We start from the raw sequence: 57671 nt of genomic DNA, 5'->3' as shown, positions 1-57671 counted from the left end.
TGGTTCACGGTGACGGTCACGTCCGATTGGTCCAAGTTCAGGCCGGAGAACGACGACTACTTCGCGAACTCCGCGGCAAGCTGGTTCGGCTACTGGACCAGAGGGCTCGAGCCCGCGGAGCTCCCTCCGATGTCCGACGAACCGGACGGGATCTACCGAAAGGTGCTGGAACGTTACGATGCGTTCGAGTCCGATCTCAGGTCTCCAGAGGACGTTCAACGGAGGATCTTGGAGAGGATGCAAGACGGAGCCGAATTCCACACTGCGCACAAAGAGGGCGGGACCGTGATGAAGTGCGTCCGGGGCCGGTTCTCCAGTTCAAGCTATGGCGAACATGTCGAAAACCGACGGTTCAAGGACGGTAACGACTTCCTGGTTTATGCCCGGCGGTTCTTCGACATGGAACTTCGCCGCAGTTGTTACCCCGACGACCCCCCCGACATGACCGCCTGGAGGCTGCTGCTCCGTCTCCTCTCGGATTGACTTGGGTAATGAGCCGGGCTTGGCCCTGACGTGAACGGCTTCGTGGACCGGCCGGCTCCAGTTTCGTCGGCGCCGGTCCGAAATCACCGTCATGCGGCTCACCCGGATCTCCGTCGAGACTGCGTTTCCAGTCCGGTCAGGTACTGCCGCAGTCGAGCCGCGTTTTGCAGGACACGGGATTCGGAACTCTCTTCCGCTTCCCGTAACAATATGGTCAAGTCTTCGCGGTCGGTCACACGCGCGAGCCTTGGCCAGTCAGGAACGACCGGCTTCGAAGGGTTCAACAGGCATGAGCGCAGGACACTGAGAGCCCGTTCCCGTTCGTCGGTGCCTGGCTTGGCCAGTGGGAGACGGTGGACTGCCCGCTGCTTCTTATAGCCGGAGCGGAAGAAGTACGGGTTGCATTCGAGGAACTTCAGGAGGGCGCGTGCGTCGCTAACGTCCAAAGCGGACCGAGGCTTGGTCAGGGCCTCCTGAAGTTCGAGCGGGTAGAGCGCCGCGAGGAGTTCGTGAAAATAGGTGGTGACGGTGTGCCGGTCTGCGGACTCCTCGGACTTGCGGTCGGCAGGCTAGGCGTTCCTGGTCCCAGCGTTGGCGCGAAGTTCGTCAGCCATCTCGGGCAAAGTTTTGCGACTCCCAAGTGCCCGTTGCACTTGGGCCAGTTCGGCGATCGCGACCGCAGGGAACCATCCGCCCTGCCCGCTACGGACATAGGCCAGCATCGCGACGCCTCGCTGAGGCGCCATAGCCCGAGTGCGGCCGTGAACCGATGTTCGGTCCGGATCGTCAAGGACATGATGCTCGCCGCACTTGCCGCAGCCGTTCTCGAGGCGCCTGTCCTTGAAATCGGACTGCAACCCGTTCAGGCAGTCTGTCACATCGGCGAGAAAGTCCTCTTCAGGGCTCCCATTAAGAACGTCGGAAAGACGTCTGTCCGGATCGTGATCCAAGGCGACAGCATGCAGGAGGGCCGCAAAGCGCCGCTCTGTCAGGTCCAGTTCCGTCCGGTCGGCACACTGTTTTGGAAGGTTCCCCAGTGGGAAGCAGGTTGCGGCAATACGAATCCGGCGAGGGTCGAAGACTTTCTGGAGTTGAAACCTGGCAAGTCCGTCGACCTTCTGGGAGGCATGGCCTGGAGCGAGCCTTGGGTTTCGAAATTCTCGGACTCCCCGGGAGACTACGAGTTCCGGGTCGTCTATGACACGACCAAGCCCTTGACCGCATGGATCGGAGGCCCGTTGACCCCTGCCGACGAAGAAAAGGCCGTCCGAGAGCTTCGACCGTACTACGAACAGGTGCCCAAGGGCATTTTTACGAGCACGTCGGTCCGCATCCGCCTGGTCCGTTGACCTCGCAGATGAGCGGTTTCTGATCGAAAACCGGTATCCACCCGCGCCCTGCCTGTGGTACTTTAACCCACCTTGAACTTCGGGCTGTCCGCCCGGCGTCTTCCTCACCGGAACCTACGATCATGACCAGTACCTGGATCCACCGGCTCCTTCTCGCAGGCCTTTGTTCTGCAGCGGCCCTCTGGGCCGACGCTCAACTGACGAAGAACGTCACGTTGTACAAGAACCTTAGCCTCGGCTCGTTCAACGCGTCTGCCGGCAACGATTGCTGGGGATACGTCAGCCCTTCGGGCCGCGAATACGCTCTCTTCAGTGCCAACAACAAACTGGCCTTCGTCGAAGTGACCGACCCGGCGAACCCGGTCTACTTCGCGAACGTCCCGCACACCTCGAGCACGTGGGGGGACGTCAAAGTCTATCAGTCGACGGCCTATGCCGTGACCGAAGCCCAAGGGACCGGTGTCCAGGTCATCGACATGTCGGACATCGACAACCACAACGTGACTTTGGTCAAGACCTTGACCAGCCCGGGCCGGACGCACAACCTCTGTCTGGACACGGTCAGCGGCTTCCTTTACACGTGCGGTTCGAGGGACGGCACCGGCACGACGATGTGCTTCAACTTGGCCAACCCGTTGAACCCGGTGCGCGTCGGTTCGAACTCGATCACGACGACCTATCAGCACGACGCGCAAGTCGTCACGTACACCGAGGGGCCTTACGCGGGCAAGCAGATCATGTTCGGCTCCGGTGAAGACCGCGGTATGGAGATTTGGGACGTCACGAACAAAAACAGCGTCAGTCTGATCCGCAGGATCTCCTATCCGTTCGTCGGCTATACGCACCAAGGTTGGCTTAGCCCGGACAAGAAGTACTTCTACGTGGACGACGAGCTGGACGAGTACTACGGCGGCGTGAGCACGACCCGGACCCTGGTATTCGACGTCAGCGTATTGGCGACGGCCGACCTCGTCGCGACCTATACGACCGGCACGACGTCGATCGACCACAACCTCTACAACCGGAACGGGTTCGTTTTCCAAGCCGACTACTCGTCCGGGCTGCGGATCTTCGACACGAACGTCGACCGGTTCAACCCTCCGCAAGTCGGGTGGTACGACACTTTCCCGGCGGACGACCGCACGGACTTCGTCGGGGCCTGGAGCAACTACGCCTTCTTCCCGAGCGGGACGGTGCTCATTAGCGACATCAACAGCGGGCTTTATATCGTCGACGTGTCCGAAGCCACCAAAACGCCGTTCAAAACGGACAACGTCACGATTGCGGCCGGCGCGATCGTCAGCGGCGGTGTCAGCCAGTTGTTGACGGTCGATCAGCAGTATCTCGTCGTCGGTCGTGGTCCGGCCACGCTCGGCGGAGACCCCGTAAAGATCGAGTTCGAAGGGACGTGCCTCTGGTCGGACGTCAGCAAGCTCAGGTTCGAGATGACGGGCAAGGTCAACACGTTGGGCCTTCAGCAGACCCTCGAACTCTGGGACTGGACGACGAACTCTTGGACCCAAGCGGCGGTCTCGAACCCCTTGACGACCGATGCCCTCTACACGGTCCTCGGCTCCAATCCTGACAGGTTCGTCCAACAGACCACGAAGTTGATGAAGGCCCGCTTGAGCCTGCGCCAGACCGGACCGGTCACGACGAACCTTCTGCAAGTAAGCATCGACAAGGCCGGCTGGATCGTCAATCCGTAATCCGGACTTCGTCGGGCCCGGACTTCTGTCGAAGTCCGGGCCTGTTTGTTCACCAGAGGTCTATTGCGGCTTCTTGAGCCCGTTGCAGTAGTCGACGATCGTTTTGCGGTCTTTCGCATTCGGCTGCGCGGCGGACGAAGGCGGCATGTGACCTTCGCCGACTTCTCGGCCCACTTTTCTCCAAAGCCGAAGGTTCTTGTCGACGTCCGCTTGGGTCTTGAACTTGGTGAGGTCGATCCCGTCGGCCGCCTTGGGACCGGCATGGCACCCGACGCAGTACTTCTTGACGAGGGGGACGACGGTCCTTTTGAACTCGATCGGCTTTGCACCCGAGGTCTGGGGCGTTTGAACGGGAGGCTGAGGATTCAAGGCGACGAACAAGAACGGCAAGACCGACAATTTCAACATCCCCAGACTTTACGCGGCCGATACGCGTCCGGTTCCCACAAACTGGCGTCACACCCCTTCTGGATCGGCCGTCCTCGATTCCCGACGGGACCGCACACTGGTCTAGCGATGGTCCGGGCAAAGTGTACTGAACCATACAGGGCCCTGCTACCGTCCTGTTGTGTCATGGCCTTTTCCGAGGAGACGAAAGCCGAAGCCTATGCGCGGGCCGGCGGCCGTTGCGAATGCAAGCGCGAGGTCTGCGCGACCCATTACTTGACCCGTTGCCAGACCCGGGTCTCGGCAAGGACCGCGAACTACCACCGCAAGAAGAACAGCGGTCTCGGAGACCTCGACGGAGTCAAGAACTGCGAGGTGCTGTGCCACACGTGCCACGCCAACGTCGGCATGGACCAGTTCAAGGCGCACTAGACCCGGTCGTCAGCGTCGGAACACATAGCCGACGCCGGCCGTCTCGGTTCCGGCCTTCGGCTCCCAGGCCCGAACTGTCCGGACGCGGCCGATGGAAACCTCGAACGTGAGTTCTTCGGGCTCGAAGTCTCGGAACTCCCACACGATCTTGTTCCCCGACCGCCGGTGGTACTTGGGGTTCGACACGACGAACGAGCCCTTAGGAACGCCTGAGATGTCCGCGACGACTTTGGCCGAGCCGATCGTCCCGGCCCATGTCCTCCCAGTACCAAGGACGTACGTCAGCCAATCGATCGACATCGTATTGGAACCGTATTGGGTCACGTATTCGTTGCGCACGCGACGGGTCTGGCCGGCCTCGAAAACCACCGATTTGGTCCACCACTGCTTGTAAAACTGCTCGTCGGCGTTGGACTCGGCGACCTTGAGGGCCGTCTCGACCGGCTTTCCGTCGACCCAGGACGAAAACGACTCGAAGTACGTCTTGCGTGGGGCCGTCGGAATCTGGATGTCTCCACCGCCCTCTTCCGGAAAACCCATCAGGACCGTGGTCGCCTCGCCGTCGTTCCGGAACACGAAGTCGGTCGAGACCTTCCGTTTCGCATAGTCGATCGTGACCAGTTCACTGGCCATCCGGACTCGGGTCCCTTCGTCGAGCGCCGTGACCGTTCCGCCGACTCCGACGACCGCACCGTCGTTCCAGGCCGCAAGGATCCACAACACTGGGGCCATGTCCCGATGTTACCGGCGTCGAACGCCGGTTCACCCCTTGCGGCAGAACGCAGCGAAATCGACGACGACGTTCCAGAACCGGCCCGTACACGGCGAACCCGTGACCTTCTCGATCGTCGCGTTAGGGTTTGCGGGACGAGGCAGACCTTTCGGCGCGGTCAAGAAGACCTCGGTCGGCGTCGAGCCGACAAACGTGCAATCGGGGCTTTTCAACCCTGAGAAGTCACCTGTATAGGGCCTGCGCAACAAGACGACGAACCGGGACAGACCGGCACCATCGCCGGACCCGAACGGTTTCCCGGCCGCAAGACCGTCAAGGTCCTCCAACGTCCTGACGATGGCCGCGACGCGTTTCAGCCCGGCTTCCTCCAGTCCGCGTTCGACCAGTTGTGCGACCGTCTCCACGTCCGTGTCGTCGTGCTGGAACCGGACGTTGCCCGATTGAAGGAACGTTCGAACGTCCCGCGTTCCGACCGATCGGAACACGTCGCAGAGGTCGGCAGACTTGATACGGTTCGTCGTGCCGACGTTCAGCGACCGAAGGAACACGGCGTATTCGGGCACCGGGCCATCGTACTCGGGCTCCGCGAGGAATGTAACATTGGCCGGTGCACGTCCGCATCGTAGAAGCTCACGAGTGCGACACCGCCCATCGGCTCCGGCTCCATGCCCTGTCCTCAGATCCGTTCGCATTCGGAGCGACGTTGGACGAGGAGTCTTCGATGAGCGCAGCGGAAGTCTCAGACCGGTACTCGCCTTCGGAAGCCGGTTTCGTCGTCGGTGCGTTCGACGACGCGGGGGCGCTCGCCGGCATGGTCGGTTTCCGGAGGCAAAAGGGGTCGAAGCGGAGGCACGGAGCGCAGATCTGGGGCCTTTATGTCGATGCTGAAGCCCGGGGGAAAGGTCTTGCACGGGCGCTCATGACGACCGTGCTGAAGGAAGCCCGAACCCGAGTCGGGTTCACGCAGGTCACGCTCGGGGTCAGCTCCGTTGCCGAACGGGCCAAGTCCCTTTATCGTTCGCTCGGGTTCGAGTCCTATGGAGTCGAACCGAACGCCCACCGGCAGGACGGGCGTTCGATCGACATGGAGTTCATGGTCTACGTGTTCGACCTTCGGTCGGAGGATTGAGCCCACGTCTTGGGCTTTGACGTCCGAGCCGGGTCAAGACCGTTTCTTACGCCGGAGCAGGAGGGCGCCAAGGGTCAAGACGACGGCCGAGGACGGCTCGGGGACCATGGCGATGTCCCGAATCTGGAACACGTCCCCACCGATCGCTCCGATGTACCCCGCCTTTCCGGTGGAAAGGTCGATCCGGTAGAAGGCGCTCCGGAAGTCGCCGGCCCGTGTCAAGGCCGCATAGGCTTGATCGGTGCCGAGGACGTCGAAACCGACGAGGCTCGTCACGTCAAGACCGAGACTGCCGACCGTGTTCAGCGTGCCGTTGTTCGGCGGGACTTGGGTGACGAGGACGTCCAGGTCGCTGTCGATGTCGAACAGGGTCGTCGACGTGGCACCGTTGAAGTTGTTCGTATAGGCCGATCCGACGATGTTCGGCCGCGCACCGGCGTTAGGGTCTCCCGCCGCGAACGCCAGGTCCGTATCGACGACCGCGACTTGCCCCGTGTTCGGGTTCAACCTGAGGTTCTGACCCTTGTCACTCGTGACACGGATACGGTCGACCGTCGGGTTGAAGTCGAAGCCGAACTCGACTCCGTTCAGGCCCGGAGCGAAGGGTGCGCCGACGGCCGTGGCTTGACCGGTTCCGGCGTCGACTTTGTACAACGTGCTCGAACTGCCCATCGCGTACAACTCGCCCGTCGCCGGCCGGTAGTCGAGACCGAGCACCAAGTCGTTTTGCGACAATCCGGTGAACGACATGTCCGCAAGGATCTGTGTCGGGTCGGTCGCTTGAAAACGGACGAGCCGGTTCCCCGTCGTGACCGCCATTACGTCTTGGGCGGTAGCCAACGGGCATGCGGCCAAAACGGCCAGGGAAAGGAAGAAGGGCGTTCGGATGTTCATTGATGACCTCTCTGTCGGGGGGATTCCGACGACGACATCATCGCTAAGGTCTCTGAACGCGACCTGAACAGACCATTAAGGAACACTAATGAACTGTGGCGCGCCGAACCGACGTAGGCAGGGCGGCACCGGCAGAACCGCCCGAGGCGGTCCGCTCTAAGGGCGCGCCGGTACACTCGCGCCATGATGTTCCGGACTTGGGCTTTTGCCGTGGCCATGCTCGTGACCCTCGTGGGTTGCTCTTCCAAACCGGAGCCGGGCGTCAAGATCGAAGATCCGACGAAGCGATCGGACCAGTCCGAGGTCAAGTCTTCGACGGGTCCTGGCGAAACCTCCGAACCTCAAGCGAAAGGGTTGGTCCGAGACTCCGTCCCGCGCGACCCTTCGAAGTCGCCTGCCAGCCAAGCCAAGCTCGAGGCCGAAGAAAGCCCCAAGGTCCGTGAAGCCGCAAAGGACCTCGAGGACATGGGTTATTACGCGTATCCGGCCGCGGACGTCAAAGAGGGCGCGTACCGGACAGATTCGTCAGCCGGCGCGACCGTCGGATCCACATGGACGACGCCCGACGAGATCGAGATCGTGACGAAGCACCTTTCGGCCGGGCTGAACCTCACGGCGAAGTCGGGCGTCAAGAGGCCGGAGTCCGAGACCCGACTCTTGTCGGGTACCACGAAGTCAGGCAACAAGGTCACGCTTTCCATCATAAGGGAAAAGGACGCCAAGGTGACGCAAATCCAGGTCACCGTCACCGGTCGACCTAAGGGCTGAACCTCAGGATTCGGACAAAAGTCCGTTCAAGTCCAAGGGCAACGTCACCATTTCGATCCCACCGTCGGCGTTCCGGGGCCACTGGCTTTCGGGGCGGTCCCAATAAAGCTCGATCCCGTTGCCGTCGGGATCCCGCAGATAGACGGCTTCGCTGACGCCATGGTCCGCTGCACCGTCGAACACGACCCCTTGCTCGAGCAGACGCCGGACGGCGACAGCCAAAGCCTTGCGGCTTGGATACAAGACGGCGACATGGAACAGGCCGGTCGTCCCGTCCGCGGGCCGGGGTCCACCGAGGCTCGTCCATGTGTTCAGACCGATGTGATGGTGATAGCCCCCGGCGGACACGAAGGCGGCCTGGCGCCCGAGCCGTTGGGTCAACGTGAAGCCCAGCACACCGCAGTAGAACGCGAGAGACCGCTCTAAGTCCGAGACTTTCAGATGGACGTGCCCGATGCGGGCGTGCGGGTCGATCGGTTCCAGGTCCACGCTTCAGTCTGGACCATCGGACGCCAGACTGGGGGATACTGCGGACATGAAGATCGGAGTCCAGCTCTACACCGTTCGGGATCAGATGAACGCGGATCCCGCGGGCACCCTGAAGGCGATCGGAAAGATGGGTTACCGGTACGTCGAAGCGGCAGGGACGGCAGGTAAGTCGACCAAAGAGTTCGCAACGATGGCCCGGGACGCCGGACTGAAGTTCTGCGGCATGCACGTCGGATATGACCAGTGCGAGAAACAGCTGGACCAAGTCCTTGCTGACGCGGAGGTCATGGACTGTCCGTACATCGTCGTGCCCGGTCTTCCGGAGCGGGCTTATGCCGACGGATGGGACAGGTGCGGCATCCGCTTGCAGAAATTCGGCGAGAAAGTGGCCAAAGCCAAGCGCAAGTTCGGTTTCCACAACCATAGCGGGGAATTCGTCAAGGTCGGAGACCGGACCGCTTATGAGATCATGACGGAGTCGTCCTGCCCGGACCATATGCTGCTCGAAGTCGACCTTTGGTGGGCGCATTGTGGCGGTCAGGACGTTCCCGGGCTTCTCAAGGCTCACGGAGAGCGCGTCCATCTGGTCCATCTCAAAGACGGAACGTCTTGCCGGGCCGAGACCCACGTGCCTGCCGGCCAGGGAGAAATGGACTGGCCGCCTGTCTTGAAGCAGCTCGACGCCTGCAAGACCGCGTTCGGCATCGTCGAATTCGACTCCGCTGCTGGCGATCCGTTGGCGGCGATCAAAGCCAGTCTTCTGTATTTCCGGACCGCTGGATACAAAGGTTGAGCCTACGACAGGAACAGTAAGTTCGGACTGTAACCATCGGGCCGGCTGAAAGCTCTACAAGAGGGGAACAAACCATGAAAACCAATGTCGTTGCGGCGATGGCCGTCTTGCTGTGCCTGAACGTCGGCGCTGTCCGGGCTCAAGGCGGCGGAATGGCGGGTGGAGGCTTCGGTGGTTCGCAGGTCGGAGGGGGCCGCGGCGGTCAGGGCCATCTCGCGGACGTTCTCGCGAACACCGACGCCACTGTCGCCAGATACCTGGACGGCGAAGAAACCAAGAGCATCCTGACTCCGGGCGAGTTCACGGAGTGGAACTTGGACTTGAAAGCCGGAGACGTCGTCATCGTGGAAGCGCGCAGCGACTTCTTCGACCCGGCCATCGAGATCGTCGATGATAAGGACAAGGTCTTGGCGTTCAACGACGACCGGTATCCAGGCGACCAACGGCCCCTTTTGCTGTGGCAGTGCGAAAAGGACGGCGCCTATCGGATTCACGGTAGGTGCTTCCGCGACAAAGCGGGCGGTCAGATGTTCCTGCGTTATAGGACGTACAAGTCCGTCGACGTGGCCTTAGGCGGCACGTCCCAATACGATCTTGCCGGTAACGATCGGTTCTTGACGCGCGTTTCGCTCAAGGCTGGACAAATCATCCAGATCGACGACGTCGGGGGTGGGCGCGAAGGCCATACCGCTTTCTCCCCTGACATCGTGATCGCACCAACGGGCGTTCCCAATCCGGTGTTCCTTGAAGACTTCCAGTCCGTGATGCGACAGGCGGTCTTTGCACCGTTGGACGGCGCGTACTATCTGTTCTGCTCGACCCATGGCCAAACTCAGGGCAAAGTCCGGGTCGGCGCGACCGAGATCGTTCCGAAAGACTTAGAACGGACGGGCACGGCCGGAAAGTCGGGCGCGGAAACGGGAAAGCGAGGGCTCTGGAAGCTGTCTCTGAAGGCCGGCGAGTTCCTCAGGTTCGAGACCCCCGAACTGAGACCTGAAACGACGATCGTCGTCGCTCCCGCACCGAAGATCGCGGCGTTCGATCCGAAGAAGCCGGAAACGAGCCCGTTCAACCCGAAGCCGTCGGACCCGGCCGCCCCCCAGTCCCTTCTCGAAATGGAGGGCCGTTATCAGGACGGCCGCATCTCTGTCGTCCGCGTGCTTCAAAACAGCGACGTCTGGGTCGCCGTCGATCCGGCGAAGAAAGACCGCGATCAGTACACTCTGACGGTCGATCGGGCCGCCTCGGACTTCGTCGCCGGCCCGTCGCACGGAGCCCCGCTCAAGATCGGCGGCAACGGCTACTGGGAGTTCGACGGTTCTGTCGGCGAGGTCGTGACGGTCAAGACCGAGGCGGTTTCGTTCGCTCAAGAAGTCGTCCTATACGGCCCGGACGGCCAACCTGTCTGGACACGCTCGGTAGGGGTCGACGAGCAACGGATCGAACAGACCGTCGTCGTGACGCGGCCCGGCCGTTACGTCCTTGCGGTCTCTGCTCAAGGCGACGGCGGTAGCGGCGAGTACCGGCTGGAACGGTCGGTTGCCGCCGTGAAACCGTTCTCCAAATCTGCGGCCGCGAAAGGCGACACGGGCAAGGGGATCCAAGTCTGGAAGTTCACCCTGAAACCGAACGATCCCGCCCTCCTGCATTGGACGACTTCGAACTGGGAATACGAGATCCTCGTGTGCGACGCGGCCGGTAACAAGATCGGCCTACCGTTGACGTCGGTCGATGCGACGAACGCTTATTCGCTCCTCTCGACCGACAAGCCGCGGGAGTATGTCATCGTCCTTGTACCTCGAGGCACGAAGGGCTCGACCTACTCGATCTCGTTAGAAAACCTTCCCGGACTTAAGGGGGGCGGTTAGCCCCGCTTCACCTTTTTGACGGTCTGGTAGACGTACGCCAAGACTTCGGCGACCGGCGCGAACAGGTCGCGAGGGACATAATCGCCTGCCTCGCACTGCTTGTAAAGGGCGCGGGCCAGCGGCTTGTTCTCCACGATCGGGACGTCCAGGTCGGTCGCCATTTGTCGGATGCGCAGGGCCAGGTAGTCCGCACCCTTCGCGACCACCATCGGTGCGAACATGGTGCTCCGTTCGTAGCGGATCGCTATGGCGAAGTGGGTGGGGTTCGTGATCACGGCGTCGGCTGTTTTCAACTTCGAGGCAAGCCCACCCTTGGCCAATTGCCGCCGCCGCCGCATCTGCGCCCCTTTAACCTCCGGTGACCCTTCCTGCTCCTTCATTTCGCGGCGGAGTTCGTCGCGGGTCATCATGAGCTGCTTGTCCACTTGCTTCCGCTGGAAGATGTAGTCGATGACGGCCACGGCCAACCACGCCAGCCCGACCCGGACCAAGACCGACTGCATCGTTTCGGCGACGATCGCCGTCGAGCGCGCCGGTGTCAACCAGGCAAGTCCCAAGAGCTTGTCCCAGTGCTCGCGGACCGCGCCGTAGGCGATCATCCCGAAGAGGCCCATCTTGCCCATCGCCTTCAGACCCTCGAAGGTGGATCGCGCCGAGAACATCCTTTGGAAGCCCGGAAGCGGGTTGAGGCGCTCCAGTTTGGGCGACAGCGCTTCGCCGCTAAGGACGAAGCCGACCTGTGCGAAATTGCTGACGAGCCCGACCACCATGACCGCCGCGAGGAGCGGCAGGACCCCGGCCGCAGCGGGCGCCAACAGTGTGGCCGAGTACCGTCCCACTTCCACGGGCGAAACCGTCGACGGAACCCGTGCGATCGACGTATTGACGCCCCTCAGGAACGCCGTCGAGAGGCTCGTGAAGACGGAAGGAGCCATCAAGGCGATCGTCAAAAGCCCAAGGGCTCCCGTGATGTCGTTCGATTTCGCGACGGTTCCTTTCTTGCGCGCCTCAAGCTTTCGGCGAGGCGTCGCCTGTTCCGTCCGTTCGCCCGCAGGTTGTTCAGGCACCTATCCGCCTCCTAACGCTCGACCCAAATGGGTGAACGCGGAGTCGAGGCCGCTCTGAACGGCCGCGACGAGGGCGGGTAGCCCGAGTGAGACGACGACGATGCCGGCGGCGAGCTTGGCGGGCAGCGACAAGAGGAACGGCTGCGTCTGAGGGACGGCTTTGTTGACGATGCCCGCAGCGAAGTCGATGATCAACGTCACGGCCGCGACGGGTGCCGCGATCTGCAGGCTGACGAGGCTCGTCGTCGTCATGAACCCCAACAGGTTGTCCTGGACGGAGTGAAGGGTCGGACCGGACATGTCGTAGCTCTTCGCAAAGGCGGCGATCATCGTCCGATGGCCGTTCAAAAGGAACACGAGCACGGTCGTCAAGACCGCCTTGAACTGACTGAGCGGGGTCGCCGTGACTCCAAGGAACGGGTTGAAGACTTGGGCCGAGCCGGTGCCGATCTGGACGTCCAGGAACGCTCCGGCGGCTTGTGCACCAGACACGAGAAGCTGGAGGAAACCGCCGATCAGGACGCCGATCATCGCTTCGTGCGCGACCGCCATCCCGAGCCCGAGAAACGTCCCAGGCATCTCGCCGATCAGAGGTTGAAGGGTCGGTACAAGACAGAAAGTCAGAAGCGCTCCGAATAGCGTCCGGACGACGACGGGCACGACGGTTCCCAAACCCGGCGCGGACAAGAGCATCGCCGTGCAACGCACGAAGATGCACAGGCAGGCGAACAGAAAGTGGGCGTCGAGCTTCACTGGGTGATCTGGGCCGCGTGCGTAAAGCACAGGTGGGTGAACTTGACCAGGGTCGTGAGCATCCAACTCCCCATCGTCAGCAGGACGATGGCCGCCCCGATCAGCTTCGGGACGAACGTCAGCGTCATTTCCTGGACCTGCGTGACGGCCTGAAAGACGCTGACGGCAAGACCGGTGAACAAGGCGACGGCGAGCACGGGAAGCGTCACCATCAGGGCGACGGTCATACCCTGGCGGGCCAAGTCGAGGACGACGGCGTGGTTCACGAATACCCCGAGAGGATGGCGTGGGCCAACACGCTCCAACCGTCGGCAAGGACGAACACGAGGAGTTTGGCCGGCAGGGAGACGACGACAGGCGGCATCATCATCATGCCCATGCCCATCATCACGCTCGCGACGATCAAGTCGATGATCACGAACGGGACAAAAATGTAGAAGCCGATGATAAAGGCCGTTTTCAGTTCGCTGATCACGAACGCCGGGATCAGCGAGAAGATGTCGAGTTCTTCCCGGTTCTTCGGGGTCTGCTTCCGCATCTCGAGGAACATCTTGAGGTCGCCCTCATAGGTGTTCTTCAGCATGAACTCCTTCACGGGCTTTTCGGCCCTCTTCACGGCTTCGTCGAAGGTGATGGGGTTCTGCTTGGCCGTGTACGGGACGATGGCTTCCTTGTTGATGCGCTCGTACGTCGGCCCCATGACGAAAAAGGTTAAAAACAGACTGAGCCCGACGATGACCTGGTTCGGTGGGATCGACTGCGTTCCGAGGGCTGTCCGGACGAAGCTTAGGATGATGACGATGCGTGTGAACGCGGTCGACAAGATCAGGATGGCCGGAGCGATGCTAAGGACGGTCAAGAGCGCCAACAGTTGCAGGCTCGTGCTCAGTTGGTCTTGGCCCTTCGCGGGGCCCACGCCGAGTTGGATGCTCGGGACTAGGACGGACTGGGGCGTCGCCATGACCGCGAACGCGATCAGAAGGAGGACAAGCGCCGACCGGAGGAACACGGTGGCCTTCGGGTTCATCGTCCTCCCGTCAGGCGGTTGAGCCTATCGAGCGCACCGGTGCCCGTCGCTTCCGGAGTGTCGAGCCGCTTGCGGGCGGCCGAAATCAAAGCGATCGCATCGTCCATCGACATGCTGCCGGGATCGTCGCTCGGGGTCGTCGCGTTCAGTGCCGTCGGCTCGGACGTGCCATCGGCGGCGTCGAGCATTTCGAAGAACGCGGGCGTCTCTTCGGGCGCGGCGGTCGTTCCGGGGGCCGTGGCGGGCGTCAGGTCGGTCAGGAACGTGGTCCCGGTCGCGGAAACGGCGAGCAGCAAGGCCCGTCCGCGGACCGTCACGACTTGGAGGTGCCCGTTACCGAGGGACAAGGTCTCGTCGACCGAGATCGTCGAGCCTGGGCTCGTTTTGGGTTTGGACGCAAGCCTGCCCGCGACCTTGGGGAGCGCCCACTTCAACAACCATCCGACGACGGCCAAGGCCACCACTATTTGGAGGAGGTCCATCGGCCGGACGATCGGCCCGGAGGCCGTCTTGGCGACGACGTCCGCCTTCGTGCCTAAGCTCTGGGCGGAAACGGCGACGCCGGTAGCGACGACCGTGACGGCGGAGATGACCGCGCGCATTACGCCGCCTCGTTCAGCTTCATGAGCCGCTCGTGCACGCTCAAGATCTCGGTGATACGGACGCCGAAATTGTCGTCGATCACGACGACTTCGCCCCGTGCGACGAGCCGGCCGTTGACCAGGACGTCGACCGGTTCCCCCGCCGCCTTATCGATCTCCACGATCGATCCGGCTCCGAGTTCCAAGACCTCCCGGACTTGAAGCTTGACACGCCCCAATTCGACGCTGACGTCGAGCGGGATGTCCATGATGATCTCAAGGCCGCTCTCGTCGAACATCGGCGCGTCCGCGCCGTTCGCCGATCCCGAGCCCGAGACCGACGCGAAGGGGCTGCGTTCGTCACCGGGTTCGACTCCGGCCACGTGGTAGCCGACTTCCGAATCGAGGAGCCACACCACGGTGCCCGAGAACTCCTCGTAACTGACCGGAACGTTACAGCGGACGAGCTCCTCTGACTTTTGCATCGATGTCGTCAACGTCGGGATTTGGTAGCGCACCGTCAGACCGCTCGCGACCATCGGCTCGTTGCGTGCGCTTCCGACGCCAAGACAGATTCCTTGTACGATCGCTTCGAGGACGGGCCGAACGTCGGCCACGAGACCTTCGTCCACCGTCTGCGGCATTTCGCCCTTCAACGAGGCGTAGAGATCGGCGACCGTGTCCGGCGACAGGAACACCATCATGCCGTTTTCCGGCTGACTGGCGAACGAAAACGTGATCACGAAGCGGGGTGAATTGACTTCCGCTTGGATGTCGGCCCCCGTCGTCGCAAGGACGAGCGGGTTGCTGAAGTTGACCGCGAACCCGGCAGCTTCGCTGACGGTCGTAGACACGGTCTGCCACACCTGGCCGACAACGGTGCTGAGCTTGTTGAGTACGTCTTGGGCGATTCTGGGCATGTTAGATCTCGATATAAGGTCCGGTGACGTTGAACACGAGCTTCCGCCCGTGAAGGGCCGGCCGGCCCTCGAATTTGGGTGTCCTGCTGACGAGCATCAGAATGTCGCGCTCCGAGCGCTGGTCCAGCCGGACGACGTCTCCGCTCTTCAAGTGCAGGAAGTCACGGACGTTCAATTTGCAGTTGCCGAGCTTGACCGTGCACTCGACGGGCGCAGCGTTGATGTGATGGACAAGGGCGCGCCGATACTCGGGTTTTTGCTTCCTGTTCCCGCTCGCGAACCACTTCTGGGCGCTGAGCTTGGTCGTCACAGGTTTCAAGACCATGTAGGGGATGCAAAGGCTCATGGCACCGCGCGCGTCGCCGATCCGGATTTCGAAGAGGATGCTGATGACGATGTCCGTCGGCGGTGCGATCTGGACGAACTGGGCACTGGTCTCGATCGACTCGATCCCGGGGTTCACGATGACGACACCTTCCCATGCCGACTTCAGCGCGTGGAACATGCGCTCGACCATCTGCTTGACCAGCGGTTGCTCGATATCGGTCAAGACCGAGCGCTCCATCGGTCGGCCGGGTCCGCCCAAGAGCTTGTCGATCATGATCAGGACGGTCGCGAACTCCATCTCCAGTACGGCTTGACCGTTCAGGGGCGGGATCGTCATGACCGTGAACACACTGCTCTGGATGCTGCGAAGGTACTCCTCGAACGGGACCTGTTCGAGCGAAATGAGATCGATGTTGACCGGGCTACGAAGAAAGGCCGACAGGCTGCTGCCGCTGATGCGCGCGAACGTTTCGTGCAACATCTGCAGCGTACGGAGTTGGTCTTTGCTGAATTTGTCGGGTCGACGGAAGTCGTAGACTTCATAGGCCGTCGAGACCTGGCGCGGGCGAGCCTGACCCGGCGTCGCGGGCGCGAACTCTGGAGCGCTCGCTTCAGCGACCGGACCCGCTTCAGGGTTCAGTGAGCTGAGCAAGGCTTCGATTTCGGCTTGGGAGAGGATTTCTGACAAGCGCTGCGCTCCGAACAGCGCTCCTAAGGGCGGCTGTCAGTATTGATGTTCGGCGCGCGCCCGGTATTCCTCAGGGGGCGGGGTTCAAGATCCGGACTTTTCCTTTTACGGCGACAAGGCACCAGGCGCCCTTTCGCGCCCTGACCGTTCCTCCGGCGACCTGGCCCGCGGCCCCGACAGGGATCCAAAGCGCTTTCGATCCTCGGTCCGAAACGGACACGTCCCGCTTCTCGGTGACGGCTTCGACGAGGGCCTTGGCATAGCCCGACGCGGTCTGGTCCGGGTTCAGGACAAGCGAGCGGCGGAACACGTCGAGCGGCAGGTGACGGAACGCGTAGGCCGCGAGACCAAGGTACGCGTCGAACCCCGGACGCCCCCCTTTGGCAAGAGCGGCCGCGTCGGGTCCACGAAGAACGACGGGGGAGACCAACTTGTCCACCTTGCCGGAGACATAGGCTCGCACGGACCGGAAATCGGCACCGAACGTGACCGCCGAATCGATTCGCCCTGACTTGAGGGCGTCGGCGAGCCACGAGAGATAGATCCGTTCGCCGAGGTCGCCGTTGACCCACTCTTCCGGCGCGTTGGGAATCCGGACGGGTGGAAGGGTTGCATGGCCGTACTCGTGGGCAAGCTCGCGGCACGCTTCGAGGGGGTCCGTCAGACTCCCGACGTCGTAGATGTACACCGTGTTCACCCGAGAACTGCCGACATACGGCCTCAACGGCTGAGGGTCTTCCGAGAACAGTTGCTGTCCGCCCGGATCACCACCGGTCGCCAGGTAGACGTCGATGCACCCGTCACCGAACTGCGGCGAATGGTCCAAGCGGAACGCCGAGTAGTTCAGGTCGAACAGGACTTCGAAGAACGCAGCCGCTCGCCCGGTCGTGACAAGGCGGTCCGGCCCGGACGAACCGAACACACGGATACGGTCCGATTCGGAATCTTTGTCCTTGAGCGCGACGACGGAAAGACGGTCGAAAGACCAGTCGCCTAGTGGCGAACGCTTCTGGGGCGACAAGGGATCCGAGAACGTCTTCACGATCCGGACCGCTCCGTTCGGAAACCTGCTCGGCACCTCGGTCCGGTGCCAGTCCAAACCCGTCGATAGGCAGAACAGCAGGAGGGCCGGCAACGTCACTCTCCTTCGGATTCGAGGAACCGCTCGGCGTCGATCGCGGCCATGCACCCGGTTCCGGCCGCCGTCACCGCTTGGCGGTATGTCCGGTCGGTGACGTCACCACAGGCGAACACGCCCGGCAGCTTCGTCCGTGTCGAGTACGGTTCGACCTTGATGTATCCCAGTTCGTCCGTTTCGAGCCATTTGGCGAAGACGTCCGAATTCGGCTTATGACCGATCGCGACGAACACGCCGTCGATCGATCGTTCCCACTCCTTCCCGTCGACCGTGCTGGCGAGCTTTACGCCCGTGACCTTCCGGTGCGGCTCCGTCACGCCCAAGACCTCTTGGACCGCGGCGTTCCAGACGAACTCGATCTTCGGGTTGTCCAACGCGCGCTGTTGCATGATCTTACTGGCCCGCAAGGTGTCGCGCCGATGGACGACGACGACTTTCGACGCGTGACGGGTCAGGTAGTTCGCCTCCTCCATGGCCGTGTCCCCTCCCCCGACGACGATGACCTCCTTCCCCCGGAAGAAGAAACCGTCACAGGTCGCACAGGCGCTGACCCCGAAGCCGCCGAACGTCTTTTCGCTTTCGATACCGATCCACTTGGCCGAGGCTCCGGTGGACACGATCAAGGACTTGGTCTCGAACTCTTCGTCGCCGACAAAGACCTTGTACGGCCGGCGCGAGAGGTCGACCCGGTTGACGGTCTGGGAGCGGATGTCGGTTCCGAACCGGGCCGCTTGGTCGCGGAAGAGGTCCATCATGTCCGGCCCCATGACCCCTTCCGGAAAGCCGGGGTAGTTCTCGACGTCGGTCGTGATCATCAATTGGCCGCCGGGCTCCGGGCCGGTGAACAGGAGGGGCTTCAAGTCGGCGCGTGCGGCATACAGGGCGGCCGTGTACCCGGCTGGGCCCGATCCGACGATGATCACGTTGTGCGGCATGGAACCCCCTGAGGATACCGGCCGGACCCTGGCGGCGACGAAGTCGTCCCGCTCCCATCGGTTTGGCGGATGGATACCACCGATTGCAGTCCCTGACAAGCAAGTGGGCCTGAGCAAACGATTATCGATTGCCGAAGAATCAGAGTATGGAGTCCAGACTCCAGGGTAAGCGAATAACCCTAGGAGGCTTTGGAGACGGCAAGAAGTACCAGGGGTGGCTCCTGCATTGCAGCGGGCTCAACTGGGTCGTGTCGATGACGGAGGACATCCCTCCGATCGGTTCGAAGCTGACGGTCACCGTCCATGGCGACCGGGAAGAACACGTCGCCCACGCTACGGTCGCCTTGGTGCAAGAGCAAAACCTCGTCCTGACGCTGGCCCAGGCCGCGACGTGCCGTCCAGCCGACTGTGACGGCCGGACTTTGGTCCAAAAGCTCCCTGCCGTATGGCAGGCGCCAGACGGCCCGGTCAACGTCAAGATCACCGACATCTCGCGGAGCGGGTTCGGATTCGAGTGCGACCGAGAGCTTCCCCAAGGCAAAAGCTTGGACTTCAACGTCGCCGTCAAGGGCCAGTTCCAAGACCTGAAAGGCGAAGTCGTCCATCAAAGGATGTCCGGCGGGATCTACAAAGGTGGCGTCAAGCTTGTCTATTCGACCCGGCTGATGCAAAGCATGTGGGCCCAAGCCCAGTAGGGAGCGTAGCGTCGCTGCCGAAGGGTAAAAATCCTTCGAATGAACGTTGAACTTTTGAAGGAGCTGACCGAAGCCCACGGCTGTCCGGGCCAAGAAGACGCCGTGCGCGAGATCGTCAAGAGGGAACTGGGCTCCTTCTGCGAACTGACGACGGACTTTTTGGGCAACTTGACGGCCTTTAAGCCGGCCAATTCGCCTCGCGGGACGGGCCGCAAGCTGATGTTGGCCGCCCACATGGACGAAATCGGTTTCCGGGTGAAGCACGTCAGCGACAAGGGGTTCCTTCGCATCGCCCCCGTCGGAGGCTGGGACCCGCGCCAGATGGCGAGCCAGCGCGTCCTCGTCCACACGTCGGGCGGGCCGCTGAAGGGCGTCTTGATGCAGAGCACCAAACCCAAGCACCTCCTGACGGCCGGAGAGCAGAACAAGGAGATGACGATCGACGATTACTTCATCGACATCGGCCACTCCGGCGAAGGTGCAAAGTCTAAGGTCCAGATCGGTGACGGTGTGACGATGGACCGGACGTTCCAGCAGATGGGCGACCTGTTCACTTGCAAGGCGATGGACGACCGCGTCGCCGTCTTCGTCATGATCGAGGCCCTCAAAGCCGCCAAAGACCATGCCGTCGACATCTATGCCGTCGCTACGGTCCAAGAAGAGATCGGACTCCGGGGCGCGACGGCGTCGGGATCTGCGATCAAGCCGGACGTGTGCGTCGCCATCGACATCACCTTGTCGAACGACTTTCCAGGCATTCCGGACGAACTCAGTGTGACCAAACTCGGTGAGGGAACGGCGATCAAGATCCTGGACAGTTCGCTCATTTGTCATCCCAAAGTCGTGAACCACTTCAGGGACTTGGCCTCGAAGAACGGGATCAAGTACCAGTTGGAACTGCTTCCGATGGGAGGCACCGACGCTGGCGGCGTGCAACGCCTGAACGGAGGGATCCCCGCGTTCACCCTGTCCGTGCCGTGCCGCTACGTCCACACTGTGAACGAGACGGTCCACAAGTCCGACGTCCAGGCTTCGATCGATCTCCTCGCGAGGTACATCGAGGACTGCCACAGCGGCGATTACAGCTACGAGTGAGCCGGCCGTTTGGACTTCGGTAGCCCGGCGACGACGAGCCTGTACGAATCGGCGATCAAGCCCTCGGCCAGGTCCGTCGTGCCGGCGCCGACGTCCACGGTCACCCATCCGAACCGTCCGACGTAGGCTGCGACGTTGACCGCCGGATCTTGGGTCAGCCCCTCCTGGTCCTCTGGCCTGGCCTTCACCGTGACGCCGGTCCCGCTCTCGCCCGAGATGCAGAACACCTTGCCGCCGACCTTCCACGCGTAGTCGCCCCAAGGATGGTCTTCGACGGCACCCGGCATCGAAAGGCAGACGGCGCGGATCCTCTCCAGGCTCATGCGCCCATTATGCGGCACGGGCGCAAGGTATATTGACCCTCCCCGGCGCCGTACCCAAGTGGTTAAGGGAAGGGTCTGCAAAACCCTCATCCAGCAGTTCGAATCTGCTCGGCGCCTCCACTTTGCCCCCACCCGCCTGCAGAGGACCGGCAACCGATCTCAGGGCGGACCGTAGACATAATCATCGTGATGCAACGGGTCACCTACACGCCTGCCGAAGTGCTGCATTGGTTCGGCGTCGGCGCGCGACAGGCCCGGGCCAGCGCTAAGAAGAAAGGCCAGTCGGTCCTTCAGGACGGCGATTTGGCCAAGGGGCTCCGGAGCGTCGCCGGCGCTGCGGCAGACCTAGGCAAACTGGCCCTGACCGACTTGGTCCAGCGTCAGGCCGAGGTCACGTCCGTCGAATTCTTCGACGATGCCTTCGAGGTCGTCGGGTTTACGAACCGCAAACGGATCGCCTACACAGAAGTCCAACAGATCCGGGCGATGGGCCAGGACCGGTTCGAAGTCGTCTACCGCTCGGGAAGCGTCGTCCTCAAGCCCGTCGCGCACCTGGTCGCAGGCCGTCTCAAGGTTCCGGTAGGATGGGTCCGGAACGGTATGGAAGTCCCTTACTCCACTCTCTTGGACGAGCTCACGGGCCGGTGCGGGGTCGAGGTCTCCCAGGAATGACGGGCTGGAAGCACCCGTCGCCTGAAGGTTGGATGGAACAGGCCTGGGCCGCCCTTGAGGAAGACCTTGGGCCGGGAGATCTGAGCGCCGCCTGTTTGAACCCGGACGCGGTCGTCGATTGGGAGATCGAAGCACAAGCCGACGGCGTCCTGTGCGGCTGCGGGATCGCGGCGTACCTTCTTGCCGACGAAGAGAACGATCCTGACGACTGCTTCGTCGACATCAAGTTTGAGGATTCGGAGCCGGTCCATCCCGGCGATATCGTCCTGAAGGGCCGCTCCCTGTCCACGAAACTGCTTGCCCGGGAGAGGACCGCGCTCAACTTTCTGATGCTCTTGAGCGGGACGGCCACCTTGACCCGTAAGTTCGTCGAACGGTTAGAAGGCTCGGGCGTCGACGTAACGGACACGCGCAAGACGGTCCCCGGTCTGCGGTCGCTCCAGAAATACGCGGTTCGCTGCGGAGGGGGCAAGAACCACCGTTTGGGACTCTTCGACGGCGTCATGGTCAAGGACAACCACATTCAGGCTGCGGGCTCCATATCTGAGGCCGTCGCCCGGGCCCGGCATTCGACGGGCCATATGACCAAGATCGAAGTCGAATGCGAAACCGTCGAGCAGGTCGATGAAGCCGTCCGATGCGGGGCAGACGTCGTGATGCTCGACAACATGGACCCGTTCGCTATGGCCGAAGCCGCTAAGAAGTACGGGCGACAGGTCGTCCTTGAGGCCAGTGGCGGAGTGAGCCTCGAAACGGTGCGCGGAGTCGCGGCATCCGGGATTCATGTCGTCTCGGTCGGAGGCCTGACCCACTCGGCGCCGGCCCTCCCGTTCCACCTCGAAGTCCGGACATGACCTGGCTGGAGATCGACGAGACTCCGTCGACTCAAGACGAGGCCGTCAGGCTCCTCCTCGATCCCGCCGACGAGACGGACGTCGTCTTTGCCCGTCACCAGACGGGAGGCAAGGGAAGGTTCGGTCGCACCTGGTACAGCGTCCGGGGCGAGAGCCTCGCGATGAGTCTGATCCTTAGAGGCGCCGCCGACCACCCAAGACCCTGGCTGTTCGGCATGCACGCCGCCGTTGTCACGGCAAAGCTTGTCGGATGCCGGGTGCGGTGGCCGAACGATCTCACTTGGGAGGGTCGTAAGCTCGGCGGGATCCTGACCGAACTGCGTCCGGACGCCACTGGCCGGGTCGTCCCCGTAGTGGGGATCGGGATCAACGTAGGGCCTTCTTCGCTGCCGTCGGAGGTCCGTGAAACCGCAACGACCCTCGCCGACGCTGGTAGGGCCGTGGACCCACGCGGACTCGGACGTGACCTGGCGGCCATGATCCTTCAAGGATCTTGGCCCGAGACGTGGAGCGACCTGGCCGCCGGTTGGGGCGAAGTCGACGACACGCCGGGAAAGGCCTACACGACCGTTGCGGGAGAGCGGATGACCGCCGTCCGGGTCGGTGACGACGGGCGGCTAGAAGGATTGATCGATGGCCGACCGGCCGCGGTCATGGCCGCCGAGAGCCTTTTCGGTGCCGACGCGGGTCACACGGCTTCGCCCAAATAGGCTTCGATGACTTTCTTGTCGTTCCGGATGGCCTCAGGTGGCCCTTGTGCGATCTCTTCACCGTGGTCCAGGACGACGATCCGCTCACAAAGACCCATGACGAAGCGCATGTCGTGCTCGATCAGCAACACGGTCTTTCCGAAGTCGTCGCGGATCCGGCGGACGGTCGACTGCAAGTCTTCTTTCTCTTGCGGGTTCATTCCGGCCGCAGGCTCGTCGAGCAAGATCAGGTCCGGTTGGGTCGCCATCGCCCTTGCGATCTCGAGACGGCGCTGCTTGCCATAGGGGAGGTCGGCCGAGCGCGTATCGGCGACGTCGGCCAGATCCATGACGTCGAGCAGGGCCATCGCTTCCTGCCGGAGCCTCTCCGTTTCCCGGATAGCCGACGGCAGGTACATCAGGGCACTGGCCAGGGTCGTCCGATGGCGTAAGAACCCGCCTACGACGACGTTTTCGACGACCGACAAGGCAGGGAAGAGCCGGATGTTCTGGAAGGTCCTGCAAATCCCCATCCGGGCGATCTTGGCGGGCGGGAGCCCGCCGACTTGCTTTCCTTTGAACCGGATCTCTCCGCTCGTCGGCTTATAGACGCCCGTGATCAGGTTGAAACAGGTCGTCTTCCCCGCACCGTTCGGACCGATCAGGCCGAAGAGGTCGCCTTTCTGGAGGTCGAACGAGACTTTGTTGACAGCGACAAGCCCACCGAACCGGATCGTCGCATCGGTCAGGGTCAAGACCTTCTCGCTCAAGCCGCCGCTCCCTTCTTGCCGCGGAGCAGACGGGCCAGCGCGTTCCATCCGAACTCGTGGTGGGCGAAGATGCCTTGCGGACGCAGGAGCATCAAGATGATCAGGACCGCCGAGAAGATGACCATCCGGAGGCCGGACACTTCCATCCTGAGCGCGGCGAGGGCCGGGACGAGGTTGAACAGCGGGGTCAAGGCGAACTGGACGACAAAACCGCCCAACACGCACAGACCGTAGAATCCGAGCTTCTTGCCCAGTCCGACGTGGCAGTTCTGTTGAACGTACCGAAGTCCGGACACGACAAGCCCGATCGCGAAAATGGCGCCCATGATCGAACCGCCTCCGACCATCGACTGCAGATAGCGCAAATACTCAGGGATGCCGAACAGGGCGACCGCCGAGATGACCGAGCCCGTGATCGACCCCGTACCGCCGAGGACGACCATCGTCAAGATGATGAACGAGACGTCCATCTTGAACGTGTCGGGCGAAATGAACGTCTCGGAGTGGGCGAGCAAAGCGCCCGCGGCTCCCGCAAAGGCCGAACCGATGATGAACGACGTGACTTTGACCGTCGCTGTCTTGACCCCCATGGCCGAGCTCGCGACTTCGTCCTCACGGACGGCGATGAAGGGAAGTCCGTGCGACGTTTTGAGCAGGTTCCGGCAAACGGCGACGCACAAAACTGCCAGCAGCAACACGAGCGACAGCGCGTGGGGCGGAGACCCGAACGGCCGCACGTTCATGCCGTAGGAACCGCCGATCTCTTCGACGTTCTGGGTGATGATACGGATGATCTCGCCAAAGCCCAACGTGACGATCGCAAGATAGTCCCCACGGAGCCTTAGGCTCGGTAGACCGACGATCAACCCTGCGACGGCGGCGAAGAACGCCCCGAACACGGCCATGAGGGACATCCAGACGAACGGTGGCGCCTGACCATGAAAGGCGTGCTTCGAGAAGTAGCCGGTCGCGTAGGCGCCGACCATGTAGAACGCTCCGTGACCGATCGAAAACTGACCGGTGATCCCGTTGATCAGATTGAGGCTGACCGCCAGGGTCACGTACAGACCGGCCAGGACGACCAGTCGGTAGAAGTTCGGGATGGTGGCCTGGGCGAAGTTGTCGAATCCGATGCAGACCGCGAACGCGACGGCCACCGAAAGAAGGCGGACGGCCCAAAACTTCATACCTTCTCCACCTTCGAAGAGCCGAGTAGGCCGCCCGGTCGGAACAGAAGGACGGCGATCAGCACGACGAACGCGACCGCGTCCTTATAGCCGCTGAAGCCGAGCCAGACGACCAGCGTCTCCACGACCCCCATCAGAAGGCCGCCGAGTACAGCGCCGGGAATGTTGCCGATCCCGCCTAGGACCGCCGCGACGAACGCCTTGACGCCCGGAGTCACACCAAGGAACGGGGTCAGGTTCGTGCGGAGGATCGTCGCGTACATCATCGCTCCGGCCCCGGCAAGCGCCGACCCGATGAGGAACGTCGTCGTCACGACGTTGTTCACGTTCACGCCCATCAAGGACGCCGAATCGAAATCGTGGGAGACGGCCCGCATCGCGCGGCCGGCTTTCGTGTAGAGGACGATGTGACGCAAGATCAGCATCAGGGCCACCGTAGTCACGAGCATGATGAGCTGGCCGAACGGGATGTTGAGCATCACCGACTGTTGGACGACCTTGCCTTCGCTCCTCATCGCCTTGCGGTCGAGGTCGCGGAACGCGCTGCCGAGCTTGTCGGTCTCCGGGTTCGACTTCAGGCCCGCGTCCTTGTCCTTCTTCTCGGCCGCGTCATAGACCTTTTGCGCGTCTTCAGCAGCCTTGCGTGCGGTGGCCGCTTCCTGGACGACCTCGGCCGGTGCCGGCCGCAGCGTCATTTTGATCACGTCCTTGCGATAAGGGTTGACCTGCTCGCTGATGGACGGCGGTGGTGACTGGGGCAAGAACAGCCCGCCTGCGTACTGCAAGAAGAGGGAGACGCCGATCGCGGTGATCAGCGACGCCGTGCGCGGTTGGCTCCGCATCGGCCGGTAGGCGAGCCGCTCGATCAAGACGCCGACGAGGCCACAGGCGAGCATGCTCACGAGGAGCATCACCGCCAGCGTCATCCAGGTCGAGGGCTTTTCGATCCCGCCCCGCAACGCGTCCGGCGAAAAGCCGAGCGCCCACGACGTGAACAAGGCGGCGTAAGAACCGAGCATGAACACTTCGCCGTGGGCGAAGTTGATCAACCGGAGGACGCCGTAGACCATGGTGTAACCCAGGGCGATCAAAGCGTAGATCGCCCCGAGCAGGAGTCCGTTCACCAACTGTTGTGGCAGGATGGAAACGTCCAGTCCTGCCACAAGGTCTAAGCTCGCCGTCAGCAACTTACTTGATCTCGGACGGCGCGTACGACTTCTTCGGGACGAAGCCGCTCTTGGTGACTTCGACGACGAGCGCAGGCTTGGCCGGCGTGCCGTTCTGGCCCTTCAGCGTGATCGATCCGCTGACGCCCTTGAAGTCGGTCGTGTCTTCGATGGCCTCGGTGACGTCTTTCGACTTCTTGCCCTTGGCCCTCTTGACGGCGTCCATGACGAGCGCGGCGGCGTCATAGCCGAGGGCGCCCATCGTCGTACCCGGGACACCCTTGTACTTGGCGTTCCACTTGGTGAGGAAGTCCTTCACCTCTGGACGGTCTTCCTTCTCGTTGTAGTGGTTGCAGAAGAAGTTGCCGACGATCGCGTCGCCGCCCGAAGTCAGAAGTTCGCTCGAGTCCCAGCCGTCGCCGCCGAAGAGCGGCACTTTCAGGCCTTGCTGGCGCATCTGGCTGGCGATCGGGCCGACCTCGTTGAAGTAGCCGCTGAGGAACACCCCCTCAGGGTTCTTCTGCTTCAGGTTGTCGATCTGACCGGCGAACTGGCTCTGCTTTGACTCGTACTTCTCTTCGGCGACGATCTTGCCGCCGAGCTTCTCGAAGTTCTTCTGGAACGACTGGCTGAGGTACTGCGAGTACGGCTGCTTGTTGTCCGTCATCATCGCGACGTTCTTCAGGCCGAGCTCTTCGAAGGCGAACTTGGCCATGACCGCGCCCTGGAAGTCGTCGTTGTAGCAGACGCGGAAGACGTTGCTGCCGGAATCGGTGAGGTCGGTCTTGGTGGCGCCGATCGCGATGACCGGGACGCCCGCGTCGAACGCGACCGTGACCATCTGTTGCGTGATGCCGCTCGAGACTTCGCCGAGAATGGCGATGGCGCCGTCGCCGATCAGCTTCTGGGCCGCCGTCTTGCCGCCTTCAGGAGTGCTGTTGCTGTCCGCGATCTGCAGCCTGACGGTCATGCCGTTGATGCCGCCCGCTTTGTTGATCTCGTCGACCGCGAGCTGGGCGCCCTTGATGCTGTCCTCGCCCCAAGGCCGAAGGTCGCCGTTCTGGCTCGCGACCAGGCCGATCTTGATCTCGTTGCCCGTGATCTCGTTGCCGTCCTTGGGAGGAGCGGGCCGACTGGTCGGGCCAGAGCCGCCGCTGGTGCCCGTCGTGGCGCCGCCGCCCGTGCCCGTGCTGCCGCTGGTGCCGGTCGTGCCGCCACTGCCGCCTGTCGGGGTGCAACCGGAAATGAGGCCTGCCGCAAGGAATGCCGCCAGACCGAACGTCGTGCCGAAGAGTCTTGTCCTAGTCACCACTGTCGCTCCTTTGTCCCGAGGGTCGCCCGGGGCGCAAGTGCGCGGATTATACAGGACATTCACCGTGCTCTCGCCAGAACCGGGTCTGGTCGGGACTGCGCGAGCCACTCTTGCCCCTCGCGCGTTGTAAAGTAGGTGACCGTGCATCTTGCCGCCCTTCTCGCAGGCACCCTGGCCGCGACCTCCGCGCAACCCGTCGAAGTCCCCTTCCGCATCGGCGAGGACGCCATCATCGTCGACGTCACCGTCAACGGCACCAAAGCGTCCCTGATGTACGACACCGGGTTCTCCGGATCCGTCATCGTCGGCGACAACCTCGACGTCGGCAAGCCGACGGGCACGATGAAGCTCGTCGACTTCGTCGGATCGTTCGACGCCAAGACCGTCCCCCTCAAGACCCTCAAGATCGGCGAACGGGCCATGACGACCACCGACATGGAGATCGTCAAACAGCCCACCGACCACTACACGCTCTCCTACGGCACCCACTGCGACGGCATCCTCGGCTTCCAGCCCTTCGGAGCGACCGCCTTTCAGATCAACTTCGAAAAGCAGAAGTTCGTCTTTTTCGGCGAGGACTACGACCTCACTAAGGTCGCGCCGGACAACAAGACGACCTTCATGACCAAACTCCTGCCCATCGGCGTCAACTCGATGATGATGTCGGTCGAGATGGAGAACGGCAGCAAGCTGCACATGGCCCTTGACACGGGGAACGCCCACTATGCCGTGACCCACAAGGACTCGCTCGAAGAGGCCAAGGTCTGGCCGGAAGGGAAGAAGGCCGACTTCATGGGCCAGTCCATGGTCGCGTCCGGTGCGGTGGACACCTTCCACGTCCGGCTGAACAAGATCAAGATCTTCGGGGTGCCCGTCCCAGAGTGCGTCTTCGGCGTCATCGACCTGCCTTCCAGCAGCGCCGATCAGGACGGCACCGTCGGGTTCGAGTTCTTGAAGAACTTCAACATCACCGTCGACATGAAGCACCGCAGGGTGCTATTCGAGAACTTTTCGGGCAAGGTCGCCGACGAACAGGTGGCCGATACGGGCGTGCTCGCGTTCCCCGACCCCCGCACGAAGCGCCTTCGCGTCGCATGGGTCATCCCCGGCAGCCCCGCCGAGAAGGCCGGCATCAAACGCGGCGACGACGTCCTCTCGATCGACGGTTCCGATGCCGCCCTCATGACCTTCCGCCAGGCCGGGAACATGATGAAAGGCACGACCGGTTCCAAGGTCAAACTCGACCTCTCGCGCAACGGCCAGCTCATGCGGCTCGAAGTCGACCGTCAGGTGCTGGTCAACTCGACCGGCTGAGCCGGAAAGGACCGGTCGACGGTCGCCGGGCCTCGGCCAGCGGGCCCGACCGGGAGTCTGATCTTGGCGTTCCTGGTCCGGTCTTGGGGTGACACCGGGTCGGATACGGGACGGGCCGCCTCGGCACGCCGGCGCTTGGGCCGGACTTCCGTGAGGCAGCGCTCCCGTCGACGTCGGGCCGTAAAACCAATGCTTCACGTCATGAACCCTCGGATTCACGCCAAATATCCGATGCTTCACGCCATGAATCCTCGGATTCACGCCGTGAACACGAGGGTTTACGCCATGAACACGAGGGTTTGCGCCATGAACACGAAGGTTTACGCCATGAACACGAGGGTTTACACCATGAAAGTGACGGAGGGGACACGCGTTTTGTGCACATTTGCGGCGTAGACATGTCATCAAAGTGCAAATCGAACCGTCTTCATGACTGTCGGCATGCTACAGGTCGGACCGCTTGATCGTCAAGCGACGCCGTCTCGCCAGGAAAGATTTTTCCCCTTTCGTCGGACGAAGGCCTAAAGAACGAAAGGCGGCCTTCCAACATGAAAGAGTGTATGAGGTCGACACGACCGACGACAAGGAAGCAAGCCCATGGCCGATCCCACTAGCAAATACATCACAGAGATCGTCGCAGATCCGGAACTGAACGTCGCGCTGCAGAACTTTAACACGGTCTGCTCCGCCAATGCCATAGCGCTCGGGCTGAATCCGGCGAACCTCTTGGAGATTAGTGGCGCGGCGACGTCCTTTACGTCGTCCCTCAATACATGGGTCGGCTCGCGGAGCTCCGCCAATCAGGCCCTGGACAATAAGAACCTTCAGAAAAAGTCGAGCAAGGCCGTGATCAGCAAGTGGGCGAAGACGTTCCGGGCGAACCAGACCGTCCCCGACGGCCTCCTCGACCAGCTCATGCTGCCGCCGCACAAGACCCCGGGAAGCAAGACGCCTCCGACGACACCTCTGAACCTGGTGGCGAACGCCGACGGCCAGGGCCTCGTGAAGCTCGCTTGGAAGCGCAACGGCAACATCGAGACGACGCAGTTCGCGGTCGAGTACAGGCTCGTTTCCGGCGGCGCCTGGTCGATCCTCGACACGACCAAAAAGACGAAGTACACCCACCAGGCCACGCCGGGCGTCTATATCGCTTTCCGGGTGACGGCTAAACGGGACGGCCTGACGAGCCCGGCGAGCGTGCCGGTCGTGCTCTGGGAAGACGGCGTGGCCGAACCACAGCTCTCTGTCGCGGCGTGAGCCCGGCACCTTGGTGACGTCTTTGACCCGGTCTGCAACGTGACGGTCGCGCTCGGAAGGCTCGTCATGTCGTGTTGCCAGACCGGGCCACCCGTCCACACTAGAGCTCCAAGCGCGGTATTTTTGTAATCAAGAATCGGGGTTGACCGCCAGGGCAGTCATGGCAAGTGCTCGGCACCCCTAGCGAGGGGTCTGCCACCCGCCGGGCGAGTAGTCACCCGTGGTCTGGCCACCCGCCGCCGCAGAAATTGCCTTGTCAGCATGGTTAGGCGACCCGCCGGAAAGTCGCCAAGCCCAGTCAGACTATCCATGCAGTATCATGCGCTGTGTAAAGGACGTGTCTACCGACAAGAGCAGTAACTGATATCCGGATGCCATACCGACTGCAACGTGGTTGGCTTGCATCCAATCGAACACGTCGCCCCAGCAACGCGACACGCTTGGCCACTTTCCGGTTTCCGCGGCCGCTTCTAACACGAAGCTAGGTCTGGATAGGCCCGATTCGTGGTCGGCGGCAGTTATCCACACGCAGTCATAGCCCGTGAACCACGCGGGATGATTCCGCAATGCCTCATGCAGTTTGCTCGCTCGGACACTCAGCATCGAACCCGGACTGCGTACGTCTGGGTTTATGCCAAGGTTTGTTATGAGTGACTGCAGAATGATGTCGTCATCACGTATGCTATCAATTGAGTCGACGAACACCCTACAGTTCGAATCACAACACGACAACACCCTGTCAATTAGATCCTGCCAGTCTACGTCAAGCCAGGCGATGCTGCCTCTCGGAAGCTCCCATGTGTTTTTCATTCTGCAAAGCGGTTCCCGTTGTCTCTTGCGCCGTTTACCCAGCGATGAAAGTGGGTGCGGCGGGTGGCAAGACCAAAGGGTGACCTCCCGATGGGTGGCCGGGGTGAACGGGATGGTTCGTGCCCGTTTGCAGCCCGGTTCCGAAGGAACTGGCCTTCGTCGCCCGACCAGCGTGAAACATCCTCGCGACCACTGAGTGCGGTTCTACCCTGATCGTTCGGAGACGGAGCGCCCGTGTCCTTCGGACCTGCCTGTCGCGGCAAGAGTGGACATTGGCCCAAGTCGGAACGCGCGACAAGCAGGCCACCCGGATGCCGTCACCCTTGGTCTGGCCACCCGTCCGTCACCCTTAAGTCTTGCCACCCGTCGTGGATGGCCGCTGGGCCGCGAAAAGGAGGCTGCCGATCGGTCCACCGTGCTGAGACCGCAACTGCGTCTCCCCGACCCTCTTCCCGGAACCGTCGTAGCTCAAGAGCCTTCGGTCTCCGACGAGAACGTGCACAGCGTCGTCCTGAGCGACGGCCAAGGAGCCGTCAGGGACCTGCCACTTGGCTCCGGCGTGGTACAGGCGGAACGGCTGGTTAGCCTGACCCGCGAACCCCGCCTGACCGCCGTTGCAGACTACCGGATCCCTAATGCGGCTTCCGGCAGCCGTATCTCCGTACCAAAGGAACTTTAGCGACTTCGTCCGAGGGTTGAACTCAAGTGTGCACGGCTCGGAGTTGTTTTCGACGTCGACTGAGCGCCTTGAAGCAACGACCAGGAGAATTCGGCCGTCCTGCCCATTCAGGGCCCTCTCCGCGTGCGTCCAATGCCTTTCAAAGTTCAACTCCAACAACTCCTGAAGTGAGAACACCTTGGACGATTCGACCTCGCCCGAGGGCAGGGCCAGTTCGAGCGCGACGATGCCCCAGCCGTTTGGATTCAAGCGATAGAACAGCCAGACGCTCTTTGCAGAAGGCCCCATCGCCGCACCGATTGCGTCTTCCCCGCACTGATGTTTCTCCTCGATCACTGAGAGTGCCTCCCTCGAAAGCAGCAACCGGGACTTCGGCTCGCCGAAGGCGACGCTTCGAAGGTCGCCGCCGATCCGGCCGACCACGAGTCGCAGGTCGGACGAGGCAGCGACCCTTGGTTCCCCCGCAAGCGATGGCCGCTCTTTGTGCCATGCGGTCGTCTGGAGGATTGCGCCGTCTGCGGCCGCCCACTCGACGAAAAATGGACCGCCAGGATCGCTGGAGAGGAACACATATTCGGGCCTGGTGGCAGCCTTTGGCCGGTCACCAGGCGGAGCAAGTTTCGTGGTATCGGTGCCGGGGTCTGCGCAGCCGCAGACGGCAAGGACGAAGAGGAACGCGCATATCCTGATCATTCACTTCCAATGGCTCTGAATATCTTCGCCCCCCGACCGCGCCACCTGGACCAGGGTTTGGCCCGAGGATCAGGAGGATGGTCGCCATACGAAGCCTCGAACGTGTGGGTTCGTTTCCCAGTGACGATCCCCGTGTGTCCAGCACGATCTTCGCCGGGCGGCGGGTGGCCAGACCAATGCTGACCTCCTCCGGGGTGGCCGGGGTGAACGGGATGGCTCGTGCCCGTTGCACCCCGGTTCCGAAGGAACTTGTCTTGGCTGTTCTGACGACCCCTGGAACGGGGCTCCGGAACGCCGCACGGGTCCGAGCGACGGTCCAGGCGCCTCCAAGGAGGCGTAGCGGGTTCCGACCGACGGTGCGGCGGCCCTCGTCGCCAGAGTCCGCTGCAGCCGCTTCACCTTCTCATTCTAGAACAAGGTCGAGCGAGCACAGCGTTTTCCTTCGGAACCAGGCCAAGGGCGCACGAACCAGCGCACGTGTCCTGGCCACCCAAACAGGCGCGACTCGCGGCCGTAGTTCTTCGAGAGGCGGGCGGGCCGCCCGCCTCGCCCTTCGCCAGCGCGGCGAAAGGCGAGGGAAGCGCCCTGGGCCTACTTCTTCAAGCCGAGGTGCTTGAGGAACGCGTCCATCTTCGGCTCGCGGCCGAGATAGTCCTTGAGGAGGTCGGTCTCGTCCTTCGTGCCGCCCTTGGAGAGCACCTTGTCCCGATAGTACGCGCCCGTCTTGGGGTCGAGCACGCCGAGCTGCTCGAAGCGCTGGAACATGTCCTGTGCATAGACGAGCGACCAAAGGTAGCCATAGTAGGCGCCTTCGTAGCCGACCAGGTGGCCGAACGACGCCTGGAAGTACGTGCCGGGGACGTGCTTGTAGAGCGTGTCCTTGTCGTAGACGTCCCAGGCGGCCTTGGTCGTGTCGATCTTGCCGTCTTTGGCCAAGTGGAACGTCTGGTCCATTTCGCCGAGATAGATCTGGCTCTCGGTCTCGATCCCGCTGCCCAGGGCGTGGGCGGCGTTCATGCTTTGGAGCAACGTGTTCGGGATCGGCGCGCCCGTCTTATAGTGCTTGGCGAACGTCTTGAGGACCGTCGGGTTCCACACCCAGTTCTCCATCATCTGGCTCGGAGCTTCGACGAAGTCGCGGCTGACGCCCGTTCCCGCGAACCGTGCGAAGCGGGTGTCGCTGAACAACGTGTGCAGCCCGTGGCCGAACTCGTGGAAGAACGTCTCGACTTCGTCATGGGGCAAGAGCGAGGGTTTGTCCTTGGTGCCCTTGGTGAAGTTGCACACAAGCGCGCAAAGCGGGACGGACTGCTTGCCGTCGAGAAAGTCGTGGCGGACGTTCAGGGTCCAGCACGCCGCGTGCGAGTACTTGTTGTCGCGCGGATAGAGGTCGGTGTACATCCGGCCGATCAGAACGCCGCTCGATTTGTCTTTGAACTCGTAGAGCTTGACGTCCGGATGCCAGACGGGCATCCCGAGTTCCTTGGCCTTGGACGTGACGTCGACCATCTCGACGCCGTACAGCCGCTGGGTGATGTCGAACAGGCCCTTGACGACGGACTCCATGGGGAAGTACTCGGCGACCTTTTGGCTGTCGACCTGGTACTTCGTGCGCATCAGGTCGTTCTTGACGAAACTGTAGTCCCAGGGCATGAGCTGCGCCTTGGGGTTCTTCGTCATGCGGCGCTTGGCGTTCGAGAACTCGGCGAAGTCGGCGAGGGCCTTCTTGCGGACGATCGGCTTCAGATCGGCATAGAACTTCTGGATGTTGGCCGCGTTCTTCGCCATACGCGTCTCGACCACGTAGTCGACGAAGGTCTTGTAGCCGAGCATCGAACTCGACTCCCACCGCAACGGAAGCATCTTCTGGAGCAGGTCGACGTTCTTCTGGCCGCCCCTGCGCCGATAGAGCCACTGCATCTTCTGGCGGGTCGTCTCGACCTCGCAGTAGTCCATGACCGCGCCGTACGTCGGGCCGTCGAAACCGAGGAGGTAGGTCTCCCCGACCTTGGTCTGTCGCTCGAGGACCTCCTTCGGCACGCCCTTCAACTCCGAGGCCGTGAGCGGGTGTTTAGTCTGGTCTTCGGCGATGTTGGTCTCGAAGTCGACGCCGAGCTTCTGGAGCTCCTTTTCGATCGCGGCGAGCCGGTCGCGCTTCTCCTTCGGAAGCGCCATGCCAGAGCGCCGATAGTCGCGCATGGAGAAGTCGACGAGCCGCGCGGCTTCTCCGGAAAGTTGTGGACGGCGGGTGTCGGCGACGCTTTTGAGGACGTTGTAGAGGTCTTCGCGCTGACCGAGGTCGATCGACCAGTTGACGACGAACTCTTCGGCGGCGCGGGCGTCGTCACGGGTCTTCGCGTCGGTCGAGACGTTCTGCATGAAGAGGAACAGCGACGTCTCGCCGTCCAGCCGTGCCGAAGCGTCGTCGAGGGCTACGAAAGTGTTCTCAAAGGTCCGTTCGCCGGCGGGCAGGGCTACGATCTTGGCGACGACGGCGTCCGCCCGTGCCACGGCGTCTTTGATGGTCTGGGGGATCTCTTGGGCTTGGGAGGCGAGGGACAGGACAAGGGCCGCCGCGGCCAAGGGGGTTCTGAGCAGCATCTCTCTTATATTGGACGAGCGGGGGCCCGTGGTTCCCGGGACGGTCGGCGCACCCTTGGTCAGATCCGACGAAGAACAGAAGAGTAGGCCGCCTTGGAGTGTTGTCCGAGGCGGCCAAAACCCGTCAGTCCCGTGGCGGAGGGCCACCAGGCTTGTCAGGCCTTTGCGGCGTCTCCTGCGGGTCCGGATCGTCGGGCGTGTGCGTGCCCTGACCCGGGTGAGGAGGATCCTCGACGGGGTCCATCGGTCCAGGCGTGGGCGGATCGTGCAGAGGTTCGCTCGGTGGCTGGGGACGGGGCGGATCGTGGGGCCCAGGTCGGTCCATGTCCGTCACTTACCGCCTTTCGAAGGCGACGACTTCTTCTCGGTGTCCCGTTTCGGCGTCGACGCGTGCATCGGCTTCTTGTCCTTGTCCGTGGTCGGCTTGTTCGCGGGCATTTTCTTGTCTTTGTCCATTGTCGTTCTCTTCAGGCCGTCCGACGGCCTTGACCCGAGAGGCGACGCGGGGCGGAGGAAGGTCGTCGGCAAACGCCCGTCCGGAGTAAGAAAACGGATAGACCGCGTCAGCGTGCGACGACGGGGACGCCGCCCCTCGCGCCGACGGCGAAGACATGGTCGTCCTTGTTGATGCGCTTGGCGACGTAGGTCGAAGCTTCTCCGACCTCGAACGCGCCTTCCCAGACCGGACTCGTCGTCGCGCGCCAGAACACGGTGTAGGACGTCCCTGGTGTTGTCGTCCACCTAAGGGTCGTATCGGCAGACTGGTCAAGGACGACGCGGACTCCCGTCGGCGGCTCGCCCGCATCCGCGAGCGAGGCCAAAGCGGCGAGGTTCACCCGCGTCACGTTCGCCAGGTATCGGAAGTCCATGTGCTCGGGTAGGTCGTCGATCGTGTGCTGGTACGCGTATTCCTCGAAGACCTCGGTGAAACGCACCGCGGCGTAGTCCTGTGCGGTAAAGGACGTGTGGTCGCCTCCGCGGCCGAAGCGGTCCCGACGGAACACCAGCTTGACCCCGAAGCCTTTGACGCTCTGTCGCGTCTGCCACTCGATGAACCGGGCCAACTCGCGCCCCTGGTGCTTGTCCGATTCCTCGCTGAAGAGCCGGATGTGCTGATCGTCCTTTTGACCGAGTTTGTTCTGGCTGGAGCCGACGATGTCGCTGCTCAGGACGGCTTCGACGTCCCAGTTTTCGGCTTTAGCCCTGGCGGCAAGGGCCTTTGATCCGAGGAGGCCCTGCTCTTCGCCGGTGAACGCCACGAACTTGATGGTCGCGTTCCATTGCTTCGAGGCCATCAGTCGGGCCGCTTCCAAGGTCATAGAAACCCCGCTCAGGTCGTCGTTCGCGCCGGGAGCGCGAGCCGTGTAGGGGTCGGCACCCTGGGCCATATTGATCGAGTCCAGGTGCCCTCCGATCACGATCGTGCGGCCGGTCTTGCCGGGAAGCGTCGCGACGACTTGGACGACGTCGAGGTCCTTGGGGACCCTCGACCCTTTCGTGATGTGATAGGACATCAGTTCGACGTTCCCTTTGAAAGCAGGGACCTCTTCGAATTTCGACATCACCCACTTGCACGCTTCCACGCATTCGGGCGTGTTCGTGTTCCTCGTGTTCATCGAGGAGAGATGGCTGACGGTCGCACGCAGCCGCTCAGGGTCGACCGCGTCCAGGTCGAACGGGCCGTCGGAAAGGAGGACCGAGCTCAAAACAGCCAGCATCATGACGTGATCATGGCCCAAAGAGCGAGGGCCCGTGAACATTCTTCCGGCGGTCGCGTCACTCCGGCACGGGAGAAGCCCCTGTTTTGGAGAGAAGAGAATGAAGAAGATCCTATTGATGTCGCTGGTCGGAGCTTTGGCACTTTCAGCCCTGTCGGCTTCCGCGCAGAACCGAAAAGGGCGGGTCGTTCAAGGCGACCGTCCCGTCACGACCCAGGGCCAGAAGCGGCACAAGACGCCGCCCGCCAAAGACGCCGACCATGCAGCGATGCAAGTCGTCATGAAGGACCTCGCGGCCGCTCAGAAGGCCATGCGCAACGCCTTACCGATCTACAACGGACACCGCCACCGGGCGATAGAGATCGACAACCTGGCGTCGCGCGTCCTTCGGGCCGCTTACGTCTGGTCACCGAACGCGCCGACGAGGCCGATGGACGTTCAGGCCGAAGTCGCGAAGATCGGCAAAGGGAACGAGCAGCCAGCTTCGAAGTACCCCCACGACCAGGTCGTCCGGAGCCACGAACGGATGAAGCAGGCGCTCGCCGCTCTTCAGAGGGCCAAGGTCGGTCTCACTCACGTCCAAGGGGCCTATGGCGGATCCATCAATGAAGCCCGCCAACTCGTCGACCTCGCGATGCTCGAAGTCGACTTCGCCCTCAAGGGCCGCCCCTGACCTATTCGCCGACCGACAGCCCGATCGCCACACGTCGGGCCGTCATCGCCTGGTCCGGGCCCGGTGCCTTTCCGAATACCGAAACGAACAGGCCCGGCTTGAGATCGTTGAACGCCCTGGACGCTTCCGGTCCAGACCGGAGGTTCAGGGCGCAACCCGATCCCAGACTCACGTAGACCAGCTTCGGGGCGAGCGTCGACCGGGCCGTACCGTCCGCCGTCAGTTCACCGATGAACTCGAGGGTCAGGACCTTGCGGTCGGTGTCGACGTGGACGATCTGGCCGTCCCAACGTGTTTCACCTTCCTCCGGCTTTTCGTCGGGTGCGGGAGCATAGTAGACGGGAGCTTCGAGTTTCTCGGCGTCTTTTAAGGACGGCGTCGCGTTAAGGACTCCGCCGCCCACGCTGTCATGGAGTTCGAAATGGCAGTGCGGTGCGGTCCCTTCGGCGTTCCCACTGTCGCCGCAGTAGCCCACGAGTTGGCCGCGCTTGACCCTAGCGCCGGACTTCAGTCCAGGCGCGAACGCGTAGCGGTCGCCTCCACCGCCATCGTCCGTGCCCGGACGGTCGTTGTTGACGTGCATATAGACGACGGTCCAGCCGTCGTCACCCCGCAGCGTGATCGTGTTGTGGCCCTTGGCCGAGCGGTTGAAGGAGACAGTGCCGTCGAACGCCGCGACAAGGGGACGCATCTTCGGCGCCATCAGGTCCTGGCCGTGGTGCCGGCGGTTGCCTCCGTCACGGTCCGCCAAGAACGTGTCCGACCAGTTGACCTTGCCCACGACGGGAAAGTCCATCGAAACCGTCACGACGTCCATCGAGACGCCGTCGTAGTCCAACGTCCGGGGGGCCGTGCTCGTCCGGAGCGATTCGGGGGACAAGGACTCGACCCAAGCGTTCGGGATGTACGCCCTGTCCACGGCGAGCGGTCCGGCCACGCCCGCTTTCGAACCGAAAAGGGTGACGGCGACTTCTGACTCTTGGACGAAGTCCGTGACCTGCAAGGGGCTGTCGCCGGAAAGGCCCTGACGTTTCGAAGACGGCAGGATCTGGACCTCCTGCTCGACGGACTTGGCCAAGTTGAGCTCCATGCCGTCCGAAGTCGTGACGGACCAGACGCGGATGGTGGCCACGAGTTCATCGGGGTCGACGGCTTGGACGGTGCCTTGGACACGTATGCGTCCCAGGTTGGGGACGGGCATGGTCCCGAACGGACTGTCGAACTTGCCGTCGAGGACGAGTCCGCGGCACCGGCTGAAGCCGACGACCCGTCCTTCAGGGACGCCGCCGACGCTCTTGGACGTTCCCGTCTTTCGGTCGACTTCGACCAGTCGGCCCTTTTCGACGCCGACGACCGTGTCTGAATTCACCCAGTCCGGTGCGACGTTCGGATCCAGTCCGAGCCCGAACCACGAACCGTCCTTGACCCCTGCGAGGCCCCATTGCCCTCCTGCGACGCACAGTACGGCGCGCCCGTTCGGAGACCAAGCGTGGAACGGTCCGTCGACCGTCTTGACAGGTTTCATGCCCTGCCCGTTCGCGGCGGCCACGTAAAGCTTCATCTGCTTCGGCTTGGCGCCCGAAGCCACGATCGAAAGAACGCGACCGTCCGGGCACCAGGCCAGTCCTTGACCGGACAGGGTCCTCTCAGCGGCATGCGCGGACGAGCCGTCCTCACCTGCGACCCAGACGCCTTTGGCGCCTTTCGCTGCCAGAAAAGCGATGCGCCCTCCGCTCGGGCTCCAAGCCGGCGAAGAGCCCGTCGGGAGGACGGACGTGACCTTCGGCTCCGAACCGGACAGGTCGACCGTCTCCAGTCCCTTCGACGACTCGGTGACGAAGCGTTTGGCGTCCGGCGCCCAGGAGGGCCGCGACCGTTCGCCGTCGAGAGGTACGGGCGTGAGCGCGGCCGCGGTCGTGTCGACGAGGCTGAGCCGCCACTTTCCGCTCGCGGCCTGGCGTCCTATGGCGAACCACCGGCCGTCCGGGGACCACGAGAGGGGCGTCGCGTCGTCGGCGTCGGCGATCCGTGACTTGGAGCCGCCTCGGACGAGCCACAGAGACGTCTTCCCCTGCGTATCTTTGACGCGGACGACGAGCGGCGCTTGTGCCGACGCGAAGGTTCCGGTCAGGCACATGAGGGCCACGGCGGTGGACTTCACAGCCTCATAGGGTACTCCGAACGGCCGTTCGAGGCCCCGCACGTTCATGCCGGGAGCCTCTGACCTCGCGTCTCCGGGGAGAACAGGAGGGCTAAAGCGCCGACCGCGAGGACGACCGAAGTCTGTGCGATGGACTTGGCCACGTCTCCTTTCGACCCTTGGATGAGTTGCGCGGTAAGGAGTGGGAAGAGGCCTGCCAGGATCCGTCCGCCGTTGTAAGCCAGCCCGGCTCCCGTCGCCCGGAACGCCCGAGGGAACAGCTCCGGAAAGTACAGGACGAACCCGGCCCCGATACCGATCGAAAAGACCGACATCAGTGGCGCGAGCATGAGCAAGGACACGTACGACTTTGCAGTCATGGCGACGAAGACGACCATGAGCGGGCTCGCCAGGAAGCAGAGCAGCAACGCTTTGCGCCTTCCGAGGCGGTCGCAGAGCCAAGGGACGAGGAAGACTCCGATGAGCGTCCCGACATGGAACGACATGGTGGTCGCTAGCATGCGCGACTTGTTTTCGAGGGCCGTCACTCCCGGGCTGAGGGCGTTGACGAAGTTCGGCAGCCAGAACGAGACGTTCTGAGCCATCGCGATACCCGCCGTACCCAGCACGAGGGCCACACCCATCCTTTTCCATGGCCACGGCCCGGCAGGGCCGTGTACAGGCTCCTGCGGATCCGACGCTGGGGCAGCGGGTTCGCGTAGCGCCAATCGGGCGACGACGGCGAAGACGGCGGGCAGGGACCCGACGAGGAACAGGGCGCGCCAACCGGCTTCGGCAAGGGCGAGGTTGGCAACGGCCGCGAGGACGGGGCCCACGACCGCCGCAGTCTGCAGCCAAGCGGCGGCCTTGGCCCGAGTGGATTCAGGGACCGACTCGGCGACCAGAGCGGCCCCGGCCGCCCATTCGCCGCCGATCCCTAACCCGGCCAGGAACCGTAAGACGGCCACTTGGCCGGCGTCGCGGCAAAGGGCGGTCAGCCCCGTAAAGACGGAATAGAGCAGGACCGTGAAGGCCAGGACGCGGACGCGGCCGAAGCGGTCGGCGGCCCATCCGAAGAGCACGCCGCCGATCGACCACCCGATCAGGAAGACGTTCAGGATCTGGGCTTCGACCGACGCTCCATGGGCGGCGTACGCTTCGGCGCTTCCGAGGAACTCCTTGACCATTTGCGGCTTGGCGAGGTTGAAGATCGCCGCGTCCATGACGTCGAACGTCCAGCCAAGCCAGGCGACAAGGAGCACGAGCCGGTGCGCCTTCGTCCATGCCATCCGCCCATTGTGGCCCGGCGCGACTACAATCGTCTCGTGTACGAGCACCGCCCGGGCGAGAGGCAGGGCCGGCCCCGCCCTCGTTTGAAAGTCGGGTTGGAGACGCCGTTGGAAGGACGGACCGCAGGGGAGACCAGGCTTGTGTTCGCGCCACCAAGGTGGTACGACTTCCTCGTCTGGGCGTGCTTGGTCCTCGGTCCGCTTTCGACGCTCCCGGTGTCGCCGCTTCCGATCGAGCCGGTCCAAAGGACGTGGCTCGGGGCCGCCGTGTTCATGGCCGGTCTTTGGGCTCTCCTGTCCAACGAGCGGATGTCCGTCGACCTTCGATCCCGCACGTACGTCCGGCTCGAGGGTCAGGGGTTGTTCAAGAGGTTGACCAAGGGGACTCTCGCGGAGATCGACGCCGTCGTCGCGTTGACCGAGGCGCCCTCTCGCGGTATGGGATCGGTGACCGTGCACCGGACCGTCCTGTATTGGAAGGGAGGCCGGTTGCCGCCCTTGATCGTGAGTCAGTCGGTCGTCGGTGCGACGGTCGGAACGGCCTTGAACGCGCATGCGGGCCCCTTGGTCGCTCGGTCGGCGGCGTTCGCCCGGGCCATGGGGTTGCCGTTTTACGACAACACGGCCTTCCTGAGCCCGGAACCGTTGCGACCGCTCTGAACCCTGCGACGGCTTGACGTCTTTTTTCGAACATTTCACCCGTGCGCGCCCGTCTGCTCATTGAGTTATAATCACAAGGCACTCCGACAGCCTGTCTGTCGGGGCATTGTGGCGTCGCGTAGGATCGCACGGCGCGCAGTGGAGCGGATTCGATGAAGTGGACTAATACTAGGTATGCAGCGCTCGGGCTACTGGCCCTGGCCTCGATGGGGGCCGTGGCGCAAGCCGACAAGGGCACGGATGCGGCCCGGGCCCGCGCGGTCGCCACGTTCAAAGAGAACGGCGGCCAGTGGGACGCCCGGGCGAAGTTCTTGTCGCAATCGCCAGGACTGGACTACTGGGTCACCGGCGACGGTTTCGTCGTCGACCAGTACAAATATGTCGACAGCGGGAAGCCGTACGAGGCTCCTTCGCCGTTCAAAGACTACGACAAGGTCGCCGGTCAGGACCGGTTGCGCCGCAAAGGCAACGTCGTCGCCGTCAATTTCGTCGGCGGCTCCGGGCGGTCCTTGACGCAAGCCTATGGCCCGACCAAGGGTTCGACCGATTACTTCCTTCCGGGGAAGACGGTGCGCAACGTCCACAGCTACCAGGAAGCCGTCGTCAAGTCGGTCTACCCGGGCATCCACACGCGCCACTACCGCCTGAACGGTGACGTCCGATACGACCTGATCGTCGACCCGGGCGCCAACCCGAACCTGATCGAGATGTCCTTCCAAGGAGCGAAGGGCATGACGTCGGACGGAAAGAAGCTGACGCTTCAGACTTCGATCGGCGACCTGAACATCGCCGACCTCAAGGTCTACCAGCCGGTCGGCAACTCGGCCCGCCACGTGGACGCTTCGTTCTACAAAACGGCGAACGGCACCGTGAAGGTCCAGCTCGGTGCCTACGATCCGCGCCTTCCCCTCGTCATCGATCCGCGCATCTTCGGCAGCTACGTGGGCAGCGACCCGTATCCCCAGCAGCCGAACCCTGACGAGCGCGTCAACGCCGTGACGGCCGAATCGAACGGAACGCTCTACATGGCGGGGTCCACGAGTTCGATCACCTTCCCGGTCAGCGCCGGACCGTACGACAAGTTCAACGTCCAGGGCGTCGACACGTTCATCAACCAGATGGACGGCAACGCTTACACCGTGACCTACTCCGCCGTCATGGGCGGGAGCGGCACGGACAACGGTCTCGGCATCGGTTTCGACGAGGACACCCGGGCACTCTGGATCGGCGGTACGACGAACTCGGCCGACTTTGCCGGAGCCGTGAACGTGAAGAGCGCGGGCGTCCGGGCCTGGGTCGGCAAGTTCACGTTCGGTAGCGGATCGGTGACGCCTGACTTCGTCCGGTACATCAACGAGCCGGGCGCACTGACGACCGCGACGTTCAAGAAGATCCAAGTGACCGCCTCGGGCCACGTCTACGTCGCGGGCAACTCCGACGTCACGACGCTTCTCGGACAGGGGTTCGTCAACTATCTCCCGACGACCACTACGGCCGCGAAGAAAGCGGGTTGGGTCATGCAGCTCGACTCCTCGGGCAACGTCGGCTACAAGCTGATGGTCGCCGGAAAGGTCGACGTCAACATCGGCAACATGACCGTCAACAAGCTCGACGAAGTCGCCGTGGTCGGAACGGTCACCTTCGCTGGCGTCGAAGACACGGGATTCGCCGCCGACCCCTCGTTCGGCACGACCCCGGGCGTCTTCGATGGCGTCACGGGCGTCTTCCAAGGCGGCCGGTGGCTGCAGAACGTGACGGCTTTCGTCGTCCGGGTCAAAGAGGACGGCACGACGTATTGGGCAGCGACGCTCGGCGGCGCTGACGACGATTCGGCGAACGGCGTCGCGATGGACGCCGATCAGAACGTCTTCGTCACGGGCTTCACGAAGTCCTTCAACTTCCAACGCACTCCGGGCGCCTACAACCAGAACTTCAGCACGAACCAGATGTATCTGACGAAGCTGACGGCGGACGGCAGCGCCTTGGGCTATTCGACCGGCCTTCGGTCGACGGGCAACGTGTTCCCGACGGCGCTCGCCGTCGACGGCCGCGGCAACTGCTACGTCGGCGGCGTCGTGGCCTTTACGATCACCGGCCTGTTCACGGCTTCGCCGTCGATCCCAGGCAGCATCGTCACGACCGACCGTGCGAACGGTGACCCGGAAACAGCCGAGGACCCTGATTACGACGGTGGCGACACTTCCGTCAACGGTGCGAACGTCGGCGATCCCGACCAAGACCCTCCGTCGACGACGGACGGCTTCATCTCGGTCATGAACCCGGCGGGTTCGGCTTTTCAGTACTCGACCTACATCGGTAACGACACGGAAGACCGCGTCACCGACGTTTACGTCGACAACTTCGGAGGGTGCTGGATCGGCGGTTGGAGCCAGGTCGTCTGGAACAACCCGGACCAGCAGCCGCCTGTGCCGAGCACGGACAACGGGATCGGGATCCCGCCGTTCATCACGGCTAACGCGTTCAAGTCCAACCTGGAGGTCGGACAGCCGTCTGGCAACCAGCCGGACTTCGCCCTCTCGAACGGTTGGATCATCAAGGCGCGCGTCGTCTTGCCGCGGTTGACGGGCGTCACCGTCGCCCCGACGTCCATCCCGGGCGGGTTCAACGCCCAGTCGACGATCACGGTCTCGTTGGAAGACCCGGCGCCGGTAGGCGGCGTCAGCATCACGCTGACGACCTCGAACGCGACGGCCACGTCCTTCGACCCGAACTCCTCGCTGCTGACGACGGACATCGTCGTTCCGGAAGGCCAGACGACCGCGAGCGCGACCATCTACTCCTTGCCGGTGGTCTCGAACCAGACGTCGTCGATCAAGGCGATCCTGGACAACGACTTCAAAGAGACCCGCCTCACGATCCTCCCGTGGCTGTCCGACATGTCGGTCGCCCCGCAGGTGACCCAGGGCGGTAACAACCTGGTCGTCAGCGTGAACATCACCGACTTCGCCCCAGCAGGCGGACTCCCGGTGATCTTGAGCACCGACCGGCCGGACGTCATCCTGCTGCCCAACCCGCCGCAGGTCGTCGTGCCGCAGAACGCCAAGAACGCTCAGATCACGATCCCGACGATGGGCGTGCCGGTCTCCACGACCGCCACGGTCACGGCCTCGTTCTTGGGAGTCAACAAGACCAAGTCGGTCACGTTGAACCCCGCGACACTGAAGGACTTCACCTTCAATCCGAGCCGCGTCAACCGTGGCGACGATTCGACCGCGACCGTCCGGTTCTTCGGTAAGACCGGATCGGCGAGGACGGTGACGATCAGTCAGGTCGCAGGCGACGCGGGCGCCAAGATCAATGGACAGGCCCTGCCGGTCCAGATCAGCGTCCCGGCCCAGACCGGCCAGATCACCTTCACGGTGACCGCGCCGCTGACCATCTCCAGCGGGTTCACGACCCTGAAGGCCGACGACGGCAGCACGTCCGTTAACGGCACGCTGAACATCGACCCGATCGACATCCTGGACATCGTCCTGTCGCCGGGCACCGACGTGACGGCGGGCACGGTCATCACGGGTCAGGTCTCACTGACGCGGCCGGCCGGCCCGAACGGGCTGACGGTCAGCTTGTCGAACTCGAACGCGAACGCGGGCACGCTGTCCGACACGCAGGTCACCATCCCTGCGGGCCAGACGACGAGCAGTTCGTTCACGTTCAACACGTCGATCGTCAACACGGACACGACGACCAACATCCATGCGACCAAGCCTGGATTCAGCGACAAGTACCGCACGGTGATCGTTCGCGGCATCAAGGCCACTCTGACGTTGTCTCCGACGACGGTCATCGGGTTCCAGCAGAACTCGACCGGCACGGTGTCGCTGACACGGCCGGCGCCTCCTGGAGGCCTGACCCTGTCGGTCACGTCGAGCGACACCAGCGCGGCGACCGTCCCGGCGGAAATCGTGGTCCCGGAAGCCCAGTCGAGCGTCCAGTTCACGTGTCTGACGCGCCGGACTCCGGTGCAGAAGAAGACGACCATCTCGGTCGTCGGCTCCGCCCTCGTGAAGGACAGCAAGGTCCTGACGGTCAACCCGCCTGCCTTGCTCAGCCTCTCGTTCAGCCCGTCTACGGTCCTTGGTGGCCTGACGACGAAGGGGACGATCACGCTCAGTACTCAGGCGACGACCGGTACGGTCATCACGCTGACGGCGGCTCCGGCAGGGATCATCTCGATCCCGGCTTCGGTCACCGTCACGGCGGGACTGTCCCAATTCTCGTTCCTGGTCCCGACCAAGGCCGTCGCCGTGACGACCGCGGTCACGGTCACGGCCAAGCTCTTCCCGACTCAGGTCACGGGCTCGGTCATCGTGCGGTCCCCGGGCATCGGTAACCTCACCTTCAACCCGCCGAGGGTGAACGGTGGAGGTAATTCGCTCGGTACCGTCACGATCGACGGGCCGGCGCCTCCGGGCGGGATCACCGTCACGGTGACGAGCGGCAATACCAACTACGCGAGGGTCAAGGGTTCGGGCGTGCTCACCATCCCGGCAGGCAAACTCTCCGCGAACTTCCAGGTCGAGACGAGCAAGGTCTCGAGGACCGTGGCCGTGCAGTTCACGGCGACGTCCTCGGCCGGATCCACGTCCGGAAACCTCTACGTCGATCCGTAAAGCCGGACGACGACCGTGAAGACGGTGCCGGGCCCAAGATCAGGGCCTGGCACCGTTTTTTTGGTCCAAAATAGAAGTCTGTGGCCAAGAACCTGACTATCTTGCTGATCGGATTCGCCGCCGGCTATATCTCGGCGAGCCTGATCGACCGGGCCGGCCAAGCGGGTTCTGCCGACTCGCCGGACAGTATCCGGGATTCGATCGACGAGCGGCTGAAGTCGCTCGAAATGTCGTACGAGAGCGCCTAGCGCCAAGTCGCTGTCCTAGGGGCTAGACTAAGCCCATGCTGGCCGCATTTACCATGGCTTGCGCGCTCGCTCAGACCGCGCCCGAAACGCTCACTCTTGTCGACGTCGTCGTGCAGGGCCGCGGCACGTTCACCATCGGACTCGACGCCGGGCAGGCGCCCAACCTCGTGGCTCACGTCATCAAGCTGGTCGACGACAAGTTCTACGACCGCATCATGTTCCATCGCAAGGTCGACGACTTCGTCGTCCAAACGGGCGACCCCACGTCGAAGAAAGTCAGCACAGCGTTCGCGCGGAAGAACAAGGGCAAATTCGGCGAGGTTCCGGGCCTCGGTGAAAAGGGAAGCGGCAAGACGGTCAAGTACGAGATCAACGACTTGACCCATGCCAAGTACACCGTCGGAATGGCCCTCGAATCTCCCATGGACGACAGCGGCGACAGTCAGTTCTTCATCAACCTGAAGGACAATTTCAGGTTGAACGGAATGTACGAGGTCTTCGGCAAAGTCGTACGGGGCTTCGCCGTCGTCGACAAGATCGAACGGGGCGACAGGATCCTTAGGATCCGGCGCCAGCGCTAGCGGAAGAGCGCTTTCACGGTCGGGCGTGAGGTCACGATGAACGTGAACACGCCCAAGCCCGTGCCTAAAGGCATGTGGAGGCAGTTGAGCGCAGACACGACCATCACGAACGTCAGGTTCTTCCGGTCCCGGATCGAGCGCGCCGCAAAAAAGCTGAGACCGATCAGCAACACCGAAACCGCCAAGAGAACGATCCCCATTCCTCCAAAGATCGTGGCCGTGATCATGACGTCTCCGGAAGTCGTCCCCTTCGTCGGGAGGAACGCGAACAACGACCCCATCGAACCATAGACCGCGCCCAGGCAGCCCGGCATCAGGCCGAACACCATGTTGACGTACCAGAGCACGACGAGCAAGTCGAGTTGCTGCTTGTCTTGGTTCGCCTGATACTCCTCAGGCGACATCGGGACAAAGGGTTTAGGTTCCACCGGCGTCACCGCATATCCGTTACGGAAACGACGCGCCCGTCGGTTTCAAGTTCGTAGACCCGCGGCACGCCGGTCGGCAGTTCAAGGGCCAAAATCTGTTCGGGGCTCATTTTCTCCAGATCCATGACGATGGAGCGGTTCGAATTCCCATGGGCGACGACGAGGACGTTCTTGCCCTGGCGGACGTCGCCCATGATCGCCCGCTCGAAGAACGGCAAAGTCCGGGCGGCCGTGTCCTTCAAAGCCTCGCCGCCCGGCGGACGGACATCGAAGCTCCGACGCCAGATGTGGACCTGCTCTTCGCCGTACTTCTGCCTCATATCGTCTTTGTTGAGGCCGCTCAGGTCGCCATAGTCGCGCTCGTTCAAAGCTTTATCGCTGATGATGGGGACGTCCAGCGGGATCGCGCCCAGCAAGTGGTCGAGTGTCCGTTGCGCCCGCTTCAGGGCGCTGGTATAGGCCACGTCGATCGGAGTGCCTCGCAGCTTTTCACCGGCGGCTTTCGCCTCTTGCTCGCCGACTTTCGTCAGGGGGACGTCGATCCAACCTGTGAAGCGGTTTTCAAGGTTCCATAGCGACTGGCCGTGGCGGACAAGGACGAGCTTCGGCATTGAGTGCAGGTTACCGTCTCCCAGGCTTAGCCCGACCGGGCCGGCTCTGGCTTCTCGAGACGGGCATACTGAGGCATGCTCAAGACCGAACGGGACGGTTCCGTCCTCCGGCTGACTCTAGCCCGGCCCGACGTCCGCAACGCCTTTAACGACGAACTCATCGCTGCTTTGACCTCGGCCTTTCGTGACGTCGACGACTCGACAAGGGTCGTCGTCCTCGCCGGCGAAGGGAAGTCCTTTTGCGCGGGCGGGGACCTGGAATGGATGCGTAAGGCCGCCGGTTACACAGAGGAACAGAACGTCGAGGACGCGATGCGGCTTGCGGGCCTGTTCCAATCGATGGTGGACTGCCCCGCGGTCGTCATCGCCAGGATCCACGGGGCAGCGTTCGGAGGCGGTTGCGGACTTGTCGCGGCGAGCGACGTCGCGATCGTCGGCCGTTCGGCACTGTTCTGTTTCAGCGAAGTCCGGCTCGGACTGATCCCTGCAACGATCTCGAATTTCGTCCTACCCAAGATCGGAAACGGGAACGCCAGATGGTTGTTCACGACGGCAGAGGCGTTCGGACCGGAAACCGCGCTGAGGATCGGGCTCGTCCACGACGTGGTCGATGACGATGCTTTGGACGAAGGGGTCGCGAACCGCGTCGCTTCGGTCCTGAAGTGCGGGCCGCAAGCCGTGGCGAAAGCCAAGAAACTGAGCGTCGAAGGCCCTTACCCCCTCGAACGGAGCGCCCGGGAACTGGCCGTCGCCAGGGCGGGCGCGGAGGGTCAAGAGGGCGTCGGCGCTTTCCTGGAGAAGCGACCGGCCACGTACGTCGTCGACTAGGCGACCGCGAACCGGCGTCGGTCGAAGACCAGGTCGGAAGCCACGGTCCAGACCTCTGGTTCCACCTGGCTCTGTGGCCGGATCTTGCTGAAGTGCACGATGGCCGAAGTCAGGCCCGCCTCAAGGGCGTACTGGAGGAAGACCGAGTTCAGCACCATCCGGGCCGCAGGTTTAAGGCCGAAGCTGACGTTCGAGACCCCGAGGGTGGCGTTGACGTTGGGATGGCGCGAACGGATCTCACGGATGGCCTCGAGCGTGGCGACGGCCGACTTTCGGAACTCCTCGTCGCCAGAGCCGAGGGTGAACGTCAAGCAGTCGAAGAAGACGTCGTGGTCGGGAAGACCGAAGGCCCGCGTCGCATCGAGGGTGCGCTCGGCGATCGCGACCTTGTCGTCGACCGACTTCGCCATGCCCCGCTCGTCGATCGTCAGCGCGACGACGGCGGCCCCGTACTTGCGGCAGAGGGCCAAGACCCTTTGGGTGCGCGTCTCGCCGTCTTCGAAGTTGATCGAATTGACGATCGGCTTTCCGGCCAACGTCTGGAGCGAGGCTTCGATGACGTCCACTTCGGTCGAGTCGACCATGATCGGGACCGTCACATGGCGGTTGTAGCGGTGCAAGAGGGTCTTCATGTCGCGGACCTCGTCGCGGCCGACGTAAGCGGTGCACACGTCGAGGACGTGCGAACCTTCAGCCTCAAGCTCTTTCGCGAGTTCGGTCAGGCCCTCCCAGTTCTCGGCGGCCAACATCTCGCGGAACGCCTTCGACCCGTTAGCGTTCGTCTTTTCACCGATGATCAGGAAACTCGTGTCCTGTCGGTACGGCTGGAACTGGTAGAGGCTCGAACACCCGACAAGCGACAGGGCCTCCGCTCGAGCCGGCTCCGTCATCGCAAAGTCGAAGCCAGGGAAGAGGCGACGGACTTTCTGCCAGTGGGCTTCGCCTGAAGGCTTCAGGCCGTTCACGGCTTCGCTGACGGCCCGGATGTGTTCCGGCGTCGTGCCACAGCACCCTCCGACCAAGGCGACCCCATGGTCCTCGACGAACGTCCGGTGATGGTCGGCGAGCTGTCCGGGAGTGAGTTTGTACACGGCCCGGCCGCCCTCCATGACGGGCAGACCCGCGTTAGGTTGGACCGAGATCGGTCGGGTCGAATGACGGCTCAAGAACCGGACGTGGTCGCCCATCTCGACGGGTCCGGTCGCGCAGTTCAATCCGACCGCGACGACGTTCGGGAAGCACTCGACCATGTTCAGGGCTGCTCCGATTTCACTGCCGAGGAGCATCGTGCCGGTCTGCTCCATCGTGACTTGGACGATGATCGGGACGTGCCGCCCCGTCCTTTCCATGGCCTCGTTCATGGCGCAGACCGCGCACTTCACGAGCAGCAAGTCCTGTTGGGTTTCGATAAGGAGCAGGTCGGAACCGCCTTCCAGCAGCGCCGTGTACGACGTCAGGTACGTTTCGAAGCACTCGTCCCACGTCGTGTGCCCAAGGCTGACGAGTTTGGTGCCAGGGCCGATACTGCCGGACACGAACTTGCCTTCGAAACGGTCGGCTGCCCGTCGGGCGATCCGGGCCGCGGTATAGGAGACCTCGTAGACGAGCTCCGGAACGTCGTATTCGGCAAGTACGATCGACGTCGAGCCAAAAGTGTTGGTCTCGACGATGTCGCTTCCGGCCGCGTAATAGGCGGCATGGATCTCTTCGATGACGTCCGGACGCGTCAGGTTGAGGATCTCGTTGCACCCTTCGAGCACCTTTCCTTCGAGGGAACGGGCGGCTTCCGCGACCGGCCCGGCCCAGTCCCTTGAAGGATCGAGGACGAACGCGGAGTCATCGAGGTCGGCGGCTTGGATCTGGGTGCCCATGGCCCCGTCCCAGACCAACACCCGCGAACCGAGCGCTTCCAGGAAAGAGGAGTCCATAGTGCCCATTATGGACCCCGACGGCGAGCCTGACCGCCGATCGGCCGCTCCGGGGGCGAGAAGCCGTCAGTTATACTCGTGGAGGCCCGAGACATGCGCGTGTCCGACCTCCTCCGGCGTCCCGAGCCGACCTTCAGCTTCGAGTTTTTCCCGCCGAAGACGGACGTCGGACTAGCCCGGTTGTACGGGACGATCGAGCACCTCGCCGAGCTGGGACCTGGGTTCGTGTCCGTGACTTACGGTGCCGGAGGGAGCACCCGCCACCGGACGGTGGAGATCGCGAGCCACATCAAGAACACCATCGGCATCGAGGCCGTCGCGCACTTGACGTGCCGTGGCCACACCCGCGAGGAGATCGGATCGACTCTGGACTCGCTGGCGTCGAACCAGGTCGACAACGTCTTAGCCCTGCGAGGTGACCCGCCGAAGGACGTTCCGGACGAGGGTTTTTCCGATTTCCGATACGCGGACGAACTCGTGTCGTACATCCGCGACGGTCAGTCCATGTGCATCGGCGCGGCCTGCTATCCGGAGGGGCACACGGAAAACCCCGACCCAGAAGACGATCTTCGACGCTTGGTCCAAAAGGTGCATGCAGGTTGTGATTTCCTTATAACGCAACTCTTTTTCGACAATGAGAAATACTTTCGGTTCGTCGAGCGTCTGAGAAGACAACGGATCGATGTGCCGATTCTTCCAGGGATCATGCCTGTGACCAACGTCGCTCAGCTCAAGCGGTTCACGACCATGTGCGGGGCTTCCGTGCCGTCGGCGCTGATGGAGCGGTTGGAAAAGTATTCCGATGACGAGCAGGCCGTCCTGGCGCTCGGCATCGAATGGGCGATCGGACAATGCAGGGAACTCTTGGCCAAGGGGGCGCCAGGGATCCACTTTTACACCTTAAACCGCTCGCTGTCGACACGGGTGGTCTGCGTCAGCCTGACGGGAAGGTAGGTGCCAGAGGCGTGCCCGTCGACTGGAAGACCCGGATCTACGACGACTACGTTTCCTCGGGATCGTCCCGATTGACCTTGAACGACGTCGGGGGCAGCCTTCGCAAGAAGCAACGGAACTTGCGGCGACTGTGCGAGAGACATTTTCCGTCCGACCGCAACGCCCGGATCGTCGACTTTGGATGCGGATACGGAGCGTTGGTCGACGTCCTCAAAAAACGCGGCTATGGGAACGTCGAAGGCGTCGACGTGTCTCCCGCGATGGTCGCGGTCGCCCGTTCGCTAGGATTGGAGGAAGTCCGGTTAGGGACGCTCTCGGATTATCTGCATTCGGTCGCAGACGGCAAGCTCGACGTGGCGGTGTTCATGGACGTGCTCGAGCATCTTACGCGGGCAGAGTTGTTCGAAACGCTCGACGAGGTCGCCCGGGTCCTGCGGCGCAAGGGGTGTCTGATCGGGCGCGTCCCTAACGGACAAGGCATCTTCGGCCCCACGATCCGGTACGGCGACGTGACCCACGAGCTCGCGTACACGCCCCAGTCGATGCGTCAGTGTCTTCATGCGGCAGGTTTCGAAAACGTCCGGTGCTACGAGGAAGAGATCGTCGTCCACGGTGCTGTGAGCGCGGTCCGCAAGCTAGTCTGGAAACTTGGGACGGTCCCGATGCGGATGCTGTACGCTGCCGAAACAGGCAACAAGAGGATCGTCTTGACCTCGAACATGCTGTTCGTCGCCGAAAGGGCCTAGAGGTCCGTGCCGCTTCGGCTCATAACGGGAGCTTAGCCGCCATGCCCGACGAGACCGTCTGTACGTACGATCCACTGATCGAACTGATGGCCCGCTTTGAGAACGTCAAGGCGGTGGACACGTCGGTGGACCCTTATGAGGGGTTGACGGTCGAACAGACCCTTCAGAAGCACATCGTCGACGGTGCCAAAAAGAACCTCGAATCCCATATCGACGCCGCGCTGGTCGGATACGAGCCGCTCCAAGTGATCAACGAGATCCTCTTGGAAGGGATGAAGACGGTCGGCGAACTGTTCGGGTCTGGCAAGATGCAACTCCCGTTCGTCCTGCAGAGCGCCGAGGTCATGAAGGCGGCGGTGCGGTATCTCGAACCGAAGATGGAGCGGGTGGAGGGGAGCGAAAAGGGGTCGATCCTCCTCGCGACGGTCGCGGGGGACGTCCACGATATCGGCAAGAACCTGGTCGACATCATCCTTTCGAACAACGGCTACCGGGTCGTCAATATCGGGATCAAGCAGCCGATCAACAACATCCTCGACAAGGCGCGGGAGCACCAGGTCCAGGTGATCGGCCTGAGCGGGCTCCTGGTCAAGAGCACGATCGTCATGAGGGACAACCTGCTGGAAATGAACGATCGTGGACTCTCCCAGTATCCGGTCATCCTCGGAGGCGCAGCTTTGACCAGGGCCTACGTCGAGCAGGATCTGCGCCAGGTTTATGCAGGGACCGTGTTCTACGCTCAAGACGCGTTCGAAGGGCTTCGCCTCATGGAGCAGATCGGTTCGGACGGACCCATGCCTGAAGGCCCCGACGAGGATGCGGTTGCAAGGACGTCGAGCCACCGCGTCGGGACGGTCGACCCCGCCCTGTACGTGTTCGACGGGACGCGCAGCGACGTGTCCGAAGACGCACCCGTTCCGACGCTTCCGTTCTACGGTGCGAAAAGGACGACCCGGTTCGACCTCTTCGAGCTGTACAAGTACATCAACACCGTCGCCTTATGGCGAGGTCAATGGCAGTACCGGCGACCTGACGGGATGTCGAACCCCGAATTCGCCGCTTGGCTCGAAGAGAACGTCCGCCCCGTCTTCGAGCGGAAGCAAAGAGAACTGGCCTCGGTGCTCCGTCCCGCCGTAAAGTGGGGTTACTTCTGGGCTCAGAGCCAAGGGAACGACCTGATCGTCTATCAGGACGACCAGAGGACCGAGCGGTGCCGCTTCACGTTCCCTCGGCAACGGGACGGACGGCGACTGTGCATCAGCGACTTCTTCAAGAGCGTCGACAGTGGCGTCATGGACGTGGCCGCGTTCCACATCGTGACCGTCGGACCGGGTGTCAGCGAACTGGAACGGAAGCAGTTTCAAGAAGGCGACTTCCAGGAGTACCTCTACACGCACGGGATGGGCGTGGAGACGGCCGAGGCCTTGGCCGAGTACTGGCACCGACAGATCCGCCACGAGACCGGGATCGACGGCCAAGAGCCGGAGGAGCTCCGGCTCCTCTTTAGCGCCCGCTACCAAGGAGCCCGCTACTCGTTCGGATACCCCGCGTGTCCGAACCTTGAAGACCAGAGGCAACTCATGGACCTCTTAGAGCCTGCCGACATCGGGATCGAACTGAGCGAGGAGTGGATGCTCGTCCCCGAACAGTCGACGAGCGCGATCATCGTCCACCACCCCGAAGCGCAGTACTTTAACGTCCGTTAGCGGCTATGGGATAATCGGCACATGATCTTGCCGTTCCTCGCCCTTTCCCTTTCGGTGCAACAAGACCTCCCGGAGGTCAAGATGGGCAAGGGTCAGCTCGTGTTCCTTATCGAACCGGACGGACAATGGCCCAAGGTCGGCGACCCCGAAGAGCTTCAAGCCGGCCACCTCAAGAACCTGGAACGGTTGTGGTCGTCGCGAAAGGCGCTCGTCGTCGGCCCGTTCGCAGAGCCGGGCAAGCGGAAAGGGCTTGTCGTCCTCGACGTCGAGACAGCGAAAGAAGCAGAAGAGATGTTGGCCGACGACCCGTGGATCAAAGCCGGTCGACTGAAGCTCGAGACGCACACCTGGTTCTTCGCCAAGAACTACGTAAAGAAGGGGACCGCGTTCATGGACCTCGACGACTTCTGGTTCGGGACGCTCGAGCGGCCCGCCGATGTGCCCAAGATTTCGGACGAAGAGGCGAAGACGGTCCAAGCGGGCCATATGGCGAACATCACGTCGATGGCCAAGTCCGGCGCCCTTTTGATCGCCGGCCCAATGATGGAGGACGGCACCTTGCGGGGCATCTTCGTCTTCAAGGACATGGAGCGCTCCAAGATCGACGAGATGGCGGCCAAAGACCCGGCGATCAAGGCCGGTCGGCTCAAGCTCACGTTGACGAAGTGGAAAGCGCAGAAGGGCTCGTTCCTCCTCCAACCGGTGCCATAGGCCTCTTGCGGCACTTTTGAGGCTGGACCGAGCGTCTAACCAGAAGACCGTCCACAATCAGACGTTCTCAACGAGTGGTCACTATGAAACCGATCCCGTCCCTTCGGATCATCGGCGCCCTTGCGGCGGCCGGTCTTCTTTCCGCCATGGCCGTCGCGCAAGACCTGAAGGTCGGTAGCAAGGCCCCCGAACTTAAAGTCGCGACCTGGGTCAAAGGTCAGCCCGTCAAGGGGTTCGAGTCCGGAAAGGTCTATGTCGTCGAGTTTTGGGCGACCTGGTGCGGCCCCTGCCGCGAGTCCATTCCGCATTTGACCGAACTGGCGAAGAAGCACAAGGACGTGACGTTCATCGGCGTCGACTCCTTCGAGCGGCCCGCCGACAACCTGGACGCTGTGAAGAAGTTCGTCGCAGACATGGGGTCGAAAATGGACTACAACGTCGCGGTCGACGGGTCGGCGGCGTTCATGGCCAAAAACTGGATGGAGGCGGCCAAGCAGGAGGGCATTCCGACCGCGTTCGTGGTGGGTAAGGACTCGAAGATCGCGTGGATCGGCCATCCGATGGAAATGGGCGACGTCCTCGCCGACGTCGTGGCGGGCAAGTTCGACGCCAATGCCGCTGTCCAGGCCCAAGAACGCGAAGCCGACGAGCGCCAGAAGGTCATGGCGCACATGCAGAAGTACTCCGAAATGATGCAGAACGGGGACACGAAAGGTGCCCTGGCCGAACTCGACGCCGCCATCAAGGAGACCCCGTCGAGCGAGAAGATGCTCGGCGAACTGAAGCTGGAGCTGATGGCCCGCACGGGCTCTACGGACACGAACGCTTATGCGAAGAAGCTTTCGGAAGGCCTGATCAAGGATCAGGCGATGAGCCTGAACAACGTGGCCTGGTACCTGGTCGACGACGAGATCAATTACAAGAAGGCGGACTACAAGCTCGCCGTCAAGATCGCGGAACGCGCGGTCGAACTTTCGAAGAGCGCAGATCCGACCATCCTCGACACTCTTGCTTACTGCTACTTCAAGGGCGGGAACATCGACAAAGCGATCACGACCCAAGAAAAGGCCGTCAAGCTTCTGGACACGGCCCGGGGGTTGGACGCTGAAACGAAGGAAGAGCTCCGCGACCGTCTCGAAAAGTTCAAGAAAGCGAAAAAGGGCGGACAGTAAGCCCGTTCATAACGGTGGCGAGGCCCCGGATCCGACGGTCCGGGGCCTCGTCGTTTGGAATCAGTCGAGAAGTTCCTTCCCTTTAGTCTCAATGACAAGGGGCAAGGCGAGCAAGCCGAGCAGGGCGACCACCGACGTCCAACTCAGGATGGTGAGCACGAGTTCAAGGGCCTTGGCCCCCTGGCTCGCCACGATGCTGACCCCGATCGCACCGGCCGCCGTCACGAAGCGCCCCGCGTTGTAGCAGAATCCTGCCCCAGTTCCGCGGAGCCGGGTCGGGAAGAGCTCTGGTAAGTAGTAGGTGAAGCTACCGAACATACCGAAAACGCTGAGGCCGACGAGACCATAGAGCCGCAATCGGACTTCGGCGGGCCACGGAGGGCCGAACGTCAGGAAGACCGAGGCGGCAGATGCGGCGAGGTAGACCGCGAACATCGGCTTCCGGCCGAAGTGTTTCGCGATGGGGATCGTCAACAAGGTTCCGACAAGGCCGCCCAAGTTGAACCACGTCGCAGCTTCCGTCCTCCAGGCGACCTTGAGGACGTTCGCCGCCGTCGCCTCCAGTCCGCGGGCTTGGGCTTCGATCGCGGCCAGGCCGCTGGCGATCGTCGGCATGAAGGCGTTGTTCGTCCACCAGAGGATGAGGGCGACGATCGCCATGGCGAGCCCACTGACGGTCAAAGGTCGGTTCTCAGGCCGGAAGAGTTCGCTGATCTTCGGATGGGCCGCTTCTCCCAGTGCTTTCCACCGTTCAGGTTCCTTCACCCACACTCGGACGAGGAGGGCGACGGCGGCCGGTACGAGCCCGCACAGGAACACCCACCGCCACGAGACGGTCGGGTCTCCTTTCAAGAGGTTGCCGGAAATCGTTTGGTCGACGAACTGGGCCAAGAACAGACCCATCGGTGCCGACGTGTACAAAAGGGCTCCGGCTTCGACCCGGCGCTTTTCAGGGACGACTTCGGCCACCATCGCCGCCCCTGCCGCCCATTCGCCTCCGATCCCTAAGGCGGCCACGATCCGGCAGAGGATCAAGACCCAAATGTTGGGTGCGAAAGCGCACGCCGCCGTACCGAGCGCATAAAGCGTCATGGTGAGGAGCAGCGTCCTGGTCCGGCCGATCCGATCGCACACCCTGCCGAAGACGATGCCTCCGACCGCCCAGAAGACCAGGAGGACGGCGGTCAAGATCCCGACCCATCGAATGGTCTCGACACCGGCCTCCGGCGACCCGATTTTGAGCCCGAGAAGGGTCGGGACGCAGTTCGGGGCGACGTAATTGAAGAGGAGGCCGTCGAAGACGTCGAAACCCCAGCCGAGCCATGCCGCGAACAGCACCGTCCACTGGTAGCCCGTCATGTCGAGGAATCCGCGCCGCTGCGGGGCATGGTCGGACATCGTGAGCGCATTCTGACGCCTGTCCGAACGCGAAGGCAACGCGGATGCAGGGGGTTAAAAATGGTTGAGGCGGGATTAACCCGCCTCGCAGAACCCACCGATCATCGGTTTTGTATGATTGCTTTTTGCGTTCTTATGCGATTTACAGAACTCGGCTAGCTTTCGCATCGCCTGCTCCGATTGAGGATCCAGCGCCATATCGCTCGTCATACAGAGCGAAAGCAGAGCATAGGCCTCGTCTTCGGTGAGCTCCAACCTGTCGGGTTGTCCCATCAGTTGTCTGCTCCTTAGCCGTTCGGCTTAGTGATTAGACCTAAGAACCGGGCCATTTGTTCTCGCCTTGGGCCGAATTTAGGACGAAATCGTAGAAAAGCTAGGTGAAGGCGGCCTTCCGGGCCTTCGGTCGGCCCGCAGGTACACTCCTCGACCGATGCCGAACGGCGACGCAGGAGCGATCGACCCCACCAAAAGCGAATATCTGACGTTCGGCGGGCTGGCCGTCGTGGAAGGGGTGATGATGCGCTCCCCGCACCATTACGCGGTGGCGTGCCGGGCGCCCAACGGCAACATCGTCATCAAGACGGAGGCGCTCGAGTCGACGTGGCTCGGCCGTCAGAAATGGCTGAAACTGCCGTTCCTGCGGGGGACTTTGGCGTTAC

56 protein-coding genes and 1 tRNA gene (2 of these 57 cut by a window edge) are annotated in these 57671 nt (G+C 62.7%); 28 read left to right on the top strand and 29 right to left on the bottom strand.

Translation table 11 applies throughout. From position 1 onward, the window contains the following. Positions 1 to 483: the 3' portion of a hypothetical protein gene (locus JST30_12160; GenBank protein MBS1715078.1), read on the top strand. 210 nt of this gene lie to the left of the window's left edge; only the last 483 of its 693 coding nucleotides appear in the window; its start codon lies off the left edge, out of view; it ends in the stop codon at positions 481 to 483. 569 nt (positions 484 to 1052) lie between these two features. Here JST30_12160 and JST30_12155 read toward each other — a convergent pair. Continuing rightward, positions 1053 to 1229 (bottom strand): hypothetical protein, encoded by a 177-nt coding sequence (locus JST30_12155; protein ID MBS1715077.1) that lies wholly within the window; start codon positions 1227 to 1229, stop codon positions 1053 to 1055. Between the two features lie 15 nt (positions 1230 to 1244). On the opposite strand from JST30_12155, the gene JST30_12150 reads away from it, so the two are divergent. Together JST30_12150 and JST30_12145 are read left to right on the top strand one after the other, a co-directional pair. Then, on the top strand, positions 1245 to 1832 hold the full coding sequence (locus JST30_12150) for a hypothetical protein (protein ID MBS1715076.1): 588 nt from the start codon (positions 1245 to 1247) through the stop codon (positions 1830 to 1832). Between the two features lie 122 nt (positions 1833 to 1954). Continuing rightward, complete coding sequence (locus tag JST30_12145) at positions 1955 to 3541, top strand: choice-of-anchor B family protein (GenBank protein MBS1715075.1); 1587 nt, start codon at positions 1955 to 1957, stop codon at positions 3539 to 3541. 60 nt (positions 3542 to 3601) lie between these two features. Here JST30_12145 and JST30_12140 read toward each other — a convergent pair whose 3' ends face one another. After that, positions 3602 to 3949 (bottom strand): hypothetical protein, encoded by a 348-nt coding sequence (locus tag JST30_12140; GenBank protein MBS1715074.1) that lies wholly within the window; start codon positions 3947 to 3949, stop codon positions 3602 to 3604. 165 nt (positions 3950 to 4114) lie between these two features. Between JST30_12140 and JST30_12135 the strand changes: the two genes are divergently transcribed. Continuing rightward, positions 4115 to 4360 (top strand): hypothetical protein, encoded by a 246-nt coding sequence (locus tag JST30_12135; protein ID MBS1715073.1) that lies wholly within the window; start codon positions 4115 to 4117, stop codon positions 4358 to 4360. A gap of 9 nt (positions 4361 to 4369) precedes the next feature. Here JST30_12135 and JST30_12130 read toward each other — a convergent pair whose 3' ends face one another. After that, a complete protein-coding gene (locus JST30_12130; protein ID MBS1715072.1) occupies positions 4370 to 5092 on the bottom strand; it encodes a DUF4424 family protein in 723 nt (240 codons plus the stop codon). Between the two features lie 30 nt (positions 5093 to 5122). Further along, positions 5123 to 5656 carry a DUF1697 domain-containing protein gene (locus tag JST30_12125; protein MBS1715071.1) on the bottom strand — a complete coding sequence of 178 codons (534 nt, stop codon included), beginning with the start codon at positions 5654 to 5656 and terminating at the stop codon, positions 5123 to 5125. 44 nt (positions 5657 to 5700) lie between these two features. Between JST30_12125 and JST30_12120 the strand changes: the two genes are divergently transcribed. Beyond that, a complete protein-coding gene (locus tag JST30_12120) occupies positions 5701 to 6222 on the top strand; it encodes a GNAT family N-acetyltransferase (protein MBS1715070.1) in 522 nt (173 codons plus the stop codon). 33 nt (positions 6223 to 6255) lie between these two features. On the opposite strand, the gene JST30_12115 is transcribed toward JST30_12120, so the two are convergent. Beyond that, complete coding sequence (locus tag JST30_12115; protein MBS1715069.1) at positions 6256 to 7116, bottom strand: DUF4394 domain-containing protein; 861 nt, start codon at positions 7114 to 7116, stop codon at positions 6256 to 6258. 183 nt (positions 7117 to 7299) lie between these two features. On the opposite strand from JST30_12115, the gene JST30_12110 reads away from it, so the two are divergent. Then, positions 7300 to 7884, top strand: a complete 585-nt coding sequence (locus JST30_12110) for a hypothetical protein (GenBank protein MBS1715068.1) — start codon at positions 7300 to 7302, stop codon at positions 7882 to 7884. A gap of 3 nt (positions 7885 to 7887) precedes the next feature. On the opposite strand, the gene JST30_12105 is transcribed toward JST30_12110, so the two are convergent. Then, positions 7888 to 8358 carry a VOC family protein gene (locus tag JST30_12105; GenBank protein MBS1715067.1) on the bottom strand — a complete coding sequence of 157 codons (471 nt, stop codon included), beginning with the start codon at positions 8356 to 8358 and terminating at the stop codon, positions 7888 to 7890. Positions 8359 to 8419: 61 nt separating this feature from the next. On the opposite strand from JST30_12105, the gene JST30_12100 reads away from it, so the two are divergent. Both JST30_12100 and JST30_12095 read left to right on the top strand, forming a co-directional pair. Continuing rightward, positions 8420 to 9166 carry a sugar phosphate isomerase/epimerase gene (locus JST30_12100; protein MBS1715066.1) on the top strand — a complete coding sequence of 249 codons (747 nt, stop codon included), beginning with the start codon at positions 8420 to 8422 and terminating at the stop codon, positions 9164 to 9166. 74 nt (positions 9167 to 9240) lie between these two features. Beyond that, positions 9241 to 11034 (top strand): hypothetical protein, encoded by a 1794-nt coding sequence (locus JST30_12095; GenBank protein MBS1715065.1) that lies wholly within the window; start codon positions 9241 to 9243, stop codon positions 11032 to 11034. Here the strand turns inward: JST30_12095 and JST30_12090 are convergent. From JST30_12090 to trxB, 9 genes are all read right to left on the bottom strand, one after another. Further along, complete coding sequence (locus JST30_12090; protein ID MBS1715064.1) at positions 11031 to 12101, bottom strand: EscU/YscU/HrcU family type III secretion system export apparatus switch protein; 1071 nt, start codon at positions 12099 to 12101, stop codon at positions 11031 to 11033. The genes JST30_12095 and JST30_12090 overlap by 4 nt on opposite strands. Next, entirely contained in the window at positions 12102 to 12854 is a 753-nt protein-coding gene (locus JST30_12085) for a flagellar biosynthetic protein FliR (GenBank protein MBS1715063.1), read from the bottom strand. Then, the gene (gene fliQ, locus JST30_12080) at positions 12851 to 13120 is read right to left on the bottom strand and encodes a flagellar biosynthesis protein FliQ (GenBank protein ID MBS1715062.1); all 270 of its coding nucleotides are present in this window, start codon (positions 13118 to 13120) and stop codon (positions 12851 to 12853) included. The genes JST30_12085 and fliQ overlap by 4 nt, the downstream gene beginning before the upstream one ends. Further along, the gene (gene fliP, locus JST30_12075) at positions 13117 to 13881 is read right to left on the bottom strand and encodes a flagellar type III secretion system pore protein FliP (protein ID MBS1715061.1); all 765 of its coding nucleotides are present in this window, start codon (positions 13879 to 13881) and stop codon (positions 13117 to 13119) included. The genes fliQ and fliP overlap by 4 nt, the downstream gene beginning before the upstream one ends. After that, positions 13878 to 14483 (bottom strand): flagellar biosynthetic protein FliO, encoded by a 606-nt coding sequence (locus tag JST30_12070; protein ID MBS1715060.1) that lies wholly within the window; start codon positions 14481 to 14483, stop codon positions 13878 to 13880. Before JST30_12070 ends, fliP begins: the two co-directional genes overlap by 4 nt. After that, entirely contained in the window at positions 14483 to 15382 is a 900-nt protein-coding gene (gene fliN, locus JST30_12065) for a flagellar motor switch protein FliN (protein MBS1715059.1), read from the bottom strand. Before fliN ends, JST30_12070 begins: the two co-directional genes overlap by 1 nt. A 1-nt stretch (position 15383) precedes the next feature. Beyond that, on the bottom strand, positions 15384 to 16397 hold the full coding sequence (fliM, locus tag JST30_12060) for a flagellar motor switch protein FliM (protein ID MBS1715058.1): 1014 nt from the start codon (positions 16395 to 16397) through the stop codon (positions 15384 to 15386). A gap of 70 nt (positions 16398 to 16467) precedes the next feature. Continuing rightward, positions 16468 to 17532 carry a hypothetical protein gene (locus JST30_12055; GenBank protein ID MBS1715057.1) on the bottom strand — a complete coding sequence of 355 codons (1065 nt, stop codon included), beginning with the start codon at positions 17530 to 17532 and terminating at the stop codon, positions 16468 to 16470. Between the two features lie 2 nt (positions 17533 to 17534). Next, entirely contained in the window at positions 17535 to 18470 is a 936-nt protein-coding gene (trxB, locus tag JST30_12050; protein ID MBS1715056.1) for a thioredoxin-disulfide reductase, read from the bottom strand. A gap of 146 nt (positions 18471 to 18616) precedes the next feature. Here trxB and JST30_12045 point away from each other — a divergent pair, with 146 nt between their 5' ends. Further along, on the top strand, positions 18617 to 19165 hold the full coding sequence (locus tag JST30_12045) for a PilZ domain-containing protein (GenBank protein MBS1715055.1): 549 nt from the start codon (positions 18617 to 18619) through the stop codon (positions 19163 to 19165). Positions 19166 to 19204: 39 nt separating this feature from the next. Continuing rightward, positions 19205 to 20260, top strand: a complete 1056-nt coding sequence (locus JST30_12040; protein ID MBS1715054.1) for a M42 family metallopeptidase — start codon at positions 19205 to 19207, stop codon at positions 20258 to 20260. Here JST30_12040 and JST30_12035 read toward each other — a convergent pair. After that, on the bottom strand, positions 20251 to 20583 hold the full coding sequence (locus tag JST30_12035; protein MBS1715053.1) for an MmcQ/YjbR family DNA-binding protein: 333 nt from the start codon (positions 20581 to 20583) through the stop codon (positions 20251 to 20253). The genes JST30_12040 and JST30_12035 overlap by 10 nt on opposite strands. Positions 20584 to 20627: 44 nt before the next feature. Between JST30_12035 and JST30_12030 the strand changes: the two genes are divergently transcribed. The 4 genes from JST30_12030 (at position 20628) to JST30_12015 (ending at position 22819) form a co-directional block, all read left to right on the top strand. Continuing rightward, positions 20628 to 20703 (top strand) — tRNA-Cys (locus JST30_12030). A 69-nt stretch (positions 20704 to 20772) separates the two neighbouring features. Further along, complete coding sequence (locus JST30_12025; protein MBS1715052.1) at positions 20773 to 21255, top strand: hypothetical protein; 483 nt, start codon at positions 20773 to 20775, stop codon at positions 21253 to 21255. Positions 21256 to 21287: 32 nt separating this feature from the next. Next, the gene (gene nadC / locus JST30_12020; GenBank protein ID MBS1715051.1) at positions 21288 to 22109 is read left to right on the top strand and encodes a carboxylating nicotinate-nucleotide diphosphorylase; all 822 of its coding nucleotides are present in this window, start codon (positions 21288 to 21290) and stop codon (positions 22107 to 22109) included. Further along, positions 22106 to 22819 carry a biotin--[acetyl-CoA-carboxylase] ligase gene (locus JST30_12015; protein MBS1715050.1) on the top strand — a complete coding sequence of 238 codons (714 nt, stop codon included), beginning with the start codon at positions 22106 to 22108 and terminating at the stop codon, positions 22817 to 22819. The genes nadC and JST30_12015 overlap by 4 nt, the downstream gene beginning before the upstream one ends. Here the strand turns inward: JST30_12015 and JST30_12010 are convergent. From JST30_12010 to JST30_11995, 4 genes are all read right to left on the bottom strand, one after another. Continuing rightward, positions 22798 to 23616 (bottom strand): ABC transporter ATP-binding protein, encoded by an 819-nt coding sequence (locus JST30_12010; protein MBS1715049.1) that lies wholly within the window; start codon positions 23614 to 23616, stop codon positions 22798 to 22800. The two genes, JST30_12015 and JST30_12010, sit on opposite strands and share 22 nt — an antisense overlap. Continuing rightward, entirely contained in the window at positions 23565 to 24755 is a 1191-nt protein-coding gene (locus JST30_12005; protein ID MBS1715048.1) for a branched-chain amino acid ABC transporter permease, read from the bottom strand. Before JST30_12005 ends, JST30_12010 begins: the two co-directional genes overlap by 52 nt. Next, a complete protein-coding gene (locus JST30_12000; protein ID MBS1715047.1) occupies positions 24752 to 25879 on the bottom strand; it encodes a branched-chain amino acid ABC transporter permease in 1128 nt (375 codons plus the stop codon). The genes JST30_12005 and JST30_12000 overlap by 4 nt, the downstream gene beginning before the upstream one ends. Positions 25880 to 25943: 64 nt before the next feature. Then, on the bottom strand, positions 25944 to 27230 hold the full coding sequence (locus JST30_11995; GenBank protein MBS1715046.1) for an ABC transporter substrate-binding protein: 1287 nt from the start codon (positions 27228 to 27230) through the stop codon (positions 25944 to 25946). A gap of 144 nt (positions 27231 to 27374) precedes the next feature. On the opposite strand from JST30_11995, the gene JST30_11990 reads away from it, so the two are divergent. Together JST30_11990 and JST30_11985 are read left to right on the top strand one after the other, a co-directional pair. Beyond that, the gene (locus tag JST30_11990; protein ID MBS1715045.1) at positions 27375 to 28547 is read left to right on the top strand and encodes an aspartyl protease family protein; all 1173 of its coding nucleotides are present in this window, start codon (positions 27375 to 27377) and stop codon (positions 28545 to 28547) included. A 597-nt stretch (positions 28548 to 29144) separates the two neighbouring features. Beyond that, a complete protein-coding gene (locus JST30_11985) occupies positions 29145 to 29804 on the top strand; it encodes a fibronectin type III domain-containing protein (GenBank protein MBS1715044.1) in 660 nt (219 codons plus the stop codon). Between the two features lie 1159 nt (positions 29805 to 30963). Here the strand turns inward: JST30_11985 and JST30_11980 are convergent. From JST30_11980 to JST30_11970, 3 genes are all read right to left on the bottom strand, one after another. Further along, positions 30964 to 31986, bottom strand: coding sequence for a hypothetical protein (locus JST30_11980; protein ID MBS1715043.1), 1023 nt, complete (start codon positions 31984 to 31986; stop codon positions 30964 to 30966). Positions 31987 to 32577: 591 nt separating this feature from the next. Continuing rightward, entirely contained in the window at positions 32578 to 34587 is a 2010-nt protein-coding gene (locus JST30_11975) for a Zn-dependent oligopeptidase (protein ID MBS1715042.1), read from the bottom strand. A 563-nt stretch (positions 34588 to 35150) separates the two neighbouring features. Further along, positions 35151 to 36308, bottom strand: coding sequence for a M20/M25/M40 family metallo-hydrolase (locus JST30_11970; protein ID MBS1715041.1), 1158 nt, complete (start codon positions 36306 to 36308; stop codon positions 35151 to 35153). A 97-nt stretch (positions 36309 to 36405) separates the two neighbouring features. Here JST30_11970 and JST30_11965 point away from each other — a divergent pair, with 97 nt between their 5' ends. Continuing rightward, positions 36406 to 36978, top strand: coding sequence for a hypothetical protein (locus tag JST30_11965; GenBank protein MBS1715040.1), 573 nt, complete (start codon positions 36406 to 36408; stop codon positions 36976 to 36978). 1 nt (position 36979) lies between these two features. On the opposite strand, the gene JST30_11960 is transcribed toward JST30_11965, so the two are convergent. Further along, the gene (locus tag JST30_11960; GenBank protein ID MBS1715039.1) at positions 36980 to 39187 is read right to left on the bottom strand and encodes a peptidoglycan DD-metalloendopeptidase family protein; all 2208 of its coding nucleotides are present in this window, start codon (positions 39185 to 39187) and stop codon (positions 36980 to 36982) included. Then, a complete protein-coding gene (locus JST30_11955) occupies positions 39184 to 40407 on the bottom strand; it encodes an MFS transporter (protein ID MBS1715038.1) in 1224 nt (407 codons plus the stop codon). Before JST30_11955 ends, JST30_11960 begins: the two co-directional genes overlap by 4 nt. A gap of 36 nt (positions 40408 to 40443) precedes the next feature. Between JST30_11955 and JST30_11950 the strand changes: the two genes are divergently transcribed. From JST30_11950 to JST30_11935, 4 genes are all read left to right on the top strand, one after another. Continuing rightward, positions 40444 to 41067, top strand: coding sequence for a hypothetical protein (locus JST30_11950; GenBank protein MBS1715037.1), 624 nt, complete (start codon positions 40444 to 40446; stop codon positions 41065 to 41067). A 152-nt stretch (positions 41068 to 41219) separates the two neighbouring features. Further along, on the top strand, positions 41220 to 45701 hold the full coding sequence (locus JST30_11945) for a hypothetical protein (protein ID MBS1715036.1): 4482 nt from the start codon (positions 41220 to 41222) through the stop codon (positions 45699 to 45701). A gap of 80 nt (positions 45702 to 45781) precedes the next feature. Next, entirely contained in the window at positions 45782 to 45949 is a 168-nt protein-coding gene (locus JST30_11940) for a hypothetical protein (protein ID MBS1715035.1), read from the top strand. Between the two features lie 35 nt (positions 45950 to 45984). Continuing rightward, complete coding sequence (locus JST30_11935) at positions 45985 to 46530, top strand: peptidylprolyl isomerase (GenBank protein MBS1715034.1); 546 nt, start codon at positions 45985 to 45987, stop codon at positions 46528 to 46530. On the opposite strand, the gene JST30_11930 is transcribed toward JST30_11935, so the two are convergent. Further along, positions 46527 to 46958: a hypothetical protein gene (locus tag JST30_11930; GenBank protein MBS1715033.1), complete on the bottom strand. Its 432-nt coding sequence runs from the start codon at positions 46956 to 46958 to the stop codon at positions 46527 to 46529. The two genes, JST30_11935 and JST30_11930, sit on opposite strands and share 4 nt — an antisense overlap. A gap of 5 nt (positions 46959 to 46963) precedes the next feature. Next, on the bottom strand, positions 46964 to 47569 hold the full coding sequence (locus JST30_11925; protein MBS1715032.1) for a 2,3-bisphosphoglycerate-dependent phosphoglycerate mutase: 606 nt from the start codon (positions 47567 to 47569) through the stop codon (positions 46964 to 46966). Positions 47570 to 47644: 75 nt separating this feature from the next. Between JST30_11925 and JST30_11920 the strand changes: the two genes are divergently transcribed. Beyond that, positions 47645 to 48397: an enoyl-CoA hydratase/isomerase family protein gene (locus tag JST30_11920; GenBank protein MBS1715031.1), complete on the top strand. Its 753-nt coding sequence runs from the start codon at positions 47645 to 47647 to the stop codon at positions 48395 to 48397. On the opposite strand, the gene JST30_11915 is transcribed toward JST30_11920, so the two are convergent. Then, the gene (locus tag JST30_11915) at positions 48394 to 50325 is read right to left on the bottom strand and encodes a homocysteine S-methyltransferase family protein (protein ID MBS1715030.1); all 1932 of its coding nucleotides are present in this window, start codon (positions 50323 to 50325) and stop codon (positions 48394 to 48396) included. The two genes, JST30_11920 and JST30_11915, sit on opposite strands and share 4 nt — an antisense overlap. A gap of 93 nt (positions 50326 to 50418) precedes the next feature. On the opposite strand from JST30_11915, the gene metF reads away from it, so the two are divergent. The 5 genes from metF to JST30_11890 all read left to right on the top strand — a co-directional run bounded on the left by metF (position 50419) and on the right by JST30_11890 (position 55614). Then, complete coding sequence (gene metF, locus JST30_11910; GenBank protein MBS1715029.1) at positions 50419 to 51279, top strand: methylenetetrahydrofolate reductase [NAD(P)H]; 861 nt, start codon at positions 50419 to 50421, stop codon at positions 51277 to 51279. Positions 51280 to 51290: 11 nt separating this feature from the next. Beyond that, positions 51291 to 52025, top strand: a complete 735-nt coding sequence (locus JST30_11905; GenBank protein MBS1715028.1) for a class I SAM-dependent methyltransferase — start codon at positions 51291 to 51293, stop codon at positions 52023 to 52025. Between the two features lie 41 nt (positions 52026 to 52066). Beyond that, on the top strand, positions 52067 to 53731 hold the full coding sequence (locus tag JST30_11900; GenBank protein ID MBS1715027.1) for a B12-binding domain-containing protein: 1665 nt from the start codon (positions 52067 to 52069) through the stop codon (positions 53729 to 53731). Between the two features lie 21 nt (positions 53732 to 53752). Further along, positions 53753 to 54442, top strand: coding sequence for a hypothetical protein (locus JST30_11895; GenBank protein MBS1715026.1), 690 nt, complete (start codon positions 53753 to 53755; stop codon positions 54440 to 54442). A gap of 83 nt (positions 54443 to 54525) precedes the next feature. Beyond that, positions 54526 to 55614, top strand: a complete 1089-nt coding sequence (locus tag JST30_11890; GenBank protein ID MBS1715025.1) for a redoxin family protein — start codon at positions 54526 to 54528, stop codon at positions 55612 to 55614. Between the two features lie 60 nt (positions 55615 to 55674). On the opposite strand, the gene JST30_11885 is transcribed toward JST30_11890, so the two are convergent. Next, the gene (locus JST30_11885; GenBank protein ID MBS1715024.1) at positions 55675 to 57012 is read right to left on the bottom strand and encodes an MFS transporter; all 1338 of its coding nucleotides are present in this window, start codon (positions 57010 to 57012) and stop codon (positions 55675 to 55677) included. A 430-nt stretch (positions 57013 to 57442) separates the two neighbouring features. Here JST30_11885 and JST30_11880 point away from each other — a divergent pair, with 430 nt between their 5' ends. Beyond that, positions 57443 to 57671 carry the 5' end (the start) of a DUF1385 domain-containing protein gene (locus JST30_11880; protein ID MBS1715023.1) on the top strand. Its footprint extends 827 nt past the window's final position, so 229 of the gene's 1056 nt are visible here — the first part of the coding sequence; its start codon is at positions 57443 to 57445; its stop codon lies beyond the right edge, outside the window.

It is taken from the genome of Armatimonadota bacterium, from assembly GCA_018268395.1.
GTDB lineage: Bacteria > Armatimonadota > Fimbriimonadia > Fimbriimonadales > Fimbriimonadaceae > JAEURO01.
Note: the sequence above shows the minus strand (reverse complement) of the source record. Positions and strands in the feature narration are given on the sequence as shown.

Coding starts and splice junctions, on each gene's coding strand:
- JST30_11965 (MBS1715040.1), top strand. CDS start 36,406: ATGAAGAAGATCCTATTGATGTCGCTGGTCGGAGCTTTGGCACTTTCA.
- JST30_12035 (MBS1715053.1), bottom strand. CDS start 20,583: ATGAGCCTGGAGAGGATCCGCGCCGTCTGCCTTTCGATGCCGGGTGCC.
- JST30_11935 (MBS1715034.1), top strand. CDS start 45,985: ATGCTGGCCGCATTTACCATGGCTTGCGCGCTCGCTCAGACCGCGCCC.
- JST30_11900 (MBS1715027.1), top strand. CDS start 52,067: ATGCCCGACGAGACCGTCTGTACGTACGATCCACTGATCGAACTGATG.
- JST30_12025 (MBS1715052.1), top strand. CDS start 20,773: ATGCAACGGGTCACCTACACGCCTGCCGAAGTGCTGCATTGGTTCGGC.
- JST30_11985 (MBS1715044.1), top strand. CDS start 29,145: ATGGCCGATCCCACTAGCAAATACATCACAGAGATCGTCGCAGATCCG.
- trxB (MBS1715056.1), bottom strand. CDS start 18,470: ATGCCGCACAACGTGATCATCGTCGGATCGGGCCCAGCCGGGTACACG.
- JST30_11945 (MBS1715036.1), top strand. CDS start 41,220: ATGAAGTGGACTAATACTAGGTATGCAGCGCTCGGGCTACTGGCCCTG.
- metF (MBS1715029.1), top strand. CDS start 50,419: ATGCGCGTGTCCGACCTCCTCCGGCGTCCCGAGCCGACCTTCAGCTTC.
- JST30_12010 (MBS1715049.1), bottom strand. CDS start 23,616: ATGGAACGCGCTGGCCCGTCTGCTCCGCGGCAAGAAGGGAGCGGCGGC.
- JST30_12095 (MBS1715065.1), top strand. CDS start 9,241: ATGAAAACCAATGTCGTTGCGGCGATGGCCGTCTTGCTGTGCCTGAAC.
- JST30_12140 (MBS1715074.1), bottom strand. CDS start 3,949: ATGTTGAAATTGTCGGTCTTGCCGTTCTTGTTCGTCGCCTTGAATCCT.
- JST30_11885 (MBS1715024.1), bottom strand. CDS start 57,012: ATGTCCGACCATGCCCCGCAGCGGCGCGGATTCCTCGACATGACGGGC.
- JST30_12045 (MBS1715055.1), top strand. CDS start 18,617: ATGGAGTCCAGACTCCAGGGTAAGCGAATAACCCTAGGAGGCTTTGGA.
- fliN (MBS1715059.1), bottom strand. CDS start 15,382: ATGCCCAGAATCGCCCAAGACGTACTCAACAAGCTCAGCACCGTTGTC.
- JST30_11915 (MBS1715030.1), bottom strand. CDS start 50,325: ATGGACTCCTCTTTCCTGGAAGCGCTCGGTTCGCGGGTGTTGGTCTGG.
- JST30_11960 (MBS1715039.1), bottom strand. CDS start 39,187: ATGAACGTGCGGGGCCTCGAACGGCCGTTCGGAGTACCCTATGAGGCT.
- JST30_12070 (MBS1715060.1), bottom strand. CDS start 14,483: ATGCGCGCGGTCATCTCCGCCGTCACGGTCGTCGCTACCGGCGTCGCC.
- JST30_11925 (MBS1715032.1), bottom strand. CDS start 47,569: ATGCCGAAGCTCGTCCTTGTCCGCCACGGCCAGTCGCTATGGAACCTT.
- nadC (MBS1715051.1), top strand. CDS start 21,288: ATGGAACAGGCCTGGGCCGCCCTTGAGGAAGACCTTGGGCCGGGAGAT.
- JST30_11890 (MBS1715025.1), top strand. CDS start 54,526: ATGAAACCGATCCCGTCCCTTCGGATCATCGGCGCCCTTGCGGCGGCC.
- JST30_12155 (MBS1715077.1), bottom strand. CDS start 1,229: ATGGCGCCTCAGCGAGGCGTCGCGATGCTGGCCTATGTCCGTAGCGGG.
- JST30_11980 (MBS1715043.1), bottom strand. CDS start 31,986: ATGATCAGGATATGCGCGTTCCTCTTCGTCCTTGCCGTCTGCGGCTGC.
- JST30_11955 (MBS1715038.1), bottom strand. CDS start 40,407: ATGGCATGGACGAAGGCGCACCGGCTCGTGCTCCTTGTCGCCTGGCTT.
- JST30_12040 (MBS1715054.1), top strand. CDS start 19,205: ATGAACGTTGAACTTTTGAAGGAGCTGACCGAAGCCCACGGCTGTCCG.
- JST30_12115 (MBS1715069.1), bottom strand. CDS start 7,116: ATGAACATCCGAACGCCCTTCTTCCTTTCCCTGGCCGTTTTGGCCGCA.
- JST30_12110 (MBS1715068.1), top strand. CDS start 7,300: ATGATGTTCCGGACTTGGGCTTTTGCCGTGGCCATGCTCGTGACCCTC.
- JST30_12135 (MBS1715073.1), top strand. CDS start 4,115: ATGGCCTTTTCCGAGGAGACGAAAGCCGAAGCCTATGCGCGGGCCGGC.
- JST30_12005 (MBS1715048.1), bottom strand. CDS start 24,755: ATGAAGTTTTGGGCCGTCCGCCTTCTTTCGGTGGCCGTCGCGTTCGCG.
- fliP (MBS1715061.1), bottom strand. CDS start 13,881: ATGAACCCGAAGGCCACCGTGTTCCTCCGGTCGGCGCTTGTCCTCCTT.
- JST30_12100 (MBS1715066.1), top strand. CDS start 8,420: ATGAAGATCGGAGTCCAGCTCTACACCGTTCGGGATCAGATGAACGCG.
- JST30_11975 (MBS1715042.1), bottom strand. CDS start 34,587: ATGCTGCTCAGAACCCCCTTGGCCGCGGCGGCCCTTGTCCTGTCCCTC.
- JST30_11920 (MBS1715031.1), top strand. CDS start 47,645: ATGCTCAAGACCGAACGGGACGGTTCCGTCCTCCGGCTGACTCTAGCC.
- JST30_12015 (MBS1715050.1), top strand. CDS start 22,106: ATGACCTGGCTGGAGATCGACGAGACTCCGTCGACTCAAGACGAGGCC.
- JST30_11970 (MBS1715041.1), bottom strand. CDS start 36,308: ATGATGCTGGCTGTTTTGAGCTCGGTCCTCCTTTCCGACGGCCCGTTC.
- JST30_12145 (MBS1715075.1), top strand. CDS start 1,955: ATGACCAGTACCTGGATCCACCGGCTCCTTCTCGCAGGCCTTTGTTCT.
- JST30_12130 (MBS1715072.1), bottom strand. CDS start 5,092: ATGGCCCCAGTGTTGTGGATCCTTGCGGCCTGGAACGACGGTGCGGTC.
- JST30_11895 (MBS1715026.1), top strand. CDS start 53,753: ATGATCTTGCCGTTCCTCGCCCTTTCCCTTTCGGTGCAACAAGACCTC.